The organism is Sphingobium sp. TomTYG72 (assembly GCF_055394715.1).
Genome location: NZ_AP027336.1, coordinates 111,580 through 165,575, shown reverse-complemented (window position 1 = coordinate 165,575; position 53,996 = coordinate 111,580). Strand labels below are relative to the sequence as shown.

Here is a 53,996-nt window from a genome sequence, read left to right as displayed (position 1 = left end):
CTGCCGAAGCCGCAACTGCCGTTGCTGCCAACGCCGTTCGCTCGCCCATCGTCGGCACCGCCTATCTGTCGGCTGAACCGGGCGCAGCGCCCTTCGCCGCCGTAGGCTCGACCGTGAAGGCGGGCGACACCGTCCTGATCGTCGAGGCTATGAAAGTCATGAACGCGATCACCGCGCCCAGCGCGGGCACGGTCAAGGCCGTGCTGGTCGATAACGGCCAGCCGGTCGAATATGACCAGCCGCTGATCGTCATCGAATAAGGCGCGCCCATGGCCATCGAAAAGCTGCTGATCGCGAACCGGGGCGAAATCGCGCTCCGCATCCACCGCGCCTGCCATGAAATGGGCATCAAGACGGTGGCGGTCCACTCCACCGCTGACGCCGATGCCATGCATGTGCGCCTTGCCGACGAAGCGATCTGCATCGGGCCGCCCGCGGCCAAGGACAGCTATCTGAACGTCGCAGCGATCATCTCCGCTGCTGAAATCTCCGGCGCGGACGCCATCCATCCGGGCTATGGCTTCCTGTCGGAAAACGCCCAGTTCGCGGAGATCGTGGAAGCGCATGGATTGGCCTTCGTCGGCCCCAAGCCCGAACATATCCGCATCATGGGCGACAAGGTCGAAGCCAAGCGCACCGCTGGCGCGCTGGGTCTGCCACTGGTCCCCGGTTCCGACGGCGCGCTTTCAAGCGTTGAGGAAGCCAAGGCAGTCGCCGCGAAGATCGGCTATCCGGTCCTCATCAAGGCGGCATCAGGCGGCGGCGGTCGCGGCATGAAGGTCGTGCCGTCCGAAGACCTGCTCGAAACCTCGATGAAGCAAGCTGGCAGCGAGGCCAAGGCCGCGTTCGGCGACGACACCGTCTACATGGAAAAATATCTGGGCAACCCCCGGCATATCGAATTCCAGGTCTTCGGCGACGGCAACGGCAACGCCATCCATCTGGGCGAGCGCGATTGCTCGCTCCAGCGCCGCCACCAGAAGGTGCTGGAAGAAGCCCCCTCCCCCGTCCTCTCGGCCGCCGAGCGCGACCGGATGGGCGAAGTCGTGCGCAAGGCGATGGCCGACATGGCCTATCGCGGCGCGGGCACCATCGAGTTCCTGTGGGAGAATGGCGAATTCTACTTCATCGAGATGAACACCCGCCTTCAGGTGGAGCATCCGGTGACGGAGATGATCACCGGCGTCGATCTCGTCCGCGAACAAATCCGCGTTGCCGAGGGCAAGCCGCTCTCGGTCGCGCAGGATGAAATCGAATTCCACGGCCACGCCATCGAATGCCGCATCAATGCCGAGGACCCCAAGACCTTCGCGCCATCGCCCGGCACCGTCACCAGCTATCATGTTCCGGGCGGCATGCACGTCCGCGTCGATAGCGGCCTGTACCAGGGCTACCGTGTACCGCCCTATTACGACAGCATGATCGGCAAGCTGATCGTCTACGGCCGCACCCGCGAAGGCTGCATCATGCGCCTGAAGCGCGCGCTGGAGGAATATGTGATCGAGGGCATGAAGACCACGATCCCGCTCCACCAGAAGCTGCTCAAGGACCCCGAGTTCCTGAGCGGCGACTACACGATCAAGTGGTTGGAAGAGTGGTTGGCAAAGGACGAGGCCCAGTGAAGGCGACCATCTGGCACAATCCCCGCTGCTCCAAATCGCGGGCCGCGCTCGCGATTCTTGAGGGTGCGCCGGGGGTTGAGGTCGAGGTCGTCGAATACCTGAAAACCCCACCCAGCCGCGCCGAGATAGAAACGGTGCTGGCCAAGGCGGGCGTCCGTCCTTCCGAGGCGCTCCGCAAGGGCGAAGCCGTGGTGAAGGAAATCGGCCTCGACGTGACGGATGACAAGGCCGTCCTCGACGCCATGGCACAGCACCCGATCCTGATCGAGCGCGCCATCGTCATCACCGACAAGGGCGCAGTGATTGCGCGCCCGCCGGAGCGGGTGAGCGAAGTTCTTTAACCGCCGCCCGTCCCCCCTCCCGCAAGCGGGAGGGGCCGGGGGTGGGCCAGCGCAACGCCTGTTTAGTGTCGAACCGGCGCAGAAGCTCGCCCCGTTCACCCGAACCGCATCTCCCTTGCGGGAGGCGATGTCTGTACCGGCAGGCTGAATGCAGTTGGCTTCTAAAGACTGACTATTCTCGGAAATCTTTACCGATCCCGTTGCATCTGACATTTGGAGGCAATGGACATTCGGCATTTTAAGCGGGCTGAAGAACATCGCAGCGCCTGCAAGGAGAAATCTACCGCACTTACTGAGGCTTCGAATTTCAGTATCGCAGCTAGACTATGGTCAGAGTTTCTAGTCGAGCACCAAAGATGGTTTGTCCGGATGCAGCAGGCGCTGGAGCGTGGTCCCTCCGCAGCTTGGTTTGGCCTGCTTAAGGGAAGCCGTAAGTCAAATCCCTTGTTCCAATATCTCCATCAAGCCCGCCATGCGGATGAGCATGGGCTGGAACGCATTGCCGATGCACAGCCGGGCAGTATTGGGATTGGAATTGGTGGCGGATCCATCCACATTGAACGACTGGTGATTGAAAACGGCGTCATCACTCAGTTAGCGGGTTCACAGGACGGGGGGCCACTAAAGATCCGCCTCACAGAAGCGCACCTCAAGCTGAACCAGGTAGAAAATCGTGGAGTTACCTACGATCCTCCAATCTGCGCCATGCATGGCGAGCCATATTCCGCCACTCGCGCTGCCAAAGAGTGCCTTGATGCCATGGAGATCGCCTCAGAGGAGGCGCAGAAGTTCTTCAATTAAGAGAACAAAAGCACATCGTGGGGTCAGCGAGTGGCAGGAAAGCCTTAGCGCGGCCCCGGCTTTTACAATCCAAGGACGACCGTGTCCCCGCAATGCGTCGCATGAATATAGGATGATCCTCCTAACCTTCCACGGACACCTCACTCCAAATCACCGTGCCCCGATTGCCACACCCCCATCAAAAACCATCCTATTTCTCCAACACAGCGCGATTTCACCCTGTCCTATTCCGCATCGGCGCGCTTATCCTCGCCCCCTCTTTGAAACGTCCGGCACATGCGCCCTCGCGCACACGCGCGCTCAGGCTCGCGCGCGCATATGGTGTGAACTTCGACGGAAAACCGCCATTTTCCGGCACTCCCTTCCCCAGTCCGCAAAAGCAGCTCCTATTTTCATCTGCCCCTCCGGATAGCGTGCCCAATCATGGGGACCGCCATCTCGACCAACCCCACTGGAGCCACCCAGCATTACCCGCTATCCCCTGCGCCCATGGCCCAGAATCATCTCTACCTCGTCGACGGCAGCGGCTACATCTTCCGCGCCTATCACCAGCTTCCGCCGCTCACCAACAAGCATGGCCAGCCGGTCGGCGCGGTCTATGGCTACACCACCATGCTGTGGAAGCTGGCCGAGGAATTGGGCAAGGCGGAAGGTCCGACCCATCTCGCGGTCGTGCTGGACAAGGGCAGCCACACTTTCCGCAACGACATGTATGACCAGTATAAGGCGAACCGCCCGCCCGCGCCGGAGGATCTGGTCCCGCAATTCCCGATGATCCGCGACGCCACCCGCGCCTTCTCGCTCCCCTGCATCGAGGAAGCGGGATTCGAGGCTGACGACATCATCGCCAGTTACACCAAGGCGGCCGTCGCGGCGGGCTGGCACGTCACCATCGTCAGCTCCGACAAGGACCTGATGCAGCTCATCCAGCCCGGCGTCGACATGTACGACACGATGAAGAATGAGCGGCGGGGCGCGGACTATGTGATGACCAAGTTTGGGGTTCAGCCCGAACAGTTGGGCGATGTCCTCGCGCTGATGGGCGACAGCGTGGATAACGTCCCCGGCATCCCCGGCATCGGCCCCAAGACCGCCGCCAAGCTGATCAGCGAATATGGCAGCCTGGAAGCCGCGCTCGACGCCGCCCCTTCGATGAAGAAGTCGAAGATGCAGGAGAATCTGATCGCCCATGCCGACATGGCGCGCCTGTCGCGCAGGCTGGTGGCGCTGCACGACGGCATGGACCTGCCCGAGCCGCTGGAAGAATTGACGCTCAAGGGCATTCCGCCCGAGCCGCTTCAGAATTTCCTCGAACATCATGGCTTCAAGTCGCTGCTCACCCGCCTCGGCGCGCCTGCCGCTGCTGTCGCTGTCGCAACCGCCGCGCTGGCCGTCACCGAAAGCACGCCCCCGTCCGCGCCGGTCCTCGAAGAAGAGCCGTCGATCGATCGCAGCCTTTATGAAACGGTGGTGACGGAAGACACGCTCGACCGCTGGATCGCGGCGGCCCATGCCGAGGGTTTCGTTGCCGTCGATACGGAAACGGACATGCTCGACTGCGTATCCTGCGCGCTGGTCGGCATCAGCCTGGCCGTCGGGCCGAGCGCCGCCTGCTATATCCCCGTCGGCCACGGCGGGAAGGACATGTTCGCGGAAAAGCCGCAGCAGCTGCCCAAGGATCTTGTCCTCGCGAAGCTGAAGCCGCTGCTGGAGGACGACAGTGTCCTCAAGATCGGTCAGAACCTCAAATATGACCTGACCGTGATGCGCCGCCACGGCATCGAAATCGCGCCCTATGACGACACCATCGTCATGAGCTTCGACCTCGACGCCGGGCAAAGCCTCGCCGGTCATGGCATGGACGAGGCGGCGAAGGTTCACCTCAATCACATATGCATCAGCTTCAAGGATGTGTGCGGCACCGGCAAGAGCCAGATCAGCTTCGCCGAAGTCCCGCTCGACAAGGCGACGGAATATGCCGCCGAGGACGCAGACGTCACGTTGCGGCTGTGGAAAATATACAAGAACCGCATCGCCAATGAGGGCGCGACCCGCGTCTATGAACTGGTGGACCGCCCGCTCGTTTCCGTGATCGCACGGATGGAGCATGAAGGGATCAAGGTCGATCGCGAGGCGCTCTCCCGCCTCTCCGCCGAATTCACTGGCGAGATCGCCAAGCTGGAGGGCGAGATACATGCTATCGCGGGCCAGCCCTTCGCCATCGGGTCGACCCAGCAACTGGGCGCGATCCTGTTCGACAAGATGGGTTACAAGGGCGGCAAGAAGGGCAAGTCCGGCGCCTATTCCACCGACGTCACCATATTGGAGCAGCTGAAGGCCCAAGGCGCGGAAATCGCCGGGAAAATACTTGACTGGCGGCAGCTGTCCAAGCTCAAGTCCACCTATACCGATGCGCTCCAGGCGCAGATCAACAGGGACAGCGCCCGCGTCCACACCAGCTATTCGCTGTCGGGCGCGCAGACGGGGCGACTATCCTCGACCGATCCCAACCTTCAGAACATACCGATCCGCACCGAGGTCGGCCGCCAGATCCGCCATGCCTTCGTCGCCGAACCCGGCAACGTCATCCTGGCGGCGGACTATAGCCAGATCGAATTGCGCCTGGCCGCGCATATCGCCGATGTGCCCGCGCTGCGCGAAGCCTTCCTCGCGGGCGAGGACATTCACGCCGCCACCGCCCAGCAGCTGTTCGGTGAAGTGAACCGCGACACGCGCGGGAGGGCCAAGACGATCAACTTCGCCATCCTCTACGGCATTTCCCGCTGGGGCCTCGCCGGGCGGCTGGAGATCAGCGCCGACGAAGCGCAGGACATGATCAGCCGCTATTATGAGCGCTTCCCCGGCATCAGCCTCTACATCACCGAAACGCTCGAAAAGGCGCGGGCGCGGGGCTATACCGAAACGCTGTTCGGGCGGAAAACATGGTTTCCGCGCATCAAGGCCCCGATCCAGCACGAACGGCAGGGCGCCGAACGCGCCGCGATCAACGCGCCGATCCAGGGCACCAGCGCCGACATCATCAAGCGCGCCATGGCCCGTATGGGACCGGCGCTGGCGGCAGAGGGGCTTCATGACGTTCGGATGCTGCTTCAGGTGCATGACGAACTGGTGTTTGAGTTACCCGAGGGCGATGTGGAGCAGGCCAGCGCCGTCATCCGTCGCGTCATGGAAAGCGCGGCCGAGCCGATCGTGAAGCTCAGTGTGCCGTTAGGCGTCGAAATCGGCCACGGCCCGAGCTGGGGCGCGGCGCACTGACGGAATAGGGCGGATTAATTTCGGGCGTATCGGTCCTCATAGCGCACGATGTCATCCTCGCCCACATAGGAGCCGGTCTGCACCTCGATGAACACCATCGGGATGCGCCCCGGATTCTCGATCCGATGCACGGCGCCTACCGGCACATAGACGGACTGGTTTTCCGACAGCAGCTGGACGTCCTCGCCCACCGTCACCTTGGCCGTCCCTTCGACGACGATCCAATGTTCGGACCGGTGGAAATGGCTTTGCAGGCTGAGCGAGGCGCCGGGGAGCACGGTGATGCGCTTCACCTGGAAACGCGAGCCCACCACCAGGCTTTCATACCAGCCCCAGGGGCGGTGATCCTTCGGGAAAGCCTCCGCCTGCGGTGCGCCCTTGCGCTGCAACGCTTCGACGACCAGCTTCACATCCTGCGTGCGTGACTTGTCCGCGATCAGCACCGCGTCGTTCATCGCCACCGCGACGATGTTGTCGAGACCGAGCCCGACCAACTCCAGCCCCTCGCTCTCTGACCGCAGCAGCGTATTCCGGCAATCGAGCGCGGTCGCAGCGCCCGATAGCGCCACGCCATTCTCATCCGGCTGCGAATGGCTCCACACCGCGTCCCAGCCGCCCAGATCGGACCATTCCGCACCGAACGGCACGACCGACAGATTGTCGGCCCGCTCCATAATCGCATAGTCGATGGCGACGCTTTCCGCCTGTCCCCAAGGCTCCGCCGCCAGCCGCAGGAAGCCAAGATCGCTCTCCGCCTGCTCAACGGCTCCGCGCACGGCCGAGAGGATCGCGGGCGCATGCTGCTCGAAAGCGGCGATCAGGTCCTTGGCGGCAAAGAGGAAGATACCCGCGTTCCACAGATAGTCGCCGGTCGCCAGCATCTCTTCCGCCCGCGCCGCATTGGGCTTTTCAACGAAGCTGGCGAGCTTGATCGGCACGCCCGATCCATCGGGCTTGCCCTGCGCCTGAAGATAGCCATAGCCCGTTTCAGGCCGGGTCGGGCTGATCCCGAAGGTGACGAGGTCGCCCGCCTGCGCCGCGCTCAGCCCCTGGCCCACAGCAGCATGAAATGCCGCCACGTCGGGGACGACATGGTCCGAAGGCGCGACAAGCATGATCGCGTCGGGCTTGCGCGCCGCCAGATGCAGCGCAGCGGCCAATATGGCAGGGGCGGTGTTGCGCCCTTCCGGCTCGATCAGGATCGCCTGCGGATCGATATTTTCCTTCGCCAACTGCTCGGCGATGATGAAGCGGAACAACGAGTTGGTGAGGACCACCGGCCGGTCGAAGGAGAAGCGTTCGGCCTTCCCCGACAGACGGCGCGCCACCGATTGAAACAAGGTCGTCTCGCCGAGCAACGGCACGAACTGCTTGGGATAGGATTTGCGCGACAGGGGCCAAAGCCGGGTGCCCGATCCCCCGGCGAGAATGACGGGGGTGACCTCGACATGAGGGGCATTGCTTGTCGACATGAAATCCTGGCCGCAAAATGGAACTTAACCGAAGCTCTAAAGGATCAGCGGCGGGAGGCAAGCGCTTCAAAAAAAGGACGGCGCAATGGCCGTCCTAATCAAATAGCTCTTCCAGGAAGCTCTTTTTGCGCTTCTTCTGATAATAGCGGCCGTCGTCACGATAGTCGCGGTCGGGCCGGTAATGCGCCTGCTGGGGCGGCGGCGCGGCCGTTGCGGTCCCTGATCGCTCGATGATCTTGTCGAGTTCACCCCGGTCCAGCCACACGCCCCGGCATTGCGGGCAATAGTCGATCTCCACCCCCTGCCGATCCGTCATCGAAAGTCCGACATGACAGACCGGGCAGAGCATGGCCGACACGGCTTCAGGCGTGCGCATCATTATTCCCGTTCGCCGGTCAGATGCAGCAGCATCTGGAACAGGTTGACGAAGTTGAGGTACAGCGACAGCGCGCCCATCACCTGCATCTTCTGCGCAACCTCATGCCCGGCATAGGCGAAATATTCCGACTTGATGCGCTGCACGTCCCAGGCGGTCAGGCCGGTGAAGACCACGACGCCGATGATCGAAATTACCATCTGCATGGCCGACGAGCCAATGAAGATGTTGATCAGGCTGGCGACCAGGATGCCGATCAGGCCCATGATCAGGAACGAACCCATTTTCGACAGGTCACGCCCGGTGGTGTAGCCCCACAGCGCCATCGCAAGGAACATGACCGCCGCTGAGAAGAAGGCCTGCGCGATGCTGGCCCCGGTGAAGACCAGGAAGATGCTGGCCAGCGACACGCCCATGACGGCGGAAAAGGCCCAGAAGGCCATCCGCGCGCCAGCCGTCGTCATCTTTTCGATGCGGAAGCTGAAGAAGAACACGAACGCCAGCGGCGCGAAGATCGCGACCCATTTCAGCGGCGTGTTGAAAATCGCGGCGGCCAGCGCGGGCGTACTGCCTATCAAGGCAGCGACCAGGCCGGTAATGACCAGGCCGATCCCCATGTTACGGAAGACGCCCAGCATGTGACTGCGCAGCCCGGCGTCATGTTGCGCCGCCTGCGTCGCCCCATAATTGGGTGTACGAACGGGATTGTTCACGGCGTTAAAACTCCATCCTTCAACAACAAACATCATGTGGATCGAGTGGCCCGGCGCGGTCTTCGCAAGGCTAGAGGGGGGACAGCCCCACGAACCTGCACCGAGCGCACTCGATGCGGTCCGACATCACAGCTGGATCAATCCAGCCGCCAGAGGGGCCCGGCCCGCACGAGCAATATCGGTAAGGAAACGCTCCAGTGCAAGGCATCGGGCCGTCAGCAACAATTTGTTACAATGCACGCGATAGTTGATTCCTGCGGTGAACCACCCCATGGCTCTCACCATGAGCGACCAGTTCACCCCTGCCGAACAGCATGCCGACGCGCCTATGCGTCTCTTCAACAGCCTGACCCGCACGGTCGAACCCTTCGCTCCGATCGATGGAAATCACGCCCGCGTCTATAGTTGCGGCCCGACGGTCTACAACTACGCCCATCTCGGCAATCTGCGCGCCTATGTGTTCACGGACACGCTGCGCCGCACGCTGCTGTGGAAGGGGCTGGCCGTCACTCACATCATCAACATCACCGATGTCGGACACCTGACCAGTGATGCCGATGCGGGCGATGACAAAATGGAGGCGGCCGCCCGCGCCCAGGCTAAAAGCATCTGGGACATTGCGGCCCACTATACGGATGCCTTCAAGCGGAACATCGCCGACCTCAACATCATGGCCCCCAGCGAATGGACCGTCGCGACCGACTATGTCCCGCAGATGATCGAGTTTGCGAAGAAGATCGCGCCAGCGCACTGCTACGAGATCGATACGGGTCTCTACTTTGATGTCTCTACCGTCCCCTTTTATATGAAGGACGCAGATAGCGGAGAATTCATAGCAGCCTTTAACGCAGCGGCCAGTGGTGCCGATTGGACGGAAGTGAAGGGCGCCGCCGAACACGCTGCTGCGCGCGCGCAATTGTCGAGTCGGATTGGCCCTGTTGAGGGCAAACGCCGTCCACAGGACTTCGCCATCTGGCGCAAGTCACCGCCGGGCGAACAGCGCCAGATGGAATGGGACAGCCCGTGGGGGAAGGGCGCGCCGGGATGGCACCTTGAATGTTCAGTCATGAGCGAAGCCCGCCTTGGTCATCCGTTCGACATTCACACCGGCGGCATCGACCATCGGGAAATCCACCATCCCAACGAGATCGCGCAGAATCAGGCTTATTGCGGCTGCACCGATGCGCAGCCCGGCTTCACCGGCGCGCGCTGGTGGATGCACAATAATTTCCTCGTTGATCGCCAGGGCAAGATGAGCAAGTCGAAAGGCGGCTTTACGACGCTTTTCTCGCTGATCGATGCGGGCGTGCATCCGCTCGCCTACCGATTGCTGTGTCTGGGTGCCCATTATCGCAGCGAATTGGAGTTCAGCGCGGAGAGCGTCGGCGCGGCCCTCACTCGCCTCAAGCGCCTGATCATGGCCGTGGAGGGGCTGAAAAGCCGTGCCGAAGGCGTAACCTGGCAGTCGCCCCGCCTCGATTACCTTCGCGCCAACCTTCACCCCAAGCTCGCGCCGCTGCTCGAACAGTTCGACGCCGCGATCAGCGACGACCTGATGACCCCGCGCGCGTTGCCGCTGCTCGAAGAGGCGATTGCCATCAAAAAGGTGCCGGTCGATGAGAAGCTGTGCCTGATCGCAGCGTTCGATCAGGCGTTGGGGCTCAACCTTCTTCAGCTGAGCCGCGCCGACCTTCGCATCATGCCCAAGGACGCGCAGATCACGCCCGAGGAGGTGGAGGCGGAACTCGACCGCCGCCAGAAAGCCCGTGCGGAGAAGGATTTCGCCCTCTCCGACCAGATCAGGGATGCGCTCATCGAACGGGGCGTCGATGTCATGGACGGTGACCCGCTGCGCTGGGAGTGGCGGCCAAGCCTAGGGTAAATGCCTTATTTGCCATAATGTTACGGGTTCGTAATAATGCGCCAGGCCGTGCTGCGCGCGCGCCTGCCCGGCTGGACAGGTCCATGCGGGAAGCGCACCATCGGCGCATGAAATGGCACATTCTGACGGCGCTTGTCCTGCTTGGGAGTCCGATGGCCACTCCGCCCGCCGCCGCCCAGCATTTCATGTTTGAGACCGGCACGACGCTACGCGCAAAATGCCGCAACAAGGCGCCGGAATATGCGCTGGCCTGCACCGCTTATATCGTCGGCGCGGTGGACGGCATCAAGAAGGACGTGTTCATCGGCCGCGCCCAGCCCAATTGCTGGCCTGACCGGATGCAGGCGGACGAAGTGCGGCGCATCGTCATCGCCTATCTTGAACGCTATCCCGATCAGCGCAACGCGCCCGCTTCGGTGATCGTCAGCATCGCGCTGAACGAGCGTTATCCCTGCGAAAAGTGACGCGGCGGAAATTGGTCCGCGCGGCGCGTTGCACATGCTTCGCCGTCCGCTGCACTTAAAATCCGCCTTCTCCGACCCACATGGCGCGCGGGGATGGTATAAACTTGCTTTGATTCCTACATCGGCGTAGGGGCGGCCACTATTTTTAGCATTGGGAGACACGACGTGACGGCGAAGTGGACGCCGGAAAGCTGGCGGGAGCATAAGGGCATTCAGATGCCCGTCTATCGTGACGCGGAGGCGCTGGCCGCCGTGGAGGGTCAGCTCAGCCAGTTTCCCCCGCTCGTCTTTGCTGGCGAAGCGCGCAACCTGAAGGCGGAACTGGCCAAGGTCACCCATGGCGAGGCGTTCCTGCTGCAGGGCGGCGACTGCGCCGAGAGCTTCGCGGAGTTCCATCCCAACAACATCCGCGACACGTTCCGGGTGCTGTTGCAGATGGCCGTGGTGCTGACCTTTGCGTCCAAGCTGCCGGTGGTGAAGGTCGGCCGCATGGCGGGCCAGTTCGCCAAGCCGCGCTCGGCCGATACCGAGACGATCGGTGGCGTGGAACTACCCAGCTATCGCGGCGACAATGTCAACGACATCGCGTTCACGGCGGAGTCGCGCGAGCCCGATGCCCAGCGCATGGTGCGCGCCTACAACCAGTCGGCGGCTACGTTGAACCTGCTGCGCGCCTTCTCGACCGGCGGCTATGCCAGCCTGGATCGCGTGCATGGCTGGATGCTGGATTTCATGGGCCGCAGCCCGCTTGCGGCGAAGTTCGATGCTGTGGCCGACCAGATCGGCGCGGCGCTCGACTTCATGCGCGCCTGTGGTCTCTCGCCGGAGACTGTGCCGCAGCTTGGCGGAACCAGCTTCTATACCAGCCATGAAGCGCTGCTGCTTCCCTATGAGCAGGCGCTGACCCGGCAGGATTCGCTGACCGGCGACTGGTACGATACGTCCGCGCACATGCTGTGGATCGGCGACCGCACGCGCTTTGAAGGTTCGGCGCATGTCGAATATCTGCGCGGCATCGGCAATCCGATCGGCATGAAGTGTGGCCCGAGCCTGGAGCCCGACGCGCTGATCCGCCTGCTCGACATCCTGAACCCGTCGCGCGAGGCGGGCCGGATCACGCTCATCACGCGCTACGGTCATGACAAGATCGAGGCGGGGCTGCCCAAGCTGGTTCGCGCGGTGCTGTGCGAAGGCCATCCGGTGGTCTGGTCCTGCGACCCGATGCATGGCAACGTCATCAAGGCGGCGAATGGCTACAAGACGCGGCCCTTCGACCGCATCCTGGCCGAAGTGCGCGGCTTCTTCGCCGTGCATCGTGCCGAGGGCAGCTTCGGCGGCGGCATCCATGCCGAGATGACCGGGCAGAATGTGACGGAATGCACCGGCGGTGCCATCGCCATCACGGACGAAGGGCTTGCCGATCGCTATCATACGCATTGCGACCCCCGCCTGAACGCGGCGCAGAGCCTGGAACTTGCTTTCCTGCTTGCGGAAATGCTGAATGAGGAACTGAAGGAACGCCGTGCGGCGGCTTGATCCTTTCAGTGGTTAAAGGAAGATCCCGCCGGTTGATTCCGGCGGGATTTTTCGTTCCGCGTCATAGTCTGTCACGACAGCGTCATTAACTTATGATTGTCCGCTTGCTTTGGCGGGTCAAAGCCGTAGCTTTCACCCCATGGCAAAGGAACCGGCATTGGCGACCATCGCGGTCTACAGCCTCAAAGGCGGGGTGGGTAAGACCACCTTCGCGATCAATCTCGCCTGGGCTTCGGCCTCCATATCCCGGCGGCGGACTTTGCTGTGGGACCTTGATCCGCAGGCTGCGGCCAGCTGGCTCATCTCCACTGACAAGCAGAGCCGCGACGCGGCGCAGGCGATCTTCAGCAAGGATGTGGAGGTGCGCAAGCTCATCCAGCCTTCGACCGTGCCCGGCCTCGACCTGATCGCCGCCGACACTTCGCTGCGCAGCCTCGACCACCTCTTTCGCGAGATGGACAAGAAGAAGCGGCTCGCAAAGCTGATTGAAAATCTGGGCAAGGATTATGATCGCATCATCCTCGACTGCCCGCCCGGCCTCACCGAAACCAGCGAGCAAGTGCTGCGTGCCGCCGACATGATCGTGATCCCGGTCATCCCCTCGCCCCTGTCGCAACGCGCGATGGGCGAAGTGGCGCGCTACCTGGTCCAGCGCGGCGGATCGCATCCACCGATCCTGCCGGTCTATTCCATGGTGGACCGGCGCCGCGCGCTTCACCGCAAGGCGCTGGACGAGCAGCCTGGCTGGCCCGCCGTCCCTATGGCGAGCATGGTCGAACAGATGACGGTGCGGAGGAAGCCGCTCGGGGCATTCGCGGCATCGTCGCCGCCCGCGCAGGCTTTCGCGAGCCTATGGACGACGATCGAACGGCAGGTGCTGAAGGGAAACTAAAAACGAACCAAAAACGCTACTGAACCGCCGTTCGCCCTGAGCTTGTCGAAGGGCTCTATTTCACTGAAGAAAGTGAAAGGCTTCGACAAGCTCAGCCCGAACGGAGGTTAGAGCATGATCCGATCAGACTGGATCGGATCATGCTCTATTTGTCTTTGTTTCCCGCATTTTCCGAGCCAGCAGATGATGCCATCTGCTTCGAAAATGCTTGTCTTATGACATTGCGGTCCGTTTGGGTCATGCTGGATTGCCCGGGCCGGGGTGGCCACCCCGGCCCGGGCGGAAGGGGACGGATCGTGAAAACGCCGGTCGTTGTGGGACCGGGCTAGAGTAGGATCGCCCCTTTCTTTTCCATCAGGCCCGAACGGATACCGGGGTTTTGGACCCGGATGACAAGCATGGGATAGCGGAAAAGATGAGCGACAATCTACCACAGACGATCGGCATCGACATCTCCAAAGCGAGCCTCGACTGCCATGTCCACCCTGCCGGCGCCGAACGTCAGTTCGCCAACACCGCCAAGGGCCACAAGGCGCTGATCGCCTGGCTGCGACAATGGCCGGTCGAGCGGATCGCCTATGAGGCAACCGCAACCTACCATCGAGCGCTGGAGGCGGCTCTGGCCGACTGGCCCTGCGTTAAGCTCAACCCAGAGCGCGCCCGGCGCTTCGCCCAAGCGACTGGCACTCTGGCCAAGACCGATCGCATCGATGCCATGTTGCTGGCCCGTATGGCGGCCACCTTGCAGCCGCCGGTCAGACCCGCTCGAAGCGCACAGCAGGCGCAGATGGCGGAGCTCATCAATGCCCGAGACGGCCTCGTGCGCGATCGCACCGCGCTCAAGAATCGCGAGAAGAACCTCACCATCGCCTTCCTCAAGCGCCAGTGCCGGCAGCGGCTCGAGCAGATCGATCGGCATATCGAGGCGCTCGATACCGAGATCGCCAACCTGATCGCCGCGGATGCCGCGCTCGCCCGCCGGCATGAGATCCTCACCAGCATCGCCGGCGTCGGAACGCTGACCGCCAACCAGCTCATCGCCACCATGCCCGAACTCGGCAGCCTCGAGAATAAGCAGGCCGCATCCCTCGCCGGTCTCGCCCCCGTCGCTCGACAGTCCGGACAATGGAAAGGCAAGAGCTTCATCCGTGGCGGACGCGCCAACGTGCGGCAGGCTCTCTATATGCCGGCCCTCGTCGCCGCCCGGTACAATCCCGATCTCAAGGCAAAATATCAGCAGCTCGTTACTGCCGGGAAGCCCGCCAAGATCGCCATCACCGCCGTCATGCGAAAGCTCGTCGTCACCGCGAACGCCCTGCTCAAAGCCGATCGATGCTGGATGCAATCTCCAGCTTGATCATCACGGATACTCTAGGCTGTAGTGACGATTTAATCATTTGAGCCATAGCATGATGCTTGCGAGCTTGATGAAGCCGAGGAAGTTGGCGGCGATTTTGTCGTAGCGGGTAGCGATGCGGCGCCATTGTTTGAGGCGAGCGAAGAAGCCTTCGATGCCCCATCGCTGTTTGTAGGCGATGACATCATATGGTCGGCGGATGCTGCGATGGCGGCGTGGCGGGATGACGGCCTCACCGCCTTGGGCACGGATCAGATCGCACAGGCTATCGGCATCATAGGCGCGATCGGCAAGAACCTGCTTTGCGGGCAGTCCTCGGATCAGGTCGCAAGCAGGCGCCATGTCGTTCTGTTGTCCGGGACCGAGTATGAAGCGCACCGGCAGACCAAGGGCATCGACTACGGCGTGGATTTTGGTGCCGAACCCGCCTCGGGAGCGGCCGAGAGCCTGGGCTTGAACGCCCCCCTTTTTACCCGCGCTCCGGCCGCTTGAGCCTGGGCGCGGATCACGGTGGCGTCGATCGCAAGCCATTCGATGTCGGGATCGTCCGATACCGCCGCGAATATCCGGTCAATCACCCCTTGCTCGACCCACCGATAATAGCGTCGCTTAGCCGTCTGATAGGGGCCAAAACGCTCGGGCAAATCACGCCAGCGTCCGCCCGAACGCGCCAGCCACAGCAGCGCATCAAGAAACCGGCGGCCATCGCTGCGTGGACCACGCTTGCCCTTTCGTCCGCCCGGCACAAACTCGCGCAGTCGCTCCCACTGATCGTCCCGTAAAACCTCGCCTTCCACACCAGCCTCCAAAAGCCAGTGTTGAATCAGAAATCTACGCTCGCGTGAATCCCTAAAATGTCACTACAGCCTAGTTATCCTATTATGCCTCAGTGCGTTCCAGAGCGGACGCACCAATCAGGCCGCGATATCGTATGGCCTGATCTCACCCGTCAGATACAGGTTACGCGCCTTCGACCGGCTCAATTTGCCCGAGCTGGTACGCGGCAAGGTGCGCGGCGGCACCAGTTCGACGACGCAGTTCATGCCAGTGATCGCCCGCACCCGCTCGCGAATCTGGTCGCGCAGGCGCGTGCGCTCATCATTGTCGGAGGTGCGGCAATGGACCAGCACCGCAGGCGCTTCCTCGCCGCCCGGCGTGGTGATCGCGAAGGCCGCGATGTCGCCCTGCTTGAAGCCCGGTAGCTGCTCAACCGCCCATTCGATATCCTGCGGCCAGTGATTTTTGCCGTTGATGATGATCATGTCCTTGGCGCGGCCGACGATGTAGAGATAGCCATCGCTCAGATAGCCCATGTCGCCCGTGTCGAGCCAGCCATCGGCCATGCAGGCGTCGGTCGCTTCCTGATCCCGGAAATAGCCGACCATCAGCGACGGGCCAGTGGTCCACACCTTGCCGATCTGCCGTTCGCCCAGCGGAGCGCCATCCTCGTCGCGGATTTCCACGATCATGTCGCGTGCGGGCTTTCCGCAGTTGACGATCGAACGGAAACGCTGCGGGCGGCCCTCGGTGGCGTCGCCGCCGGACAGGTCGGTTTCCTCGACCAGTTCGACGATGATGCCTTCACCGGGTGGCATGATGGTGACGGCGAGCGTCGCTTCGGCAAGGCCGTAGCTTGGCAGGAACGCCTTGGGCGAAAAGCCTGCATCAGCGAAGGCGTCGACAAAGCTCTGCATCACGTCGGGGCGGATCATGTCCGCGCCATTGCCCGCGAGCCGCCAGCGCGACAGGTCGAAGCGATCCTGCGCCTTGGTCTGGCTGGACATGCGGCGCGCGCAAATATCGTAGCCGAAGGTCGGCGAATAGCTGATCGACGTGCCTTCATTACGGCTGATGAGGTCCAGCCACGCCAGCGGACGGCGGGCAAAATCCTCGGTCTTCATGTAATCGGTCGATACCTGGTTGGCCACGACCGACAGGAAGCAGCCGACAAGCCCCATGTCATGATACCAGGGCAGCCAGCTGATGCAGCGATCACTGTCCTGCACCTGCATGCCATGGCTGTGCGCGGCGAGATTGCTCAGCAGCGCATGATGTGTCACCGCGACGCCATGGGGGAAGCGGGTCGAGCCGCTGCTATATTGCAGATAGGCGATTTCCTCGCCCTTCGCCTGCGGCAGGGTGCCAGACACCACATCGCGCGCGATGAAATCCTCGAAAGCGATGCTCTCGACATTCTTCTGGCGGCCGGATTCGCCCGCCATCTCTTCCAGTTCCTTGGGGAAGAGGAACAGCATCGGGTCGCAGCTGTCGAGCTGGACATTCAACTGATCGATATAGCTTTCCTTGCCGCCAAAGCTGGTCGGCAGCGGCAGCGGCACCGGCCAAGCGCCCGCATAGATGATGCCGAAGAAGAGCTGTGCGAAATCCGCGCCCGTTTCAGCCACCAGCGCCACGCGATCCTGCGGCTTCACGCCATGGGCGATCAAGCGGTGGGCGCAGGCGATGGCATCGGCGCGCAATTCTGAAAAAGGATAGGGCCGCGCCAGATTACCGCGCGCATCATGGAAATTGAGCCCGCGCTGCCCCTGCGCCGCATAGTCGAGGGCTTCGCCCAGCGTCTCGAAATCGGAGAAGCGCCGGGGAAGGGCGTCAATCGTCGGCGTCGGTGCCATCATGCTTTGCGAACCCGTCATATTGGCGTCACCCAATTTAAATCTTGTCATCCGGGCGGGCCGCTATCATCTTTGAAGCGGTAATGCACCGGATAGTTGCATTCCAGCTTGGCCTTCTACAGCATCAGGCGCGGTAAAATTCCGGCCCCACTGTGGCATAATCAAGGCGCCCGTTGCATAAGCTGTTGCCATGAAGGCGCTGACATGACCGGCAAACGCCCCCGTCCGCCGCTCGACGGCGACAGCTTGCGCGATCTCGCCCTGCGTTACGTCGGCCGTTTCGCGACGAGCCGGGCGAAGCTGCTCGCCTATCTCAGCCGCAAATTGCAGGAACGCGGATGGGATGGCGAAGGTCCGCCCGCGCCCGAACGGCTTGTCGAACGGCTCGCCGAACTGCGCTACGTCGATGATCGCAGCTTCGCCGTCATGAAAAGCGCGGCGCTTACCCGTCGCGGCTATGGCGCACGACGCGTTGCGCAGACCCTGCGTGCCGATGGCATAGCGGACGCCGATCGGGAAGAAGCCGACGTTCAGGTGGATAATGACAGTTGGGCCGCCGCCGATCGTTTCGCGCGCCGCAAACGGATCGGCCCCTATGCGGTAGCGGCAACCGATCAAAAGCAGCGTGAAAAGGCCATCGCCGCTTTCCTGCGCGCAGGCCATAGTTTCGAAACGGCCCGCCGCTGGACGGATGCGGCTCCAGGCGAACCGCCGGAAAATGACCAATAGTGATGCCGGGTGAAATCTATGGCGCACTTCCTCAACTATGGGCTAGCACCGAAGAATGAGGATCGCCTTTTCCCTTCTCATCGTCCTTCTGGCTGGCTGTTCGCCTACTCAGCCCAAGGCGGAGAAAACGACCAGCCCTACAAACCAGCAGACCAATCTGCTCCCCCTTGAAATCCGTACGGACGCGGGCAGTCACCGCTTTGCGGTGGAAACCGCCATCACCGCAAAGGAGCAGGAACGGGGCCTGATGTTCCGCAAGTCCCTGGATGCGAATGGCGGCATGCTCTTTCCCATGTCGCCGCCCCGCACCGCCAGCTTCTGGATGAAGGACACGCTGATCCCGCTGGACATGATCTTCATCCGCACCGACGGGATGATCGCCTTCATCGCCGCCAATGCCGCACCCTATTCACGCGTGCCGGTTTCTGCTGGCGTTCCGGTGGCGGCGGTCCTTGAACTGCGCGGCGGGCGAGCGGCGGAACTGGGCATAGCGGAAGGCGATCGCGTATCCTGGGGAAGTTGCGTCGACCCCGCGGTCAAAAGCCCCGCCGACCTCGATTTCTGCCCACCGCGCACCCGCTGACGCCATATCCGCCTTGCCAATCCCCCACGGCAGGCGCTAAGCGCTTGGCGCATGGGAATCCTGGCCAAGATCTTCACCTGGTGGAATGGCGCGACCATCGGCACCGCACTTTATACCTCCCGCAAGGGCAAGAAAGTGGGCGAGGACCATCAGGGCAATATTTATTATGAAGGCGGCGCGGACATGCATGGCCGCACCCGCCGCTGGGTGATTTACAACGGCAATAACGACGCCAGCCGCGTGCCCGCCGAATGGCATGGGTGGTTGCATCACACGATTGAAGGAACGCCGGAAAGCTTCCTCCCCCCGCCTCGTATCTGGGAACGGGACTTCACGCCCAACGCGACCGGCACCCCCAATGCCTACCGGCCCACGGGTGCGCTGGAAAAGGGTGCGCAGCGCCAGCGCGCGACCGGCGATTATGAAGCGTGGAGCCCCGACGCATCATGACCCTGCGTCCGGCGGGGGCGGTCCCGTCGATCCTGTCCCTCGCCCTGATGCTGTCGCTTGCGGCCTGTGGCGGCGATGAACTTCCCACTGCCAACCAGACCGGCCCGGTGAAGATCGCGGGGCAGAAGATTCGCAACGGCGATTCTTCGGCTCTGCCCGGTACGCCCATGGCCGAACGCGTTGCGGTGATCGGCCTGCTCAATAAGCGTAACGGCATCACCACCGACCTCACGATGAAGCCCGGCGACGCCCTGCGCGTGGGCGATGCGATCGTCCGCCTCCAGGCCTGCGAGACGACCGCCCCCTGGGAAAATGTGAAGGAAACCGGCGCCTTCGTTCAACTCGACGTGCGCAGCACCGCCGACAATAAATGGCGGCGCAACTTCTCCGGCTGGCTGTTCAAGGAACGGCCCGACCGCAATGTCGTCCAGCACCCGATTTACGACGTGTGGGTCAGAAGCTGTACGATGTCTTGGCCCGAAAGCGGCCCCGACACGGTGAAGCTCGGCAGCAAGGGCGAGCCACCCGCAGAAGCCTCGCCCGCCAGCGGCGCAAACGCCAGCTCCGCCCAGCCCCCCGAACCCCCGGCCAGTGCCGAAGAACGGCCTGCGCCTAGCGGGATGTCCCCCAGCGCGCCTGCCAGCAATCCCAGATAATCTTTCTGGCTGATTTCTATCGCGCCCAATGACCGGAGATGTTCGGTCATGAATTGGCAGTCGAGCAAGGTGAAGCCCGAAAAGAGCATGCGGGCAGTGAGCCAGGCCAGAGCGACTTTTGACGCATCGGGCCTTCGCGACACCATGCTTTCGCCGAAAAAAGCCTGCCCCAGCGCGACCCCATAGAGCCCGCCCGCCAGCTCATCGCCATCCCAAACCTCGATCGAATGCGCAAAGCCGATCTCGTGCAGATGGCGGTATGTTTGCTCGATCTCCCTGTTGATCCAGGTCGATGGCCGATCCTCCGCAGCCTGCGCGCATAGCGAGACAATACCGCCAAAATCGCGGTTGGCAGTCACGCGGAAACGCTCCTGCCGGATCGTCTTGGCCAGCGAATGGGACATGCGAAAGCCATGGAGCGGCATGATGGCTCGCCGCTTGGGCTCAATCCAATAAACCTCCTCCGCATCCCGGTCATCGGACATGGGAAATACGCCGATGGAATAGGCCTGTAAAAGGACCAGAGGATCGATCGTCATCAGTGAAAGACTTAGCGGGAGCCGCGACCCTGCGCCAGAGAAGCTTGATGGTTGGCGGATATTGAACCACATCCCGTCATCGCTCACAGCCACGGAAGCCGGGTCTCAAGGCGATCGTCGCTTGCGCCCCTTCACCGAAAAGAAGCCGAAGGATGAGATATGCTGGACGAGCCGCAGTCCGCCATGCATTCTGATGGAAGCGGTAAAGGCATTTCAGAAACGGCCATGTACAGACCACTCATCTTTCGGGAAGATCGTTTGGATCAATTGCGCGGCACGATCCGCTCTCACCCGCTGGCCACCCTCGTGACCTACGGGGCGGGCGGACTTACCGCCAATTTCATCCCGTTCACGCTGGCCAATGAAAATGGTCGCGACATCCTGCGTGCACATATGGCTCGGGCGAATGGGCAAATAGCGGACCTCCTGACCAGTGCCGAGGCATTGGTCATTTTCCAAGGTCCGCAAGCCTATATCACCCCATCCTGGTACGCGACAAAGAAGGAACATGAGAAGGTAGTTCCGACTTGGAACTATATTGTTGTTCAGGTCCGTGGAAATCCTCGCATCGTCGAAGATGCCAATTGGCTGCGCGCACAGATTGATGCTCTGACCACGCTGCAAGAGGCCAATCGTTCAGCGCCATGGTCCGTCAATGACGCCCCGGCGGACTACATCGACGCGCTCCTGAAAAACATAGTCGGCTTTGAAATACCGATCGAGCGGATCGAAGGAAAATGGAAAGTCAGTCAGAATCAGCCCGCCATTAACAGGGCGGGCGTCGTCGCCGGATTGAGAGAGATCGATCCTGCTTTGCCTATGGCCACTATAATCGATCAGCAGGAATAAAGCGCGAAGTCCCCGCGCCGTGCCGTCAATGATCGAAAACCGTCACGCCTTTGTCCGACTCCATTCGGTAGTGCGACAGCCGCGTTTCAAGAGAGCCGACATGTATTTCTAGTTTGTGCCCGTCGGGATCGAGAAAGTAAGTGGATGCGCCTTCGCTACTATCGCTTTTCCAGATGATGCACTCTGCGGCTAGGCGTTCGCTCAAGCTGCTATAGTCTGCCTCGAGAACAGTGAAAGCCAGGTGCGTGTAGTCAGAGCGCGGCGACGTTCTCGCCTTGTCGTCCCAGGATAGGCACAGCCAAAGCGTCCCAGCTTCAAGATAAGCGCCATCGCTCCACGCTGCCCGGACGTGACAGCCAAGGACATCGCGATAAAATGCCAATGAGCGTTCAACGTCTGCGACTGCCAAGGTCACATGGTTTAGCCCAGTTATGCCCTTTTCCAACTTCGTGCTCCTTCGAAGACGGACCCATGCCTCAACCCTTACGAATAAACCGCAACACCCCCGCCATCCGCGCCCGGCCCTCATTGTCGCTCGGATGATTTTCCCCGTCCAACACCGGCACCTCGGCTAAGTCGAAGGGACTGGCCCCATCTAGGCATGCCACATTCACCCCATATTCGTTTGCATTGGAGCGGCGCTGGTGGTGCGTGTAGATGCCGCACCGCGAACAGAAGAAATGCTCCGCTGCTCCCGTATTGAAGCGGTAGCTCGTCAGCATATCGGCGCCCCGAACGACATGAAGCCCGTCCAACTTCGCCGTAACAGCTACGGCGCCCCGCATACGGCAAAATGAACAGGTGCACCGGCGGGCGCTGTCGAGGCCATTGCTCAGCTCAACCTCGAACCGGACGGCGCCGCAATGACACTGGCCGCCATGTCTGCTTGCATCCGCCATCGCCTGACCTCCCTCGACTTGAACTGAACCATAAACAAAAGGGCGAGCTTTGCAGCCCGCCCTCTTACCTATCCCACTGGACGGCGCGCCTTAATAAACGCGCGCCTTGGGCTTGATATACTCGGCCTCATCGGTGAGCGTGTAATCGTGCACCGGACGGTAATCGAGCGACACCTTGCCGCCCTTGCCGCCCCAGCCTTCGAACCAGCTGACGGTGTGCTTCATCCACTCATTGTCATCGCGGTTCGGGAAGTCCTCATGCGCGTGCGCGCCACGGCTTTCCTTGCGGTTTTCCGCGCTGACCATGGTGCAGACCGCCTGAGACATCAAATTGTCCAGCTCCAGCGTCTCGATGAGGTCGGTGTTCCAGATCAGCGAGCGGTCGGAAACGCCAACATCCTGCATGCTCTGGTTGACCTGCGCCATCTTGGTGACGCCCTCGGCCAGCAGCGCGCTGTCGCGGAACACGGCCGCATGCTTCTGCATGGTGTGCTGCATTTCCAGACGAATCTTCGCCGTCGGCGAGCCGCCCTTGGCGTTGCGATAGTGATCCAGACGGGACAGCGCCAAATCTGCCGCATCGATCGGCAGCGGACGATGTGAACCGTTCGGCTTGATCGTTTCCTTAAGGTGCAGACCGGTGGCACGACCAAACACAACAAGGTCGATCAGCGAGTTGGAGCCCAGGCGGTTCGCTCCATGCACCGACACGCAGGCCGCTTCGCCGACAGCATAGAGGCCCGGCACCACGACTTCCGGATCGTCGCCGACCTTCGTCACCACCTGCCCATGATAGTTACAGGGGATGCCGCCCATATTATAGTGGACGGTCGGGGTCACCGGCAGCGGCTGGCGGGTCAGGTCGACGCCCGCGAAAATCTTGCCGCTTTCGGTGATGCCCGGCAGGCGTTCCGCCAGCACCTTGGGATCGATATGATCGAGGTGCAGGAAGATATGGTCCTTGTTCGGACCCACGCCGCGCCCTTCGCGCATTTCCATCGCCATCGAACGCGACACGACGTCGCGCGACGCCAGATCCTTCGCCGACGGAGCATAGCGCTCCATGAAGCGCTCCCCTTCGGAGTTTGTGAGATAACCGCCCTCGCCGCGTGCACCTTCGGTGATGAGCACGCCCGCGCCGTAAATGCCGGTCGGGTGGAACTGCACGAACTCCAAATCCTGTAGCGGCAGGCCAGCGCGCAGCACCATGCCGCCGCCGTCGCCGGTGCAGCTATGCGCCGAGGTGGCAGAGAAATAGGCACGGCCGTAACCGCCGGTCGCCAGCACGACCGCCTTGCTGCGGAAGCGATGGATCGAGCCATCCTCCATGCACATGGCGATAACGCCGCGGCATTCCTTGCCGTTCGGGCCGTCTTCCATGATCAGGTCGATGGCGAAATATTCGATGTAGAAGTCCGCGTCATACTTCAGGCTCTGCTGATACAGAGCGTGCAGCATGGCGTGGCCAGTACGGTCGGCGGCGGCGCAGGTGCGCTGGACCGGCGGGCCTGCGCCCATATTCTGCATGTGGCCGCCGAACGGGCGCTGGTAGATCGTCCCATTCTCGTTACGGCTGAACGGCACGCCGGCATGTTCCAGCTCGATCACGGCCGCAGGTGCTTCACGCACCATATATTCGATCGCATCCTGATCACCCAGCCAGTCCGACCCCTTGACGGTGTCGTACATGTGCCAGGTCCAGTGGTCGGGCGAGTTATTACCCAGCGACGCCGCGATGCCGCCCTGCGCCGCCACGGTGTGCGAGCGGGTCGGGAACAGCTTGGTGATGCAGGCAGTCTTCAGGCCCGCTTCCGCGCTGCCCATGGTGGCGCGCAGGCCGGAGCCGCCAGCACCCACGACCACCGTGTCGTAGGTGTGGTCGATGATCTTATAGGCTTCGCTCATTACTTGACGATCCCCGTGAAGGCGATCTTGGCGATCGCGAAGATGCCAGCGGCAGCGCCGCCCAAGGCATAGAAGTTCAAGAGCAGCATGGACAGGAACGCCAGCCCCTTGTCATGGACATAATCCTCCAGCATCACCTGCATGCCGAGGCGCAGGTGCCAGAAGATGCTGACCAGCATCAGCATCAGCGGCACCGCGACCAGCGGGTTGGCGATCCAGTTATGGACACTCTGATAATCGAGCCCCGGCAGCGCGATCAGGCTGAACAGCAACCACAGGACCAGCAGCAGGTTCCCGATCGCGGTATAACGCTGCGCCAGCCAGTGATGCGCGCCATGACGGGCCGAGCCCAGGCCACGGACGCGGCCGATTCCGGTTCCGGTTCCCATCAGAATTTCCCCGTGCAGATAGCGGCCCAGAAGGCGATGGTGAGCAGCGTCGAGATGACGAAGGTCAGCACAGACCAGGTCCTGTTGTTCTTCAGCTCATAGCCAGCGCCCATGTCGAGCACGAAGTGCCGCAGGCCCGACGTCAGATGCTGGAAGAAGAACCAGCTAAGGCCCGCCATCACCAGATAGCCGATCGGCGAGGTCGCGCACGCCACGAACGTTGCATAGGCTTCCGGTCCCGACGCGGCGGCCATCAGCCACCAGACCAGACCCAAGGCGCCCGCAGTCGCCAGGCCATTGCCCGTCACGCGGTGCATGATGGAAACGGCCATCGCTGGCCCCCATTTCCAGATCGTCAAATGCGGCGAGAGCGGCCGGCTCGTGGTTCGCGCCATATCTACCTACGTCCCTGATGCTTGTCCCTGATTCCCGTCCCCTTAAGAGCGATCGGTCAAGAGGGCAAGCCGCGCCGAAAGAGCGGCCGGGCGATCACGGCTAAGAACTGATTAACCAGATCGCGCTATGACCCGACGGACAAACAAGAGAATTGAGGTTTGCCGCATATGACGTCCGTCGCACCAGCGAAGAGCGCAATGATCGCCAGCATGGCGGAAATAGATCCCACCGGCGAATTGGCGGCAGGGCTTCGCGAGATTCGTGACCTGATAGGCGACGGCGCGTCGGTCGTGGCCCGCATTTTCTTCGACAGCTATATGGACCAGTCGCATCTGCGCAGCGTCCTGGCCGCCTCCACGATCGCCAAGATCGAAACCGAGGCCCATGAATATGTGCGGCAGAAACTCAGCTTCTATGAGGCTGGCAGTTGGGCGGGCAGTTGCATTGCCTGCGTTCGTCTCGCACGCAAGCGCGACCTGCCGCTGGGCGTTGTGCTGACGGCGGTTTCAGAAGCCAACAAGCAGTTGATCGGCCTCGTGTGGCAAAAAGCGGCGGACGACGCCACCCGCCAGCGCCTTGTGAACGTCATCGCCATGGTCAGCATGGTCGATGCCAGCATGATGACCAACGCCTTCGCGGGTGACGAGGCAGAAGCGCAGCGCAACGAACGCCAGCGCATCGGCACCCTGTTCGAACAGCGGATCATGGGCGAGATCGACGGCGCCTCCCAGCTCGGCGAATCGCTGCGTGAACAGGCGAAGGATGCCTCCGCCGCCACACGCGGCATGTTGGGCAAGGCTTCGGAAGTCGCCGCTGCCGCTGAACAATCGGCAATCGCGATGCGTGAGGCAGCCCGCACCTCTGCCGGGCTCATCCGCGCAATCGAGGATGCCCGCACGGAAGTCGAAAGCGCCGCAGACGTCGCTCAGCGCGCCGCCCGACAGTCGGGCGATGCGGTGACCATGTCGGCAACTCTGACCGAGCATGCGAAATCGATCGAGTCGATCCTCGGCCTGATCCGCGACATTGCGGGCCAAACCAACCTGCTCGCCCTCAACGCCACCATCGAAGCGGCGCGCGCAGGCGACGCGGGACGCGGCTTTGCTGTCGTTGCGCAGGAAGTGAAGAGCCTCGCTAACCAGACGGCTCGTGCGACCGATGAGATTGCCGGCAAGATCGCGGACATTCAGGCTTCGACGCGGCAGTCGGTGGAAACCAATGAAAGAATCCGCGATACGGTTGGGGAAGTGCAATCGAGCGCCGATCGCATCCGTCATGCCATGGACGCTCAGGCCCAGACGGTCACCATGATCACCGCAGCAGTCGATGAGACTGCCCTTGCAGCCGACTCCATGTCGAGCACCATTTCCGCCATCCGTCAGGATACGGAAGTTGTCGCGTCCGAAATCGACCAGTTGGAACGCGGCTTCATGAGTGTCGAGGGCAAGCTGGCCAGCCTGCGTGCGGCATCCTCCGATTTTGGACGGCAGGTGGCCTGAGTTCGGGGACAAGGCAGCCGGAGGGCGATTGATGTCCTCGCGACTTCCCCTTCCCGCTTCAAGCTTCTAAAGGGCGCGGCATGACTGATGCCGCGCCCTCTTCCGTCCAAAGCTGGAAAGTGACCCTGCCCTGCACCCGCGTTGAAGCGGAGGCTTTGGACGGCGACATCGCGGCCTTCGCGCTCATGGACAAGCCTCCGGTGCTGATGACCAGCGAAGCGACGCCGGACGATGAAAATGCGTGGCAGCTTGATGCCTATTTCGAAGGCGAGCCCAGCCCCGCCGCGATCAAGCTGCTCCGTACCCTGATCCCCAGCGCCAGCGGCACGAAGCCGCTGATCGAACGATTGCCTGATGAAGACTGGGTAACCCTGAGCCAGCAGGGACTGGAGCCAGTCACGGCCGGGCGCTTCCACATCCGCAATCTTGCCAGCGATCCAGAGCAGCCCGGCAAGGTCAATTTCCTGATCGAAGCGAGCCGCGCCTTCGGCACAGGGCAGCATGAGACCACCGCAGGCTGCCTTCTGATGCTGGACCGCATGCGGCAGGTTGGCATGCGCTTTGGCAATGTGGCGGACATTGGCACAGGCACCGGATTGCTCGCCTTCGCAGCGCTCCACTTGTGGCCCCACGCCTATGCCACCGCTTCAGACATCGACCCGGTCGCCGTCGATATCAGCGCGGAAAATGCCGCGGCCAACGACATCGCGGTCGGCAAGGGTCAAGGCCAATTGGCGCTGTATATCGCGGCGGGCGTTGATCACCCCGCAATTGCAACCCGCGCGCCCTATGATCTGCTGATTGCGAACATACTCGCTGGCCCGTTGATCGAACTCGCCCCGTCGCTTTGCGCGCTCGTGGAGGAAGGGGGCACGATCCTGCTAGCCGGATTGCTGAAAGAACAGGCGGATGCCGTCCTGTCAGCCTATCGGGCTCAGGGCATGCGGCTGGCCGAGCGCATGGATAATGGCGACTGGCCCACCCTGCGGCTGCGCAAGCGTCCCCGTATCGGCTGGAAACGCCCAACCCGCCTGGACAGACAAGCACGCGGTGAGGCGCCGGGGTTCGGCAGCCTCTGAACCAGCCCTTGGTCAGTCATCCAGCCGACTAGGGCGCTTGGAATCCATTTCAAGACGTGATGCAACATTGCCACAGTGCGTTGTGCAATGCGGTATGTCGTTGTTTGTGATGCTTTACTCTTCACGCTCAGGCTCCCTAAAGCGCGCTCAGACAACATCCGGTTACCCCAGAAAAGGAGCCCCCCATGAAAAAACTGATCGCTTCGGCGTTGCTGCTTGCCAGCGTTTCCGCACCGGCCTTCGCTCAGGACGCCGTGCCCTTTTCCGGTCCCTATGTCGGCGCAGTCGTCGGTGTGGACCATGTCGATTTCGATTCGGTCAACCATGACAGCGGCCTGCTGTATGGCGGCGTGGTCGGTTATGACGTCAACGTCAACGGCGCCGTGTTCGGCATCGAAGGCGAATATGCCGATTCCGACGTCAAGAAGTTCGGCGTTCGCACCGATCGTGACCTCTATGCCGGCGTCCGCATCGGCGGCGAAGTCGTTCCGAACGTCCTCGCCTATGCCAAGGGCGGCTACACCAATGCCCGTCTGGAAGACGCGCTGAACAACAACGTCAAGCTGGACGGCTACCGTCTCGGCGCCGGTCTGGAAACGACGGTTCAGGGCTTCATCGTTCGCGCCGAATATCGCTATTCGCGTTACGAGCAGATCGGTGGCGTGAACCCTGAGCGTCACCAGGGCGCGCTGATCCTCGGCTACCGTTTCTAAGACGCGGCTATAGCAAAAAAAGAAGGGCGCCCCTCTCATGAGGGGCGCCCTTTTCTTATACGCTCGGGAGTGACCGGCACCGCGACGCTTGCCACGCACACCCAGCGACCTAATGTCGCCTTGCCATTCTCATCAGCGAGGCAAGCCCATGACTATCACTCGCCGCGTCACGGTTCATGAAGGCCCCGGCGGAACCTTCGAGAGCATGGCCGTCTTCGACCAAGCCGCAGGCGCACCCCGGCCGGGCATCCTGCTTTTCCCTAATGCATTGGGCACCAAGGAAGCGGACTTCGCCTACGCCGAGAAGGTCGTGGAACTGGGATACACCCTATTGGTCGCGGACATCTATGGTCAGGGCAAGCGAGCCAGCCGCGATGACCCCGACATGGCGCGCTACATGAACGAAGTTAATGCCGACCGCGCCCTGCTGCGTGACCGGCTCAACGCGGCTCATTCCGTCCTCAAATCACTTCCCGAAGCGGACGCGAGCCGGACGGCCGCGATCGGCTTCTGCTTCGGCGGCAAATGCGTGCTCGATCTGGCGCGCAGCGGCGCCGACATCGCGGGCGGCGTCAGTTTCCATGGAATTTATGACGCGCCACCTTTTCCCAACGCCGCCATCACGGCGAAGCTGTTGATATGCCACGGTTGGGACGATCCCTTGGCTCCCCCGGCGGCTACGGTCGCCTTGGCCGACGAACTGACGAAAGCAGGATGCGATTGGCAAATCCATGCCTATGGCGATACCGGACACGCATTCACCGATCAGGCGGTGAACATGCCGGACAAGGGCCTCGCCTATAGCCCCGACGCGGACCACCGCAGCTTCCGGTCGATGAGGGACTTTCTCGCCGATCTTTTTGGCTAACGGAGCCGCGCGTCAGGAAAGCTCAGAGTTCTCCGATCATCTCAGCCAGCACCGCAAGGCAGTCCTTGGCAAGCTGCTTCGATCGTGCCGGGGACCAGCCAAATTCAGGATCGGGCAAATCGTCATTGTCCTTGAACGGCATTTCCAGCGTCATCGCGACCGCGCCGAAACGCTGGGCGACCTGATTGGTGGACATGGTCAGGTTGCCCTTCCCCGGCGCCGATGAAGGGTATCCGCGCGCCGTCTGGAAATCAGGCGTGCGGGCCGCGAGCGTATCCCGAAAACGATTGTAAAGGGCAAGTTGCCGCTCGGTCAGGGAGGGGATGCCTTCGAACCCCGCCAGGAACACTGCGGCGATGGCTTCATCGCCATGCACGTCCATCGCAAAGTCAACTCCTGTCCGGTCCATCTCCTGCCGGACAAGGAAGACCTCTGGGCTGCGCTCCATAGATGGTTCGTGCCATTCGCGGTTGAGGTTCACGCCTGCCGCATTGGTGCGCAGATGCCCTCGGCGGCTGCCGTCGGGGTTCATGTTGGGCACGATGTGAAATGTCGCCTTGGCCCGGAGGAGCCTACCGACCGCATCCTCCTCATCGCAGAGCCGCTCCAGTGCGCCTTCCATCCACCACTGCGCCATCGTCTCGCCGGGATGCTGGCGAGCATAGAGCCAAACCTGCTTTGGTCCGTCGCCCAGCGTCAGAAGGTCGAGCGGCTGCTTGTCCAGCGTCAGGCCCAATTCCCGATGCTCAACCCCGGGCTGGCAGCCTGCCCAGGCGATCAGGTCGTGGTGCCGATCCATCGAATAGGGCGCGAAATAGGCGACCCACAGCGCATTGCGATCCGGCGAAAGGCTGATGGTGAGGACGCCATCAGCATAGCTGGTATCCGCCTGCGTCCAAACTTCCCGATCCTCGCTGATCCGCGCCTTATAGCCCGGCCAACCGTCCGGATAGGCGGATGTCCCGCCATTGACGATCGCCAGTTCCACTTCGCGCCCCGCAACGCCCGCGATGCGGAAGTGGAACCATTGGTAGAAGTCGCTTTGCCTGTCCTTGACGATCTCCAGCTCGGCCCGGACCCTGTCGCCAGTATCGATGATGGAAAGAACGCGAATATTGCCGCTGTCGAAGGCATTGCTGATCGAGATGGTCATTTCACGGTTATAGTGCGCCCCGATTCCCCCGGATAGCCCCCGATCAACGCACTGGCGAGCTTTTGCGCGGCGATACCGGGCTGAGCGGCTGGAGTACCCTCGCGCGCCTGGGTGAGCGCCCGGCCTTCCCAGATCGTCGTCGAATCGGATCGCCTGCGGATCTGCACCTGCAACTCCGTCGTCACCATATCCTTCGGCCGCCCCGAGAGGTTGATGCCGATGCCCACGCCCAGCCCTGAATAACCGCCGCTGCCGACTGCTCCGCCAACGCCTACACTCACGGGCCTACCATCATTGCCGTAGCCGGTCGGACGGAAAGATCGGCGGAAGCCGACCGATGCGACATAGTCGCTGCGCGCTCCGGCAGGTGCGGCGCTGAAACCCACACGCTGCAACTCCTGCTCGACAGCAGCGGCATAGGTCCGGAATTCCAGCCCTGCATCGGGATTCGCAGCCATTTCTTCCACCGCCAACGTTCCGCTTTGTGCCGGATTTCCGACATGGAAGCGGGTTACCTCGACGGGCGGCACCGCCGTCGCGCATCCGGCGAGTGACAGGGCAAGAAATGAGGGAAGGAGTATCTGCTTGATCATGCTAATCTCCGACAAAGATGCGGCAGTCCATAGACGATGCCGAACCGGCTATCCCTTCAACTCTTGAAGCCATGTCTTTGCTGCATATGGCATGAACGGGGCAAAAGTACGGCCAGCCGCCCTTGACTTTCAGCCGCCCCACCCATAGGGGCTGCGCTTCGATTTTCCGATCACGCAAGATTCTTAGAAGGCTGACTTCCATGAAGATCCGCAACTCGCTCAAGTCGCTCAAGGGCCGTCACCGGGATAACCGCGTGATCCGCCGTCGCGGCCGCACCTATGTTATCAACAAGACCAATCGCCGCTTCAAGGCCCGCCAGGGCTAATTGAGCGAGCCGATCTCCGCCGTCATATTCGACGTCGGACAGGTTCTGTACCATTGGGAGCCCCGGCTCCTCTACGAGCGCCTGATCGATGATGATCGGGCGCTCGACGCGTTTCTGCGTGATGTCGTGTCGATGGAGTGGCATTGCCAGCACGACATGGGCCGCCCCTTCGCGGAAACCAGCGCCGAACTGATTGATCGCCACCCGGAACATGAAGCGCTGATTCGGATATGGGGCGATCGTTTCATCGACAGCGTCCAGCCTGCCGTTGCAGGCATGGCGCAATTGGTCGGCGAATTACGTGGGCGGGGCGTCGTTCTCTATGGCCTCACCAATTTCAGCGCGGAATTTTGGGAGCCCTTTCACGCGCGGGAGGCGGATTTCTTCGCGAACTTTCGCGACATTCTGGTGTCTGGCGCCGAAGGGTTGGTGAAGCCCGACCCTGCCATCTACCGCCTGGCGCTCGGCCGCTTTGGCCTGCGCGCCGAGGAAACATTCTTCATCGATGATCGGGAAGAAAATGTCGCGGCGGCGGAAGCGCTGGGCATTCGCAGCCACCTCTTCCGGGACGCAGAGACCTTGCGCCGCGATCTTGCAGCGCAAGGCCTGCTGGATCTTAATCCCGCCCTGTAAGCTCATCACCGCGAATGGCGGTGACATGCAGCACGTTTGTCGACCCCGGAGTGCCGAAGGGGACGCCTGCCAGCACAACGATCTTGCTGCCCTTCTGCGTCATATTGTGCCGCAGCGCCATGCGCCGCGCCTTGCCGACCATTTCCTCGAACGTGTCGATATCCTTGGTGCGCACTGCATGCACGCCCCAGGTCAGGCCCAGCTTCCGGGCGGTGTCGAGCCGGGGGGTGAGCGCCAGGATCGGCGTCAGCGGTCGCTCGCGCGCCACACGGCGAACCGTGCTGCCTGACGAGGTGAAGCAGGTGATCGCGCTGGCCCCTACGACCGAGACGATGCCCGCCGCTCCTTCCGCCAGCGCGTCCGCTGTTGTTGCGTCGGGCTTGGTTTCGGTGAAGTGCAGCCGGGCGAAATAGCCGGGGTCACGCTCTACGCTGTGCGCGATGCTGTCCATCATCGCGACTGCTTCCTCGGGCCAGTCACCCGCCGCCGTTTCCGCCGACAACATGATCGCGTCGGCGCCATCATAGACGGCGGTGGCGACGTCCGACACTTCGGCGCGGGTGGGCGTCGGCGCCTTGATCATCGATTCGAGCATCTGCGTCGCGACCACCACCGGGCGCCCCATGCGCCGAGCCGTAGCGACAATCTGCTTCTGAAGCGGCGGCACGGCCTGGGGCGGCAGTTCGACGCCCAGGTCGCCGCGCGCAACCATCACGCCGTCGGCCAGCTCCAATATCTCCTCCAGCCGCTGGACTGCGGCGGGCTTCTCGATCTTGGCCATCAGTGCGCCATGACCGCCCATCAACTTGCGCGCTTCCGCCAAGTCCTCCGGGCGCTGCACGAAGCTGAGCGCAATCCAGTCGCAGCCCTGCTCGACGGCGAAGCTCAGGTCGCGCCGGTCCTTCTCCGTCAACGCGGGCACGGGCACAACCACATCGGGCACGTTGACGCCCTTGCGGTTCGACAGGGTGCCGCCGACCTCGACAACCGTTTCGATCCGGTCATCGGACACTTTCTTCACACGAAGCACCATCTTGCCGTCGTCCAGCAACAGCCGCGTTTCAGGCACCAGCGCCGCGTAAATTTCCGGGTGCGGCAAGTTCACCCGCCGTGCGTCGCCCGGCGTTTCGTCGCGGTCGAGTATGAAGGAAGCTCCCACCTCCAGAACGGCCAGGCCGCTCTTGAACGTACCGACGCGCAGCTTTGGCCCCTGCAAGTCGCCCAATATGGTGGTCGGCCGCCCAAATTCCTTTTCCAGCGCCCGGATGGACGCAATACGCGCCGCATGATCCTCATGCGCTCCATGGCTCATGTTGATGCGGAAAGCGTCTGCCCCGGCGATAAAGAGCGCGCGGATCACTTCGGGCGTGTCGCTCGCGGGGCCAAGGGTCGCCAAAATCCGGACCTTGCGCGAACGGGGCGGCAGTTTCGTCATTCTCAAAAAGCTCCTGGCCGTCATGGTCGCGCCCTGGCTTGCCAGGGCGCTGTTTTCGATTATCCCTACTGCACGACAGGATGATGTAGATCAGCGAGAGGATCGCCTTGGCCGACAATATGCTCAACGATGCGGTTGCCGCAACCGCCTTCCGCCGCCTGATTGCGCATTTGCAGCACAGGACCGATGTCCAGAACATCGATCTGATGGGAACGGCGGGCTTTTGCCGCAATTGCCTCGCTGATTGGATCGCGGAAGCGGACGGCAATCTGAGCAAGGACCAGGCGCGCGAAATCATCCACGGCATGCCCTTTTCGGAGTGGAAACAGCGCCATCAGAGCGAGGCGACGCCGGAACAGATCGCAAAGATGCAGGAGAGTGTGGCGAAGAACGCTGACAATCATTAGGAGCGTGCGCCAACCCGATTCACATTCTATCCGGAGATACATCATATGAGCGAGGGCAACGTCGCCGCCGATCAGCTACGCCTTCTTATCGAACGCATCGAACGGCTCGAGGAAGAGAAGAAAGGCATCGGCGACGATATCAAGGACGTCTATCTGGAAGCCAAGGCCACCGGCTATGACCCCAAGATCATGCGCCAAATCGTCCGCCTGCGCAAAATGCCGCAGCATGACCGGCAGGAAATGGAGGCTATTCTCCAGACCTATCTGTCCGCCCTGGGCATGGAATAAGACCCCTTCTTCCTTTCGTCCTCAGCTTGTCGAAGGTCCCTTCTTTCTTCAAAAAGGACCTTCGGCCAGCAAGGCGCGGGAGACACATCATGTCCGAGATTATCGTCAGCACCACCAGCCGCCTCGAAGGGCGTCCGGCAAAAGAATATCTCGGCATCGTCACCGGCGAGGTCATTGTGGGCGCCAACCTCTTCCGCGACCTGTTCGCCAGCGTGCGGGACATTGTCGGGGGCCGTTCGGGTGCTTATGAGGATGTGCTCCAGCGGGCGCGTGAGCAGGCGATTGGCGAGATGCGCATGCGTGCGGCAACACTCGGCGCCAATGCCGTCGTCGGAGTCGACCTCGATTATGAAGTGCTGGGTTCCAACGGGTCGATGCTGATGGTGTCGGCATCCGGCACCGCGATCCTCGTCTAGTTGCGCTTGGGCAGGACGCCCGCTAGAGAGCGCCCTTCGGTTCAGACAAGTTTAGGAGCAGGCCGTGGCCGGCCATAGCAAATTCAAGAACATCATGCATCGCAAGGGCGCGCAGGACAAAAAGCGCTCCTCGATGTTCTCCAAATTGAGCCGCGAAATCACCGTGGCCGCGAAGATGGGCATGCCCGACCCGGACATGAACCCCCGCCTCCGCCTGGCAGTGAACGCGGCCAAGGCGCAGTCCATGCCCAAGGACAATATCCAGCGCGCGATCGACAAGGCGATCGGCGGCGACACGGATAATTACGAAGAAATCCGCTATGAGGGCTATGGCCCCGGCGGCGTCGCCATCATCGTTGAAGCGCTGACCGATAACCGCAACCGTACCGCGACCAACGTCCGCACCGCCTTCTCGAAAAATGGCGGCAATCTGGGCGCATCCGGGGCGGTGAGCCATGGTTTCGACCGCATGGGCCTCATCACCTATCCGGCGAGCGCTGGCGATGCCGATGCGATCTTCGAAGCCGCTCTTGAGGCAGGCGCGGATGATGTGTCGTCTAACGAAGACGAACATGAAATCTGGACAGCCATGGACGCGCTGCATGAAGTTGCCAAGGCGCTGGAAGCCAAGCTCGGCCCGGCCGAAGGCGCCAAGCTCGCCTGGAAGCCGCAGACGACTGTCGAAGTCGATGAAAGCAACGCCGCGACCCTGATGAAGCTGGTCGATACGCTGGAAGATGATGACGACGTCCAGACCGTCTGGGGCAATTACGAAGTGTCCGACGAAGTCATGGAGAAGCTGGGTTGAGAAATACCCTCCCCTCTCCCCCACGGGGAGAGGGTTGCACGGCCTTGGCAGCGTGCTGCCTAGGCGAAGCTGGGAGAGGGGGGAGCCCCCTCACCTTCCGTACTTCCACTCTCCAAGTCCGGCTGACCGGCAAGCCGGTAAGCCTCCCTATCCTCTCCCCTGAAGGGGCGAGGATGTCCTCATGATCATCCTTGGACTCGACCCCGGCCTTGGCACCACTGGCTGGGGCTTGATCGCGGCTGACGGCAATCGCCTCACGCACATCGCCAACGGACAGATCAAGACCGACGCCGACATGGCGCTGGCAACGCGGCTGTTGGCGCTTGATCTCGCGCTCACTGACCTGATCCTTGAACATCAGCCCAATGGCGCGGCGGTCGAAGAAGTGTTCGTCAACGTAAACCCGCAATCGACGCTGAAGCTGGGTCAGGCCCGCGGCGTCGTGCTGCTAGCGGCATCGCGATCGGGCATGGAGGTTGGCGAATATGCGGCGCGGCTTGTGAAGAAATCCGTCGTCGGCGTTGGCAACGCGTCGAAGGATCAGGTCCACGCCATGGTTTCGCGGCTGTTGCCGGGAGCCAAGGTTGCGGGACCAGATGCTTCCGATGCGCTTGCCGTGGCGATAACGCATGCCCATCACCTCGCCAGTGCCCGCCGCATTCCGCTTCGTTGAAAGCAAGACTACGAAAAGATCGACCACATTCAAAAAGACCCGCCGGAACACGTCCCGGCGGGCGCCTTGAACTTCACTGTGAAGACTATCAGTCCGGCTTCTTGGCAACGCTCACCAAGGCCGGGCGCAGCAGGCGATCGCGGATGGTGTATCCCGCCTGCATTTCCACCAGCACGGTTCCCGGCTCGACATCATCCGACGGCACTTCCATCATGGCCTGATGCTTGTTGGGATCAAGCGGCTCTCCGACCGAAACGAGCTTTTCAATGCCATTGCGGCCAAAGACCCCTTCCAGTTCCCGGCCGGTCGCTTCAAGCCCGGCAACCAGCCCCTTGAACTTCTCATCGTCACGCAGTTCCGCCGGGATAGCCTGCAGGGCGCGTCCCAGATTGTCCGCGACCGATAGCATGTCCCGTGCGAAAGACGTCGCAGCATAGGCACGCGCGTCGGCCAGTTCCTTTTCCAGCCGCCGACGGACATTCTGCGTTTCGGCATGGGCGTAAAGCGCGTCCTGCTTCGCCGCCGCCAGTTCGCCCTCCAGGGCCGCCAGGCGTTCGGAGGCAGCGTCGCCCACAGGCGCCGCGTCCTCGGGCAGTTCGTCAACGACTTCAGTATTTTCGATATTCAGCTTGTCTTCGCTCATCTCATCAATCTCGATAACGTCTGCGCAGTGAAATCCACCATGGGGATCACCCGCGCATAGTTCAAGCGCGTCGGGCCAATGACGCCGACCACGCCGACAACACGGCCATCGCCGCCCCGGTAAGGCGCGGCTATGACCGAAGAACCGGAGAGGGAAAAGAGCTTGTTTTCCGACCCGATGAAGATTTTCGTCGCGCTGCCCGCCAGCGCGCCTTCCAGCAAGCGCGAAATCTCCTGCTTGCCCTCCAGCTGTTCGAGCAGCTGGCGCACCCGTTCCAGATCCGCGGCGGTGCCGTCATCCAGCAGATGCGCCTGGCCGCGCACGATCAGTACCGGACGGTCATCCGCATCCTGCGACCAGACGGCGATGCCACGCGCCACCAGTTCGCGCGCCGCACCCTGAAGCGCGGTTCGCTCGCCTTCCATCTCACGATGCAGGGCCTCGCCCGCTTCCCTGAGCGTCATGCCGACAAAGCGTGCGGACATGAAATTCGCCGCTTCGTTCAACATGCCGGGCGTGACGCCTGCTGGCATATCGAGCACGCGGTTTTCCACAGAGCCATCCTGTCCCACCAGCACGGCCAGCGCCTGACGGCCGTTGAGCGGCACAAAGCCGAACTGACGCATCACCGGCTCGCGCTTGGGCACCATGACGATGCCCGCGCAGGCGGAGAGGCCCGATAGAGCGGCAGTCGCTGCGGATAGAGCTTCCTCGATCGGGCCACCCTCGGCAATGCCTGCCTCGATCGCGCGGCGTTCCTCGACCGAAGGCTCGGCAGCCTGCATCATGCCATCGACAAAAAGGCGCAATCCGGTTTCGGTCGGCATGCGCCCTGCCGAAGTGTGCGGGGCGGCCAGCAGTCCCAGTTCCTCCAGATCCTGCATCACGTTGCGGATCGATGCAGGCGACAGGCTGAGCGAAGCGATCTTGCTGATGGTGCGCGAACCCACAGGCAGGCCGGTGCCGAGATAGCTTTCAACCACCACCCGGAAAACGTCGCGCGCCCGCTCATTCAGTTCGGTAACCGGTGTGACCGCCATGCGCCCTATCTAGGCGAGCAACGGGCCGCACTCAAGCCGGGGCTATCTTACGGCGGACGGCTTCACCATGGCGTCGATGTCCAGCATCCGGGGAACCGCCGCGATGGTGGCACGCAATTTGCCATAGCTGGCGTCCATGCATCCCGACTGAAACTCCAGCCGGGTGGTCGGCTGCTGATCCCTGGTCCATTCGATCGAATAGCCCGGCATATCGGTCGCGAAACGGGTGCAATTTTCGCCGTGAGTGATGCGCCGAACTGTTCCTGCGGGAGGCCGGAACTGCGCCAGCGCAGCGCGGAAACGGCGATATTGCGCAGGCGTGACCGTAAAGCGCGTCGCACCCGGAACGGCCGTAAACCGCTCAGGCTCCAGCAGGCCCGAACCATCGGGCGTCACCTGCAGGCTATAAGTTGGGCAAACGCCGAAACAGGGACCCGCCGAAAAACGGATCGTGTCACCGGCAGCCACGGGCTTTTCCAGCTCGGGTCTTTCCGCCGCGCAACCGGCGGTCAGGACTAGGCCCGCCAAAATCATCATCGAACGCAATTGCATGCGCGCTTCCTACCATCTTTCGTACGTATCGCCACTGGCAAGACGACGCTCCCGGCGCTAAGCCGCACCGACTAATCGCTTCGGAGAAAATATTTATGCGTCCTTCCGGCCGCGCGCCAGACCAGATGCGCGACATCACCATGGAGCCCGGCTTCACCATCCATGCCGAGGGCAGCTGCCTGGTCAGCTTCGGCGACACGCGGGTGCTGTGCACCGCTTCGGTTGAGGAGAAGGTGCCGCCCTTCCTGCGCGGCAAGGGTTCAGGCTGGGTGACGGCGGAATATGGCATGCTGCCCCGCGCCACTCATACGCGCGGCAGCCGCGAGGCGGCCAAGGGCAAGCAGTCGGGTCGCACGCAGGAAATTCAGCGTTTGATCGGCCGGTCGCTGCGCACCGTCGTCGATATGAAAAAGCTGGGCGAGCGGCAGATTGTTATCGATTGCGACGTGATCCAGGCCGATGGCGGCACGCGTACAGCCGCGATTTCCGGCAGCTGGGTGGCCTTGCGCATTGCCATCGACAAGCTGATCGCTTCGGGCGCGCTGGCCGAAGACCCTATCATCCAGAAGGTCGCGGCGATCAGCTGCGGCATCTATAATGGCACGCCGGTGCTGGACCTCGATTATGCCGAGGACAGCAATGCCGAAACCGACGCCAACCTGATCCTGACCGGCGACGGCAAGTTTGCCGAAGTGCAGGCGACGGCCGAGGGCGCCGCTTATGACGAGGAAGAACTGCTGCGTCTGCTGCGTCTGGCGCGCATCGGTTGCTCGCAAATCTTCGCCGCGCAGGACAAGGCGACGGGCCGCTAAGCGCATTCGTCCGTTCGTTTCGGGCGTTTCGAGAAATGCTATCTATGCACTGCGCGCTTCTCGACTATGCTCGAAGCGAACGGGGAGAATGACATAATCATGAGCGATGATTTCGGACAGGAACAGGCCATCCGCAAGCTGGGGCCGGGCAAGCTGGTGATCGCCAGCCACAACCCGGGCAAGGTTCGCGAAATCGGCGAACTGCTGGCACCCTTCGGCATCGAAACGGTGTCGGCGGCCGCTCTGGACCTGCCCGAACCCGACGAAACCGGCACCACCTTCATCGCCAATGCCGAACTGAAGGCGATGCAGGCGGCCGACCTGTCGGGCCTTCCCGCGCTGGCCGATGATAGCGGGCTGTGCGTCGAGGCGCTGAACGGCGATCCTGGCATCTTTTCCGCTCGCTGGGCGGGTGAGACGAAGGATTTCAGCATCGCCATGCAGCGCGTGTGGGATGCGATCGAAGCCAAGGGGCCTAACGCAGGGCACGGCGCGCATTTCATCTGTGCGCTGGCGCTTGCATGGCCTGATGGACATGTCGAAGTGTTTGAGGGCCGGGTTGACGGCATCCTCTGCTGGCCGCCGCGCGGGGACAAGGGCTTTGGCTATGACCCGATGTTCCAGCCGTTGGGTCACACGATCAGCTTTGGCGAGATGGAGCCGGAAAAGAAGCATGCGATGAGCCACCGCGCGGATGCCTTCGCGCAGCTGGTGGCGACGGTTTTCTAGAGAGGCGACGCGGGCTTATTCGCCCCTGCTGGCCAGACGGGAGCCAAAGGGGCTGTCGTCGGCGTCCAGCGGACCTTTGCCAAAGGCGTTGCCTGCGGGAAAATAGCGGCAGACGAGATAATCGTAATTCTGCCCCTCGGCGAGGGCGCAGCCGACCTTTTTCGTGCCGCGCCAGATTATCTGCGTGTAATGGCCGACATCTTCCCAACGGCCCGACAGGCTGATGTCCGGCAATTTGCCTCCCCGCCGGAACAGGCGTTTTTCGTCGAGAAAGGCGCCGATCATCGTGTCATATCCGTAGAGTCGTCGCGGACCCATCCAGAGATTCTCGCCGCTGGGAACAGCACGGGATGTGCGTGGGGAATGTTGGAAGCGGTTGGTCTCGGCCATCTGCCGGGCATATCGGGCTGCGTCCTGCGCGAGGTCGCTGTCCCATGCCAGCGGCGTGAGGCCCAGCGATTGTCGCTCATCATTATGCATGCCCAGAACCACGTCGCGCAGCAGTATGTTGCCGCGTTCCGCTTCCTCCATGCCGTAATAGGCTGCGGGCATGACCGTCTGGGTGGGCGCCGCCCGGCTCAATGGGGAGGCTTTGGCGGGCTGAGTGACAATGATCCCCGTCATAACCAACACTGCCGTTGCTAGCCGTGCGGCCCAAAGCCGTCTAAGGACGCCCCCACTCATGCCCCTGCCCCCGATCGATTCCCCGGCCTCCGCGCCTGAACCTATGGCCTTATATGTGCATTGGCCATTTTGCGTTTCCAAATGTCCTTATTGCGATTTTAACAGCCATGTCCGTGCGGACATCGATATCGATGCGTGGCGGGCGGCGCTGCTGGACGACCTTGCCCATGAAGCGGGGCTGACCGGCGGGCGGCCGCTGTCATCCATCTTTTTCGGCGGCGGCACCCCATCGCTGATGCCGCCGGACATCGTCTCGAACATCATCGACGCTGCTGCCCGCTACTGGCGGCCAACGGCGGACATGGAAATCACGTTGGAGGCCAATCCGAGTTCAGTGGAAGCTGCGCGCTTCGCCGATCTGGCGCGTGCGGGGGTGAACCGGGTTTCATTGGGGGTGCAGGCGCTGGATAATCAGGCGCTGCATTTTCTCGGGCGGGCGCACGATGTGGGTGAGGCGCTGGCGGCGCTGGATGTCGCGCAGTCGGTGTTCGGTCGCGTGAACCTGGACCTCATCTATGCGCGGCCCGACCAAAGCGAGGCGGACTGGGAGGCGGAGCTGGCGCGCGGCCTTGCCTTTGGAACGGATCACCTGTCGCTTTATCAATTGACGATCGAGCCGGGCACGCGGTTCGCTACCCTTGTCGCTCAGGGGAAGCTGACGCCCGCTGATCCGGACCATGCCGCCACCCTGTATGAGCAGACACGTGACATGGCCGCTGCCGCCGGTTTGCCTGCTTATGAGATCAGCAACCATGCACGGTCGGGCCAGGAAAGCCGCCACAACCTCACCTATTGGCGATATGGCACCTATGCCGGGATCGGCCCCGGCGCGCATGGGCGGCGTGAGGGGATGGCAACGCTAAGACATAAAAAGCCCGAAAACTGGATGGGCGCCGTGCGGCGCAACGGCCACGGGCTGCAAAGCGAGGAAGTGCTGACGCCAGAAGATCGCGGGCGTGAAGCGCTGCTGATGGGATTGCGACTTGCGGAGGGCGTCGACCTTGATCGCATCTCGGCGCTATCCGGTATTCCCGTCGAGCAGCTGATCGACGAAGCGGCCATTGCGCGGCTCGCCCAATTGGACCTGATCGAACGTCAGGATCAGCGCCTAAGGATCACGCCAGCAGCCATGCTGCTGCTGGACGCCATTCTGCCAGAGATTGTTAAGGTCTGATTGCGGCGATTCAGTTTGCCGCTGCGACGCCTTCATCGGCCATCAGCTGCTGAAGCTCACCGGCTTCATACATTTCCATCATGATGTCGCTGCCGCCGACAAATTCGCCCTTCACATAGAGCTGCGGGATGGTCGGCCAATCCGAAAAAGCCTTGATACCTTGCCGCACCAACTGATCCTGCAACACGTCCACCGACTCATAGGCAACGCCCAGATGATCGAGGATGGCAATTGCACGACTGGAAAACCCACATTGCGGGAACAGGGGTGTTCCCTTCATGAAGAGCACGACGTCATTGCTGTTCACAATATCGGCGATCCGCTGATGCACGGCGTCGGTCATGGGTCGGTCCAGTCCTGTCGGGCGCCGCGATCACGGGCGGCGCGCATGAAAAATGATAGCGGTTAGTTGGGAACGGCAGTGGTCAGTTGCAAGGCGTGCAGCACGCCGCCCATCCGACCGCCGAGCGCGGCATAGACAGCGCGCTGCTGCGCGACCCGGCTCATGCCCCGGAAGCTTTCCGCCACGACACGCGCCGCATAATGATCGCCATCACCGGCGAGGTCGGTAATCTCCACCTCCGCGTCCGGAATGGCCGCCCGGATCATGTCCGCAATGTCTTCGGCAGCCATCGGCATGGGTCGTGTCCGTCCTGCTTACTGGGCTTCGATGAAGTGGCGGCGCGCGATCACTTGCTGCTCTTCCAGAGCGGCGCGAACACCTGCCTCGTCAATGTCTACGCCCGCCTGGGTCATGTCGCCCACCAGCTTGCGGATGACATCCTCGTCGCCAGCTTCCTCAAAATCGGCCTGCACTACAGATTTGGCGTAGGCGTCGGTCTCCTCCGGCGTCAGTCCCATTTTGACTGCGGCCCATTCGCCGAGCAGCCGGTTCCGCCGCGCCTGGATGCGAAACTGCATCTCCTGGTCATGGGCGAACATATTTTCAAAGGCCTTTTCGCGGTCGTCGAAAGTCGTCATGCCTGTGCCTTGTCAAAAAGAAGCTGAAGTCTGGGATGAGATAGGAAGATCGGGACGGTTACGCAACGGCGGGAACAAGCCACGGCCGCAGCCCCGCATCCTTTGCCTCGAACTGGCTGATCGTATCGGCCTGCCCCAGCGTCAATCCGATCTCGTCCAGCCCGCCAAGCAGACAATGCTTGCGGAACGGATCGATTTCGAACTGGAAGCGGTCCTGAAACTGCGTCGTGACGGTCTGATGCTCAAGATCCACATGAATCGGATCGCTCTTGGCGACTTCCATCAGCCGGTCGATCGCTTCCTGCGGCAGCACCACGGTAAGGATGCCGTTCTTGAACGCGTTGCCGGAGAAAATGTCCGAGAAGCTCGGCGCAATCACGACCTTGATGCCAAGATCGGCGAGCGCCCAGGCAGCATGTTCGCGGCTGGACCCGCAGCCGAAATTGTCGCCCGCGATCAGGATCGGGCTGCCAGCATATTCCGGATCGTCAAAGACGTTGCCCGGTTCCTTGCGCAGCACCTCAAACGCGCCCTTGCCCAGGCCCGAGCGCGAAATGGTCTTCAGCCAATGCGCCGGGATAACGATGTCGGTATCGACATTCTTCATCCCGAACGGATAGGCCCGGCCCTCAACGATATTCAGCTTGTCCATCAATGTGCCCGCTTGGTCTCCAGACGGCGGCTGTCCTCCGCGCGCCCGAGGGTCGCCGCCATCGCGGCACTGGCCAGCGCGCCAAGCGCCAGCACCCAGAATACCTTCTTCATGCGACCACCTCTCCCTGCTTTTTCTCGTTCAGCAATTCTCGCACGTCGGTCAGATGACCAGTAATGGCCGCAGCCGCTGCCATCGCGGGCGAGACAAGATGCGTCCGCGAACCCGGCCCCTGACGTCCCATGAAGTTGCGGTTGCTGGTGGAAGCGCAGCGTTCGCCCGCCGGAACCTTGTCCGGATTCATGCCAAGGCATGCCGAGCAACCCGGTTCGCGCCATTCGAAGCCCGCCTCGACAAAGATGCGGTCGAGCCCTTCGGCCTCCGCCTGCTGCTTCACCAGGCCCGATCCGGGAACGACCAGCGCCTGCTTGATGCCGCTGGCGATATGCTTGTCCTTCAGCAGGGCGGCGGCGGCGCGCAAATCTTCTATGCGGCTGTTGGTGCAGCTGCCGATGAAGATATGTTCGACCGCCACGTCCTCCATCCGCTGCCCGGCGGTGAGGCCCATATAGTCGAGTGACTTCTGCGCGGCGGCGCGCTTGGACGCGTCGGCGAAGCTCTCCGGGTCAGGGACAACGCCCGTCACCGGCACGACGTCCTCGGGGCTGGTGCCCCAGGTGACGTTGGGCACGATGTCCGCAGCATCGATCACGACCGTCTTGTCGAACTGCGCGCCTTCGTCGGTCGCCAGCGTCTTCCAATAGGCAACTGCGCCATCCCAATCAGCACCCTTGGGCGCCATGGGGCGGCCCTTCAGATAAGCGACGGTCTTGTCATCCGGGGCGAACAAGCCCGAACGGGCACCTGCCTCGATCGACATGTTGGCGACGGTCAGCCGCCCTTCGATCGACATGTCGCGGAAGACAGAGCCGCGATATTCCATGACATAGCCGGTACCGCCCGCCGTGCCGATACGGCCGCAGATCGCCAGCGCCACATCCTTGGGCGTAACGCCGAAGCCCAATTCGCCTTCGACCACGACTTCCATCGTCTTCGATTGCTTCAGCAGCAGCGTCTGCGTGGCGAGCACATGCTCAACCTCGGACGTGCCGATGCCGAACGCCAGCGCGCCCAATGCGCCGTGCGAGCTAGTATGGCTGTCGCCGCAGACCAGCGTCGTGCCCGGCAGGGTGAAGCCCTGCTCGGGTCCCACGACATGGACGATCCCCTGCTCCCGGTCAGCATCGCCGATCAGGCGAACGCCGAACTCCGGCGCGTTTCTTTCCAGCGCGGCAAGCTGCTGCGCGCTTTCGGGATCGGCGATGGGGATGCGATTGCCCTGCGCGTCGCGACGCGGCGTGGTGGGCAGATTGTGATCCGGAACAGCGAGCGTCAGATCGGGGCGGCGCACGGGGCGGCCCGCTATCCTTAGACCCTCGAAAGCCTGGGGACTCGTCACCTCATGAACGAGGTGGCGGTCGATATAGATGAGGCAGGTTCCATCGGGACGGCGTTCAACGACATGCGCGTCCCAAATCTTCTCGTACAGCGTGCGGGGCTTGACCATAACCCTTTCCCCCTAGACCCAGAGCGGGCGCGGCGAAAGGGGGCATAGGACCAATATTTGCTGTCTCCGGCGATAGTCCCCTGCACGGGGCGCATCAGGACGCGCGATAATCCGCAATGATGCGGCCAGCGGCGCCGACATCCGCCTCATGACTTTCCTCACGCCAGGTTTCGGCGAGAGCAGCGGCTTCCCATTCCTGCATCGCGGGGAGAGCCAGCATGCGATCGACCCATGCGTGCGCCACTGGCCCGACATTCAGGTCATAGGTTCGCACCCGGAATGCGACGGGCGCGTAAAAGGCGTCGATCGCGGTGAATGCGGGGCCAGCGAGGAAGGGACCGCCAAAGCGCTTCAGCCCCTCCCCCCACAATTCCGAAAGCCGCGCTACGTCGCGATTCAGCTGTGGCGAGGGCAGGTCGCGTTCAACGCGCACGCCGACATTCATGGGGCATTCGTTGCGCAGGGTCGCAAAGCCGCTGTGCATTTCCGCAACGGCGCTTTGGGCGAAGGCGCGGGCGGATTCCTCCTGTGGCCACACGGCAGGGTGGCGATCGGCAAGATAGAGGGTGATGCCGAGCGAATCCCACACTGTCCGATCGCCCTCGATCAAGGCAGGCACCTGCCCGGTCGGTGAAAAGTTACGGAAGGCAGAGTAATTTATGCTCTGCACAAAGGGCTCAAGCCGATCCGTGAAGGGAATGCCGAGCGCCTTCATCAATACCCAGGGCCGCAGTGACCAACTGGAATAATTCCGGTTCGCGGTAACGAGCGTGTAGGGCATGGGGGCTCTCCCGTCGGGTCTGGTACCTCCAGGATAAGCGTCCGGCCGTTCGGGCGAAAGCACAAAGCTCGCTAAGGCGATCGACAAAAAGCCCGCCGCCGGGGGCCGTCGGCGGCGGGTTTTCTGTCATCAATAGGTGCAATCAGCGCAAACGGCCGAGCCGATGATACAGGTTGGCGAACTTCACCGAATCCGGCGTGTCTTTCACCTTCTGCAGATAATCAGCCACCGCCGTCCTGAGCAGCGAGAAATCCTCGGTCGAGAAAACCGCGCGGGACCTTGTAGGTTCAGTCATTTCGTCCTCCTTTCCTTGGTTCTTCACGCTGCGAACTGGTTCATCGTGTTATGCGAGCCGCCCGCCTTGAGCGCTGCCTCACCGGCGAAATATTCCTTGTGATCATCACCGATGTCGCTGCCCGCCATATTCTGGTGCTTAACGCAGGCGATGCCTTCGCGGATTTCGCGGCGCTGGACGCCCTCGACATAGCCGAGCATCCCGGCGTCGCCGAAATATTCCCGCGCCAGATTGTCGGTCGACAGCGCAGCCGTGTGATAGGTCGGCAGCGTGATGAGGTGATGGAAGATACCCGCCCGCGCTGCAGCGTCCTTCTGGAAGGTGCGGATTTTTTCATCAGCCTCGCGGCCGAGTTCGGTGGCGTCATAGTCCGCGCTCATCAACCGGGCGCGATCATAGGCGGAAACGTCCCTGCCTTCGGCCTGCCAGTTGTCAAACACCTGTTGGCGGAAGTTCAGCGTCCAGTTGAAGCTCGGCGAGTTATTGTAAACCAGCTTGGCGTTCGGGATGATCTCGCGGACGCGGTCCACCATGCCCGCAATCTGTTCGACGTGCGGCTTTTCGGTTTCGATCCACAGCAGGTCCGCTCCATTCTGAAGCGAGGTGATGCAGTCCAGGACGACCCGGTCCTCGCCGGTTCCGGAGCGGAACTGGAAGAGGTTGGACGCAAGGCGCTTGGGCCGCAGCAGCTTGCCGTCACGGGCGATGACGACATCGCCGCGCAGGGTCGATGGGTCGGCAATCTCCTCGACATCAAGGAAGCTGTTATACTGGTCGCCAAGGTCGCCGGGCTCGCGGCTGAAGGCGATCTGCTTGGTCAGGCCAGCGCCCAGCGAATCGGTACGCGCGACGATGATGCCATCATCGATGCCGAGTTCGAGGAAGGCGTAGCGGCAGGCGCGGATCTTCGCGAGGAAGTCTTCGTGGGGAACGGTGACCTTGCCGTCCTGATGGCCGCACTGCTTTTCGTCCGAGACCTGATTCTCGATCTGGAGCGCGCAGGCGCCGGCCTCGATCATCTTCTTGGCGAGCAGATAGGTTGCTTCGGCATTGCCAAAGCCCGCGTCGATGTCGGCGATGATCGGGACGATGTGGGTTTCGTGATTGTCGATCGCGTTGGTGAGGCGATGGACCTCAACTTCGTTGCCCGTCTCGCGCGCCTTGTCGAGGTCGCGGAACAGCATGCCAAGTTCGCGGGCGTCGGCCTGGCGCAGGAAGGTGTAGAGTTCCTCGATCAGCGCGGGGACGCTGGTCTTTTCATGCATCGACTGGTCGGGCAGCGGGCCAAATTCGGAACGCAGCGCCGCGATCATCCAGCCGGAGAGGTAGAGATATTTGCCCTTGGTCGTGCCGAAATGCTTCTTGATGCTGATCATCTTCTGCTGGCCGATGAAGCCGTGCCAGCAACCGAGCGACTGGGTGTAGTTCGCGGGGTCGGCATCATAGGCGGCCATGTCGCGGCGCATGATCGCGGCGGTGTAGCGGGCGATGTCGAGGCCGGTGGGAAAGCGGTTCTGGAGGCGCATTCTGGCGACCGAATCGGCGGCGATGCCGTTCCAGTTGGGCTGTTCGCCCAGCAGGGTGGAGGCGCGGGTGATTTGTTGGGCGTAGGTCATCTCGATTCCCTGAATGAATTGGCGAATTAAAAGCGCTTTGGGGGAAGAGGAGCCGAGCCGGGAGGGGGCGTGAGGTTCAGTTGTCGATCTTTACAAACTTTCTCTGTATAGTTGTAATGTCTGCACAGGAGCGCACGCGAACATGGCCAAGGATCGTCCCGTCTATATGGGGCCGCGCTTGCGGCGGTTGCGGCGGGAGTTGGGGCTGACCCAGTCCGACATGGCGGCGGACCTCGAAATCTCTGCCTCCTATGTCGCGCTGCTGGAGCGCAACCAGCGGCCTTTGACCGCAGACATGCTGCTGAGGTTGGCGCGCACCTATCGCATGGACATGAGCGAGCTGGCGGGCGACGGCGGCGCGGAGCAGACGGCGCGGTTGCAGGTGGCGCTGAAGGACCCGATGTTCGCCGATATCGACCTTCCCACGCTGGCGATGCAGGACGTCGCGATCAACTATCCGGGGTTCAGCGAAGCGCTGCTGCGGCTGCATACCGCCTATCGCGAGGAGCAGCTGGCGCTGGCCGACCGGAGCGGCGATCGCGCCGACGCACCCGACGAAGCGCCGGACCCGGCGGCCGAGGCGCGCCGGTTCCTGGGCGCGCGGCGCAACAGCTTTCCGCCGCTGGACGATGCGGGGGAAAGGATCGCCGCGCAGATCGAACAAGCAGGCGGCACGGCGGCATGGCTGAAAAGCAAGCACGGCCTGCGCATCCGGCGCCTGCCGCCTGATGTCATGGCGGGGTCGATGCGGCGGCTGGACCGGCATCGCGACGCGGTGCTGATTGACGATGCGCTGGACAGCGCGAGCACCGCCTTTCAGCTGGCGATTCAGATCGCCTATCTGGAAATGCGCGCAGACATGGAGTCGCTGCTGAAGGACGGGCAGTTTTCCAGCGCGAGCGGACGGCAACTGACCCGCCAGGGTCTCGCCAATTATGGCGCCGCCGCCATACTGATGCCCTATGGAGCCTTCGCCAAGGCGGTGGAGGCACGGCGCTATGACGTCGAAGCGTTGGCCCGGCAGTTCGGGACAAGCTTTGAACAGACGGCCCACCGGCTGACCACGCTACAGAAGCCGGCGCACGAACGCGTGCCCTTCTTCTTCCTGCGCGTCGACCGGGCTGGCAATGTCAGCAAGCGGCTGGACGGCGCGGGCTTCCCCTTTGCCCGCCACGGTGGATCATGCCCGCTCTGGTCGATCCATCATGTGTTCGAGCGGCCCGGCGAGGTAGTCACGCAATGGCTGGAACTGCCCGACGGACAGCGCTTCTTCTCCATCGCGCGGAGGGTGACGGCGGGCGGCGGCGGCTGGGGCGCGCCGCGTGTGGAGCGGGCGATCGCGCTTGCTTGCGCGGCGGAACATGCTCATCGGCTGATTTACACGCAGGGGCTGGGAGCGTCCGAGCCGACGCCGATCGGACTGACATGCCGCCTGTGTCATCGGAGCCAGTGCATGGCGCGATCCGCGCCGCCCATCGGCCGTGAAATGCTGCCGGAGGACTATCGCCGGGGCTATGCGCCCTTTGGCTTTGCGGACGGTTGAGCAGCGCCGCTGCGCGGGTAATTGGATGGGTTCAGCCTGCTGCCCGCGCTTGAGGCACCGCCAGGTCCACGGGCGTTGCAAGCCAGTCGAGAGCCTCCTGCTCAGTTTCGAAATAGCCGTAGGTTGTGTTCATATTTTGCAGCCGTCTCGTCTGCATGCGCAGGAGCACCGAAGGCGAAACTACGGCGATGCGGCCGGTATCCGAATCCTTGTGCCTGTAGGATAGGCGACCCAGCGCTTCGCTGACTTCGGGGGTATGGATTTCCGTGCGGCAGGTATTGACCAGGACGTCGCACGAGGGATCCGCCGCGCGGACTTCTTCCTCGAGCGCGCGGCCGAACTGATCGACCGCATCCAGATTCCAGAAGCCGTAAGTGGTGATACGTAGCAGCTTGCGATCGCGGTCATAGCCGACCTCGAAAAAGCCTTCCAACTTCTGCACAACCCCTCCTAATCCAGAAGGGCTTAGTTCAGTCCTCCTGCAAATCCAGCCAGGCAACCACGTCATTGTCCGTGGCGATGAACAGCCCATCCTGGATTTCCTGGGGCTGTTGCTGCGCTATATGCACAGCTTCGCTTAACGGGCCGTAAAAGAGGGTGGTCGCGGCACCGCCTTCTTCGCTGTCGCTTAGATGATAAAGGCGGACGGTGGCGGAATCATAGGTGCTGCGCATGGCGCCATTATCGGGCGGGGCAACCCGCCATGCAAGCGGGGGCCATCAGCGGCGATCGCTGACCTTGATACCGGCGCCCAGACGATTCGCGCCGATCTTAACCGCGTCGCCGGTGAAATTGGCGACGAAGCTGCTATTGCGTTGCAGGCCCGGCACGAAAGAGGCGCTGTTGCCAGCGATCGACAGGCCGCTGCTGTCATGTTCGCGCCCTTCCGGGGCGACGGTGATGAAGGCGCTGTAATTATCCTTGTCACGGCCCTGCACCATTTCATTGCCGCTGATCTCACCGCTCGCCCCGTTGGACAGGTCGATCATATAGTTGGTGAGGCGGCCGTGGCTGTCGTCGAAGCTGTTGCCGGTGATGGTGACGCGGGGCGTGCGGGTTTTCAGATAATGGCCGCCATCGCCCTGATCGAATCGCGACCGCGTGACGGTAAGTTTGCCATATCGACCGATATAGATGCCATGGGCACAGTCCAGATCGCGGTCGCACCGGCCAAGATGGCGGAAGGTGGAATTGTCGATCGTGACGCTGTTGCCCGGCGAGTCGCCGCTCAAAATCCCTTCCTCGCTGTTGCGGAAGAGGCTGTTGGTGACGGTGAGGTTACCGCTTTCCAGCCGGATGCCCGCGCCATTGCCATCGGGCACGCGCAGATTCTGGAACACGATGCCGTCCACGCTGCTGGACCGGCCGCGCAGGACCAGTGCCGCCTTGCCCTCGCACGGCATGCCGTCGAGGATGACACTGCCCGCCGTCTGGGCGCGGAAGGCGACGTCCCCGCCCTGCTGCACCGCGCATTGCGCATAGGTGCCGGGCGCGATCAGCACCGTGCCCTTACCATTGCCGATCGCGGCCACGGCATCTTTCAGCGAGGTGTAGCCACGTCCGCTTTCCGCCACGGTGAAAGGCGTCGGCATCCCCTGTGCCAGGGCAGCGGCGCCAGCGGCGGCGGAAACGAGCAGGATCGTCGAAAGGATACGCATAACTAAAGACATAGACGGTTGGGAAAGAGCGGCCAATGTGGAGTCGTGGTTAATGAAATCCTGTTCCGGGACAGAAATGCCTTTTGCGGGAGAGGAAGAAGTAGAGCCCCCTTCGACTGCCCGCCTGCGGCAGGCGCTCAGGACAGGCTTCGACAAGCTCAGGGCGAACGGGGGAAAGTGATTTTGATTGAACGATCGTCGCTCTAAAAGCTTCAACTTGAGCCTGATAAACCCTAAGCCTGTCCTACGCATGACCGTGGCTGCTCCCCTGCTTCGATCGATGGCTGTCCTTCTGGGCGCGGCCGCGATGATCGCGGGCTGTTCGCAGGAGGCGAGCGGGCCGGTGGTGGTGAGCGTGATCGGATCACCCGCTGACTTCGCCAAACCGATCGAGAACCTGCCCAATCCGGGCGCCAAGCTGATCCTGGAGGCGACGGCGCAGGGGTTGGTCGCCTTTGATGCGGGTGGTGAGATACTGCCCGCGCTCGCCCAGCGCTGGATCGTCGAGGAAGATGGGCGCAGCTATATCTTCCGCCTGCGGCGCGCGCAGTGGGCCGATGGGACGAAGGTGACGGCGAAGGATGTCGCGCGGCTGTTGATGACGCGGATCGAGACATTACGGCGGCTGGACCCGGACGGGCCGCTGGACGCGGTGGAGGCGGTCGTGCCGATGACCGGGGAAGTGATCGAGATCCGCCTGTCCCATCCCCGCCCCTATTTGTTGCAGATGCTGGCGCAGCCGCAAATGGCGCTGTTGTCGCGACAGGGCGGCACAGGGCCTTACCGGCGCGAGCCATGGGGCAAGGGGCTGACGCTGACGCCGATCGACAAGGCGCCCAAGGATGACAATGGGGATGAGGCGAAGGCGGCGGCGTGGGAGACACGCATCCTGCGCGCGGACAGGGCAGCGCTGGCCATCATTCGCTTTCGTGAAGGCAAGGCGGCGGCCGTGCTGGGCGGGCGGTTCGCCGACCTGCCGCTGCTGGTGCCGGCCGGGGTTGATCGCGATGCGGTGCGGATCGATCCGGTGCAGGGCCTGCTGGGATTTGCCGTGACGGGCAAGGGCAAGCTGCTGGACGATGATGGCGTGCGGCGGGCGATCAACATGGCGATCGATCGCAATCAGTTACCCATCCTGTTTCCGCTAGGCGGATGGGCCATTACCGACAAGATCGTGCCCACGCAGCTGGACCTGCCACGGCCGCCGACCGCGCCGGACTGGGCGGCAATGCCGTTGGAGGAACGGCGGGCAGCTGCCAGCGCGGTCATCACGCGGTGGCGCAGTGACAATGGCGAGGCTCCGCCGCTGCGGGTGGCGTTGCCGCAAGGGCCGGGTGCGACGAGCCTGTTCGCGCTCGTCCGCCGTGACCTGGCGATGATCGGGTTGGGCGTCGAGCGGGTGGGCATGAAAGACGACGCCGACCTGCGGTTGATCGATGAAGTCGCCGCTTATGACAGCGTGCTCTGGTATCTCGGCCGCGCCGGATGCGCGCGCAAGGTGCATTGTTCGGAGGAGGCCGATGCCCAGTTGCGGGCGGCGAGCATGGCGGGCAGCGCGGCCGAACGCATGGCGCGGGTGGCGCAGGCCGAGGCGCTGATGCAGGCGCATAACGGCTATATCGCGCTGGGCGCGCCGGTGCGCTGGTCGCTGGTGTCGCGGCGGCTGACCGGCTTCATGCCTTCGCCCCGCGCGCGGCATCCATTGAACCATCTGTTCCGCAGCCCCAATTAAGGGGGCAGGAGGAACAGCATGGCGTTATCGCAAGACCAGTTTGACCGTGTGGTACGGGACCTGCCGGGCTTTGACCGCGACCCCGCTTCGGTGCGGCGGCGGATCGAAGCGATGGAGGCAATGCTGGAGGGGCTGTTCGTCATTCCCGGTACGAACCGACGCGTGGGGCTGGACAGTCTGGTCGGCCTTATCCCGGTGGTGGGCGATCTCGCGACGGCCGCGATGGGCGCGTGGATCGTGTGGGAAGCGCGCAATCTGGGCATGCCGAAATGGCAGCTGGCGCGGATGGCGGCCAATGTGGGGTTCGACACGGTCGTGGGCGCGATTCCGTTCGCGGGTGACGTGTTCGACTTTCTGTTCAAGTCCAATACGAAGAACCTGCGCATCATCCGTCGGCATCTGGATAAGCATCATCCCTCGACGGTGACGATCGAGGGTTAGCTTTCAACCGGCCGGTATTTGCGCGTTGGGGTCGAGGTCGAGCTTCAGCGCGGGGCGGCGTGCCGGGACGGCGCGGCTTTTCGGCGGCAGGATGTTGGGACCGGGCTGGATGCGCAGCCTGGCCGCTGCGGGCGCACCGCGCTGGCTCGTGGGACAGCGGGCATAATCCATCGCGCGGTCCATGCAGAGCCAGACTTCGCTCAGCGCGCCGCCTCGCGTGGTCCTGATGCGGATCATGTCGGGGGTGAGCCCCTTGTTGGCACGGGCGAACTCGGCGGCGAATTGCTTGACGGTCAGCGTCTCGCGGCGGGCGAGCAGGGTCATGTTGGGATAGCGGATGCCGTCGAAAAAGGCGCGGGCGAGGTTGAAATACAGCTCCGGCCGCGTCGTCATGCAGCTGCCATGCTTTGCCCATTCGTGCTGGAGCAGTTGGGCGGACGGCGTGGTACAGAGGTTCTGGCGGATGACCTGCCGGGGCAGAAGATCGGCGGCGCGGCAATATTGCGGCCAGTCGCGCCCCCTGCCTTCGGGCCAGAGGCCGTGCAGGACGAAGCCAAACTTGCCGTTGCGACCGCCGCATTGGAAGGCGCTGTCCGTCCCGCGTGCTGTGGCGCAATATTGCGGCGACCAGCTGAGCGCGAGCGTGTAGCCGGTGATGGGCGGCAAGCGGCGCGGCTCTCCGGCGGGTGGCAGTTCGAGGCGGGGACGGGGAAGTTGCTGCGGGATCGAACAATAGGCCGCCTGCGCCAGTGCGGGGACTGGCGCGGCGAGGAGCAGGAGGGCCGCGAGCCCTTTACGCAAAGGCGAAGTCCAGGCCGATGTCGGCGGCGGGGGCGGACTGGGTCAGGCGGCCGACGCTGATATAGGTGACGCCGGTTTCCGCCTTGGCCCGGATGGTCTGGAGCGTGACGCCGCCTGAGGCTTCGGTGGGCACGCGGCCGCCGACCAGGGTGACGGCACCGCGCAGGGTGGGCGCGTCCATATTGTCGAGCAGCAGGTGGGTGGCTCCGGCGGCGAGTGCGGGCTCGATCTGGTCGACGCGGTCGACCTCTACAATGATGCGCTCGATCCCGGCGGCGGCGGCGCGGCGGACGGCTTCTTCGACCGATCCCGCGACCGCGACATGGTTGTCCTTGATCATCGCCGCGTCCCACAGGCCCATGCGGTGATTGGTCGCGCCGCCCTGCCGCGTTGCATATTTCCCCAGCACGCGCAGGCCGGGAATGGTCTTGCGCGTGTCGAGCAAGGTTGCGCCGGTGCCCATGATCGCGTCGACATAGGCGCGGGTCATGGTGGCGATGCCGGTCAGATGCTGGACGGTGTTGAGGGCCGAGCGTTCCGCCGTCAGCATCGCGCGCGCCTTGCCCCGGATGCGCATGATGTCGGTGCCCGGCGCGACGCGGTCGCCGTCCTGCTTGAGTAGCTCGATCTCCACGTCCGGGTCG

The 53,996-nt window shown here is 62.6% G+C and carries 61 protein-coding genes and 2 pseudogenes (2 of these 63 only partly in view); 32 read left to right on the top strand and 31 right to left on the bottom strand.

Annotated elements, in window-relative coordinates:
- The 5 genes from accB to polA form a co-directional block, all read left to right on the top strand.
- Window positions 1-260, top strand: the 3' portion of a protein-coding gene (accB, locus tag ACZ5U1_RS00865; RefSeq protein WP_464778966.1) for an acetyl-CoA carboxylase biotin carboxyl carrier protein. 220 nt of this gene lie to the left of the window's left edge; 260 of the gene's 480 nt are visible here — the last part of the coding sequence; its start codon lies off the left edge, out of view; the stop codon is at window positions 258-260.
- Window positions 261-269: 9 nt separating this feature from the next.
- Window positions 270-1,622 carry an acetyl-CoA carboxylase biotin carboxylase subunit gene (gene accC, locus ACZ5U1_RS00860; protein WP_464778965.1) on the top strand — a complete coding sequence of 451 codons (1,353 nt, stop codon included), beginning with the start codon at window positions 270-272 and terminating at the stop codon, window positions 1,620-1,622.
- Window positions 1,619-1,963 carry an arsenate reductase (glutaredoxin) gene (gene arsC, locus ACZ5U1_RS00855; RefSeq protein ID WP_464778964.1) on the top strand — a complete coding sequence of 115 codons (345 nt, stop codon included), beginning with the start codon at window positions 1,619-1,621 and terminating at the stop codon, window positions 1,961-1,963. The genes accC and arsC overlap by 4 nt, the downstream gene beginning before the upstream one ends.
- A gap of 222 nt (window positions 1,964-2,185) precedes the next feature.
- Window positions 2,186-2,764 (top strand): hypothetical protein, encoded by a 579-nt coding sequence (locus ACZ5U1_RS00850; protein ID WP_464778963.1) that lies wholly within the window; start codon window positions 2,186-2,188, stop codon window positions 2,762-2,764.
- A gap of 489 nt (window positions 2,765-3,253) precedes the next feature.
- A complete protein-coding gene (polA, locus tag ACZ5U1_RS00845) occupies window positions 3,254-6,040 on the top strand; it encodes a DNA polymerase I (RefSeq protein ID WP_464779927.1) in 2,787 nt (928 codons plus the stop codon).
- Between the two features lie 14 nt (window positions 6,041-6,054).
- Here the strand turns inward: polA and ACZ5U1_RS00840 are convergent, their stop codons facing one another.
- The 3 genes from ACZ5U1_RS00840 to ACZ5U1_RS00830 all read right to left on the bottom strand — a co-directional run bounded on the left by ACZ5U1_RS00840 (window position 6,055) and on the right by ACZ5U1_RS00830 (window position 8,601).
- Window positions 6,055-7,512, bottom strand: coding sequence for a mannose-1-phosphate guanylyltransferase/mannose-6-phosphate isomerase (locus ACZ5U1_RS00840; RefSeq protein ID WP_464778962.1), 1,458 nt, complete (start codon window positions 7,510-7,512; stop codon window positions 6,055-6,057).
- A 94-nt stretch (window positions 7,513-7,606) separates the two neighbouring features.
- Complete coding sequence (locus tag ACZ5U1_RS00835) at window positions 7,607-7,888, bottom strand: TFIIB-type zinc ribbon-containing protein (protein WP_464779926.1); 282 nt, start codon at window positions 7,886-7,888, stop codon at window positions 7,607-7,609.
- Between the two features lie 2 nt (window positions 7,889-7,890).
- A complete protein-coding gene (locus ACZ5U1_RS00830) occupies window positions 7,891-8,601 on the bottom strand; it encodes a Bax inhibitor-1/YccA family protein (RefSeq protein WP_464778961.1) in 711 nt (236 codons plus the stop codon).
- 283 nt (window positions 8,602-8,884) lie between these two features.
- Here ACZ5U1_RS00830 and ACZ5U1_RS00825 point away from each other — a divergent pair, with 283 nt between their 5' ends.
- The 5 genes from ACZ5U1_RS00825 (at window position 8,885) to ACZ5U1_RS00805 (ending at window position 14,732) form a co-directional block, all read left to right on the top strand.
- Window positions 8,885-10,483: a cysteine--tRNA ligase gene (locus ACZ5U1_RS00825; protein WP_464778960.1), complete on the top strand. Its 1,599-nt coding sequence runs from the start codon at window positions 8,885-8,887 to the stop codon at window positions 10,481-10,483.
- A 152-nt stretch (window positions 10,484-10,635) separates the two neighbouring features.
- On the top strand, window positions 10,636-10,947 hold the full coding sequence (locus ACZ5U1_RS00820) for a Rap1a/Tai family immunity protein (RefSeq protein WP_464778959.1): 312 nt from the start codon (window positions 10,636-10,638) through the stop codon (window positions 10,945-10,947).
- 165 nt (window positions 10,948-11,112) lie between these two features.
- Entirely contained in the window at window positions 11,113-12,483 is a 1,371-nt protein-coding gene (locus ACZ5U1_RS00815) for a class II 3-deoxy-7-phosphoheptulonate synthase (protein WP_464778958.1), read from the top strand.
- A 139-nt stretch (window positions 12,484-12,622) separates the two neighbouring features.
- Complete coding sequence (locus ACZ5U1_RS00810) at window positions 12,623-13,375, top strand: ParA family protein (protein ID WP_464778957.1); 753 nt, start codon at window positions 12,623-12,625, stop codon at window positions 13,373-13,375.
- Between the two features lie 415 nt (window positions 13,376-13,790).
- On the top strand, window positions 13,791-14,732 hold the full coding sequence (locus ACZ5U1_RS00805; RefSeq protein ID WP_464777874.1) for an IS110 family RNA-guided transposase: 942 nt from the start codon (window positions 13,791-13,793) through the stop codon (window positions 14,730-14,732).
- 36 nt (window positions 14,733-14,768) lie between these two features.
- On the opposite strand, the pseudogene ACZ5U1_RS00800 reads toward ACZ5U1_RS00805, so the two are convergent.
- Window positions 14,769-15,478: pseudogene (locus tag ACZ5U1_RS00800) on the bottom strand (IS5 family transposase).
- Window positions 15,479-15,646: 168 nt separating this feature from the next.
- Window positions 15,647-17,368, bottom strand: a complete 1,722-nt coding sequence (locus ACZ5U1_RS00795; protein WP_464779925.1) for a fatty acyl-AMP ligase — start codon at window positions 17,366-17,368, stop codon at window positions 15,647-15,649.
- A 201-nt stretch (window positions 17,369-17,569) separates the two neighbouring features.
- On the opposite strand from ACZ5U1_RS00795, the gene ACZ5U1_RS00790 reads away from it, so the two are divergent.
- From ACZ5U1_RS00790 to ACZ5U1_RS00775, 4 genes and pseudogenes are all read left to right on the top strand, one after another.
- Window positions 17,570-18,094 (top strand): regulatory protein RecX, encoded by a 525-nt coding sequence (locus ACZ5U1_RS00790; RefSeq protein ID WP_464778956.1) that lies wholly within the window; start codon window positions 17,570-17,572, stop codon window positions 18,092-18,094.
- A 55-nt stretch (window positions 18,095-18,149) separates the two neighbouring features.
- Window positions 18,150-18,677, top strand: coding sequence for a DUF192 domain-containing protein (locus ACZ5U1_RS00785; RefSeq protein ID WP_464778955.1), 528 nt, complete (start codon window positions 18,150-18,152; stop codon window positions 18,675-18,677).
- 51 nt (window positions 18,678-18,728) lie between these two features.
- Entirely contained in the window at window positions 18,729-19,127 is a 399-nt protein-coding gene (locus ACZ5U1_RS00780; RefSeq protein WP_464778954.1) for an NADH:ubiquinone oxidoreductase subunit NDUFA12, read from the top strand.
- Window positions 19,124-19,531, top strand: a pseudogene (locus tag ACZ5U1_RS00775) (DUF2155 domain-containing protein); the annotation flags it as partial. The gene ACZ5U1_RS00780 and the pseudogene ACZ5U1_RS00775, both read left to right, overlap by 4 nt.
- Window positions 19,532-19,566: 35 nt before the next feature.
- Here the strand turns inward: ACZ5U1_RS00775 and aat are convergent.
- On the bottom strand, window positions 19,567-20,322 hold the full coding sequence (aat, locus tag ACZ5U1_RS00770) for a leucyl/phenylalanyl-tRNA--protein transferase (RefSeq protein ID WP_464778953.1): 756 nt from the start codon (window positions 20,320-20,322) through the stop codon (window positions 19,567-19,569).
- Between the two features lie 159 nt (window positions 20,323-20,481).
- Here aat and ACZ5U1_RS00765 point away from each other — a divergent pair, with 159 nt between their 5' ends.
- Entirely contained in the window at window positions 20,482-21,171 is a 690-nt protein-coding gene (locus ACZ5U1_RS00765; RefSeq protein ID WP_464778952.1) for an FMN-binding negative transcriptional regulator, read from the top strand.
- A 25-nt stretch (window positions 21,172-21,196) separates the two neighbouring features.
- On the opposite strand, the gene ACZ5U1_RS00760 is transcribed toward ACZ5U1_RS00765, so the two are convergent.
- The 5 genes from ACZ5U1_RS00760 to sdhC form a co-directional block, all read right to left on the bottom strand.
- Entirely contained in the window at window positions 21,197-21,604 is a 408-nt protein-coding gene (locus ACZ5U1_RS00760; RefSeq protein ID WP_464779924.1) for a VOC family protein, read from the bottom strand.
- Window positions 21,605-21,647: 43 nt separating this feature from the next.
- On the bottom strand, window positions 21,648-22,070 hold the full coding sequence (locus ACZ5U1_RS00755) for a GFA family protein (protein ID WP_464778951.1): 423 nt from the start codon (window positions 22,068-22,070) through the stop codon (window positions 21,648-21,650).
- 90 nt (window positions 22,071-22,160) lie between these two features.
- The gene (sdhA, locus tag ACZ5U1_RS00750; RefSeq protein WP_464778950.1) at window positions 22,161-23,975 is read right to left on the bottom strand and encodes a succinate dehydrogenase flavoprotein subunit; all 1,815 of its coding nucleotides are present in this window, start codon (window positions 23,973-23,975) and stop codon (window positions 22,161-22,163) included.
- Complete coding sequence (sdhD, locus tag ACZ5U1_RS00745; protein ID WP_464778949.1) at window positions 23,975-24,364, bottom strand: succinate dehydrogenase, hydrophobic membrane anchor protein; 390 nt, start codon at window positions 24,362-24,364, stop codon at window positions 23,975-23,977. Before sdhD ends, sdhA begins: the two co-directional genes overlap by 1 nt.
- Window positions 24,364-24,759, bottom strand: a complete 396-nt coding sequence (sdhC, locus tag ACZ5U1_RS00740) for a succinate dehydrogenase, cytochrome b556 subunit (protein WP_464778948.1) — start codon at window positions 24,757-24,759, stop codon at window positions 24,364-24,366. Before sdhC ends, sdhD begins: the two co-directional genes overlap by 1 nt.
- Before the next feature lie 168 nt (window positions 24,760-24,927).
- Here sdhC and ACZ5U1_RS00735 point away from each other — a divergent pair, with 168 nt between their 5' ends.
- From ACZ5U1_RS00735 to ACZ5U1_RS00720, 4 genes are all read left to right on the top strand, one after another.
- Window positions 24,928-26,259, top strand: coding sequence for a methyl-accepting chemotaxis protein (locus tag ACZ5U1_RS00735; RefSeq protein WP_464778947.1), 1,332 nt, complete (start codon window positions 24,928-24,930; stop codon window positions 26,257-26,259).
- A gap of 80 nt (window positions 26,260-26,339) precedes the next feature.
- Window positions 26,340-27,338 (top strand): 50S ribosomal protein L11 methyltransferase, encoded by a 999-nt coding sequence (locus ACZ5U1_RS00730; RefSeq protein WP_464778946.1) that lies wholly within the window; start codon window positions 26,340-26,342, stop codon window positions 27,336-27,338.
- 185 nt (window positions 27,339-27,523) lie between these two features.
- Entirely contained in the window at window positions 27,524-28,051 is a 528-nt protein-coding gene (locus ACZ5U1_RS00725) for a porin family protein (protein ID WP_464778945.1), read from the top strand.
- A 148-nt stretch (window positions 28,052-28,199) separates the two neighbouring features.
- Window positions 28,200-28,919, top strand: a complete 720-nt coding sequence (locus ACZ5U1_RS00720; RefSeq protein ID WP_464778944.1) for a dienelactone hydrolase family protein — start codon at window positions 28,200-28,202, stop codon at window positions 28,917-28,919.
- A 22-nt stretch (window positions 28,920-28,941) separates the two neighbouring features.
- On the opposite strand, the gene ACZ5U1_RS00715 is transcribed toward ACZ5U1_RS00720, so the two are convergent.
- Entirely contained in the window at window positions 28,942-30,072 is a 1,131-nt protein-coding gene (locus ACZ5U1_RS00715; RefSeq protein WP_464778943.1) for a M14 family metallopeptidase, read from the bottom strand.
- Window positions 30,069-30,665, bottom strand: a complete 597-nt coding sequence (locus ACZ5U1_RS00710; RefSeq protein WP_464778942.1) for a DUF4136 domain-containing protein — start codon at window positions 30,663-30,665, stop codon at window positions 30,069-30,071. Before ACZ5U1_RS00710 ends, ACZ5U1_RS00715 begins: the two co-directional genes overlap by 4 nt.
- 200 nt (window positions 30,666-30,865) lie before the next feature.
- Between ACZ5U1_RS00710 and ykgO the strand changes: the two genes are divergently transcribed.
- Both ykgO and ACZ5U1_RS00700 read left to right on the top strand, forming a co-directional pair.
- Window positions 30,866-30,991, top strand: a complete 126-nt coding sequence (ykgO, locus tag ACZ5U1_RS00705; RefSeq protein ID WP_004210176.1) for a type B 50S ribosomal protein L36 — start codon at window positions 30,866-30,868, stop codon at window positions 30,989-30,991.
- Entirely contained in the window at window positions 30,992-31,624 is a 633-nt protein-coding gene (locus tag ACZ5U1_RS00700; RefSeq protein WP_464778941.1) for an HAD family hydrolase, read from the top strand. It abuts the gene before it with no gap.
- Here ACZ5U1_RS00700 and pyk read toward each other — a convergent pair.
- Window positions 31,608-33,059: a pyruvate kinase gene (pyk, locus tag ACZ5U1_RS00695; protein WP_464778940.1), complete on the bottom strand. Its 1,452-nt coding sequence runs from the start codon at window positions 33,057-33,059 to the stop codon at window positions 31,608-31,610. The genes ACZ5U1_RS00700 and pyk overlap by 17 nt on opposite strands.
- A gap of 119 nt (window positions 33,060-33,178) precedes the next feature.
- On the opposite strand from pyk, the gene ACZ5U1_RS00690 reads away from it, so the two are divergent.
- The 5 genes from ACZ5U1_RS00690 (at window position 33,179) to ruvC (ending at window position 35,651) form a co-directional block, all read left to right on the top strand.
- Entirely contained in the window at window positions 33,179-33,466 is a 288-nt protein-coding gene (locus ACZ5U1_RS00690) for a DUF1244 domain-containing protein (RefSeq protein ID WP_443020069.1), read from the top strand.
- A 45-nt stretch (window positions 33,467-33,511) separates the two neighbouring features.
- The gene (locus ACZ5U1_RS00685) at window positions 33,512-33,754 is read left to right on the top strand and encodes a DUF2312 domain-containing protein (protein ID WP_449471166.1); all 243 of its coding nucleotides are present in this window, start codon (window positions 33,512-33,514) and stop codon (window positions 33,752-33,754) included.
- An 89-nt stretch (window positions 33,755-33,843) separates the two neighbouring features.
- Window positions 33,844-34,170, top strand: coding sequence for a heavy metal-binding domain-containing protein (locus tag ACZ5U1_RS00680; protein WP_174525906.1), 327 nt, complete (start codon window positions 33,844-33,846; stop codon window positions 34,168-34,170).
- A gap of 64 nt (window positions 34,171-34,234) precedes the next feature.
- Window positions 34,235-34,978 carry a YebC/PmpR family DNA-binding transcriptional regulator gene (locus ACZ5U1_RS00675; protein WP_464778939.1) on the top strand — a complete coding sequence of 248 codons (744 nt, stop codon included), beginning with the start codon at window positions 34,235-34,237 and terminating at the stop codon, window positions 34,976-34,978.
- Between the two features lie 181 nt (window positions 34,979-35,159).
- Window positions 35,160-35,651: a crossover junction endodeoxyribonuclease RuvC gene (ruvC, locus tag ACZ5U1_RS00670; RefSeq protein WP_464778938.1), complete on the top strand. Its 492-nt coding sequence runs from the start codon at window positions 35,160-35,162 to the stop codon at window positions 35,649-35,651.
- 88 nt (window positions 35,652-35,739) lie between these two features.
- On the opposite strand, the gene grpE is transcribed toward ruvC, so the two are convergent.
- From grpE to ACZ5U1_RS00655, 3 genes are read right to left on the bottom strand one after another with little or no spacing between them, the layout of a single operon-like run.
- The gene (gene grpE, locus ACZ5U1_RS00665; protein ID WP_464778937.1) at window positions 35,740-36,294 is read right to left on the bottom strand and encodes a nucleotide exchange factor GrpE; all 555 of its coding nucleotides are present in this window, start codon (window positions 36,292-36,294) and stop codon (window positions 35,740-35,742) included.
- Window positions 36,291-37,334: a heat-inducible transcriptional repressor HrcA gene (gene hrcA / locus ACZ5U1_RS00660; RefSeq protein ID WP_464778936.1), complete on the bottom strand. Its 1,044-nt coding sequence runs from the start codon at window positions 37,332-37,334 to the stop codon at window positions 36,291-36,293. The genes grpE and hrcA overlap by 4 nt, the downstream gene beginning before the upstream one ends.
- 42 nt (window positions 37,335-37,376) lie before the next feature.
- Window positions 37,377-37,886, bottom strand: coding sequence for a DUF6438 domain-containing protein (locus tag ACZ5U1_RS00655; RefSeq protein WP_464778935.1), 510 nt, complete (start codon window positions 37,884-37,886; stop codon window positions 37,377-37,379).
- Between the two features lie 95 nt (window positions 37,887-37,981).
- Here ACZ5U1_RS00655 and rph point away from each other — a divergent pair, with 95 nt between their 5' ends.
- Both rph and rdgB read left to right on the top strand, forming a co-directional pair.
- Window positions 37,982-38,698, top strand: coding sequence for a ribonuclease PH (gene rph, locus ACZ5U1_RS00650; protein WP_464771848.1), 717 nt, complete (start codon window positions 37,982-37,984; stop codon window positions 38,696-38,698).
- A 99-nt stretch (window positions 38,699-38,797) separates the two neighbouring features.
- Window positions 38,798-39,427: an RdgB/HAM1 family non-canonical purine NTP pyrophosphatase gene (gene rdgB, locus ACZ5U1_RS00645; protein ID WP_464778934.1), complete on the top strand. Its 630-nt coding sequence runs from the start codon at window positions 38,798-38,800 to the stop codon at window positions 39,425-39,427.
- Window positions 39,428-39,442: 15 nt separating this feature from the next.
- Here rdgB and ACZ5U1_RS00640 read toward each other — a convergent pair whose 3' ends face one another.
- Window positions 39,443-39,979, bottom strand: coding sequence for a CAP domain-containing protein (locus tag ACZ5U1_RS00640; RefSeq protein ID WP_464779923.1), 537 nt, complete (start codon window positions 39,977-39,979; stop codon window positions 39,443-39,445).
- A gap of 130 nt (window positions 39,980-40,109) precedes the next feature.
- Between ACZ5U1_RS00640 and hemW the strand changes: the two genes are divergently transcribed.
- Window positions 40,110-41,285: a radical SAM family heme chaperone HemW gene (gene hemW, locus ACZ5U1_RS00635; protein WP_464778933.1), complete on the top strand. Its 1,176-nt coding sequence runs from the start codon at window positions 40,110-40,112 to the stop codon at window positions 41,283-41,285.
- Window positions 41,286-41,295: 10 nt separating this feature from the next.
- On the opposite strand, the gene grxD is transcribed toward hemW, so the two are convergent.
- The 8 genes from grxD to ACZ5U1_RS00595 all read right to left on the bottom strand — a co-directional run bounded on the left by grxD (window position 41,296) and on the right by ACZ5U1_RS00595 (window position 47,177).
- Window positions 41,296-41,628 carry a Grx4 family monothiol glutaredoxin gene (grxD, locus tag ACZ5U1_RS00630; protein WP_196225323.1) on the bottom strand — a complete coding sequence of 111 codons (333 nt, stop codon included), beginning with the start codon at window positions 41,626-41,628 and terminating at the stop codon, window positions 41,296-41,298.
- Window positions 41,629-41,690: 62 nt separating this feature from the next.
- Window positions 41,691-41,924 carry a BolA/IbaG family iron-sulfur metabolism protein gene (locus tag ACZ5U1_RS00625; RefSeq protein WP_097090923.1) on the bottom strand — a complete coding sequence of 78 codons (234 nt, stop codon included), beginning with the start codon at window positions 41,922-41,924 and terminating at the stop codon, window positions 41,691-41,693.
- 18 nt (window positions 41,925-41,942) lie between these two features.
- Complete coding sequence (locus ACZ5U1_RS00620; RefSeq protein ID WP_464778932.1) at window positions 41,943-42,266, bottom strand: DUF1476 domain-containing protein; 324 nt, start codon at window positions 42,264-42,266, stop codon at window positions 41,943-41,945.
- A gap of 58 nt (window positions 42,267-42,324) precedes the next feature.
- Entirely contained in the window at window positions 42,325-42,918 is a 594-nt protein-coding gene (gene leuD, locus ACZ5U1_RS00615) for a 3-isopropylmalate dehydratase small subunit (protein ID WP_464778931.1), read from the bottom strand.
- 109 nt (window positions 42,919-43,027) lie between these two features.
- Window positions 43,028-44,485: a 3-isopropylmalate dehydratase large subunit gene (gene leuC / locus ACZ5U1_RS00610; protein ID WP_464778930.1), complete on the bottom strand. Its 1,458-nt coding sequence runs from the start codon at window positions 44,483-44,485 to the stop codon at window positions 43,028-43,030.
- Window positions 44,486-44,579: 94 nt separating this feature from the next.
- Complete coding sequence (locus tag ACZ5U1_RS00605) at window positions 44,580-45,266, bottom strand: glutathione S-transferase family protein (protein ID WP_464778929.1); 687 nt, start codon at window positions 45,264-45,266, stop codon at window positions 44,580-44,582.
- A 142-nt stretch (window positions 45,267-45,408) separates the two neighbouring features.
- Complete coding sequence (locus tag ACZ5U1_RS00600; RefSeq protein ID WP_464771841.1) at window positions 45,409-45,561, bottom strand: hypothetical protein; 153 nt, start codon at window positions 45,559-45,561, stop codon at window positions 45,409-45,411.
- Between the two features lie 23 nt (window positions 45,562-45,584).
- Window positions 45,585-47,177: an isocitrate lyase gene (locus tag ACZ5U1_RS00595; protein ID WP_464778928.1), complete on the bottom strand. Its 1,593-nt coding sequence runs from the start codon at window positions 47,175-47,177 to the stop codon at window positions 45,585-45,587.
- Window positions 47,178-47,319: 142 nt separating this feature from the next.
- On the opposite strand from ACZ5U1_RS00595, the gene ACZ5U1_RS00590 reads away from it, so the two are divergent.
- On the top strand, window positions 47,320-48,720 hold the full coding sequence (locus tag ACZ5U1_RS00590) for a helix-turn-helix domain-containing protein (protein ID WP_464778927.1): 1,401 nt from the start codon (window positions 47,320-47,322) through the stop codon (window positions 48,718-48,720).
- 31 nt (window positions 48,721-48,751) lie between these two features.
- On the opposite strand, the gene ACZ5U1_RS00585 is transcribed toward ACZ5U1_RS00590, so the two are convergent.
- From ACZ5U1_RS00585 to ACZ5U1_RS00575, 3 genes are read right to left on the bottom strand one after another with little or no spacing between them, the layout of a single operon-like run.
- Entirely contained in the window at window positions 48,752-49,162 is a 411-nt protein-coding gene (locus ACZ5U1_RS00585; protein ID WP_464778926.1) for an STAS/SEC14 domain-containing protein, read from the bottom strand.
- Between the two features lie 28 nt (window positions 49,163-49,190).
- A complete protein-coding gene (locus ACZ5U1_RS00580; RefSeq protein ID WP_196225314.1) occupies window positions 49,191-49,394 on the bottom strand; it encodes a hypothetical protein in 204 nt (67 codons plus the stop codon).
- Between the two features lie 45 nt (window positions 49,395-49,439).
- Entirely contained in the window at window positions 49,440-50,378 is a 939-nt protein-coding gene (locus ACZ5U1_RS00575) for a right-handed parallel beta-helix repeat-containing protein (RefSeq protein ID WP_464778925.1), read from the bottom strand.
- A 250-nt stretch (window positions 50,379-50,628) separates the two neighbouring features.
- Here ACZ5U1_RS00575 and ACZ5U1_RS00570 point away from each other — a divergent pair, with 250 nt between their 5' ends.
- Window positions 50,629-52,110, top strand: coding sequence for an ABC transporter substrate-binding protein (locus ACZ5U1_RS00570; RefSeq protein WP_464778924.1), 1,482 nt, complete (start codon window positions 50,629-50,631; stop codon window positions 52,108-52,110).
- A gap of 18 nt (window positions 52,111-52,128) precedes the next feature.
- The gene (locus ACZ5U1_RS00565) at window positions 52,129-52,551 is read left to right on the top strand and encodes a DUF4112 domain-containing protein (RefSeq protein ID WP_464778923.1); all 423 of its coding nucleotides are present in this window, start codon (window positions 52,129-52,131) and stop codon (window positions 52,549-52,551) included.
- A gap of 3 nt (window positions 52,552-52,554) precedes the next feature.
- Here the strand turns inward: ACZ5U1_RS00565 and ACZ5U1_RS00560 are convergent, their stop codons facing one another.
- Entirely contained in the window at window positions 52,555-53,352 is a 798-nt protein-coding gene (locus ACZ5U1_RS00560) for a ribonuclease T2 (RefSeq protein ID WP_464778922.1), read from the bottom strand.
- Window positions 53,345-53,996, bottom strand: the 3' portion of a protein-coding gene (gene nadC, locus ACZ5U1_RS00555; protein WP_464779922.1) for a carboxylating nicotinate-nucleotide diphosphorylase. Its footprint extends 197 nt past the window's final position; 652 of the gene's 849 nt are visible here — the last part of the coding sequence; the start codon falls outside the window, past its right edge — the gene reads right to left on this strand; the stop codon is at window positions 53,345-53,347. Before nadC ends, ACZ5U1_RS00560 begins: the two co-directional genes overlap by 8 nt.

Coding starts and splice junctions, on each gene's coding strand:
- ACZ5U1_RS00790 (WP_464778956.1), top strand. CDS start 17,570: ATGACCGGCAAACGCCCCCGTCCGCCGCTCGACGGCGACAGCTTGCGC.
- ruvC (WP_464778938.1), top strand. CDS start 35,160: ATGATCATCCTTGGACTCGACCCCGGCCTTGGCACCACTGGCTGGGGC.
- ACZ5U1_RS00780 (WP_464778954.1), top strand. CDS start 18,729: ATGGGAATCCTGGCCAAGATCTTCACCTGGTGGAATGGCGCGACCATC.
- rdgB (WP_464778934.1), top strand. CDS start 38,798: ATGAGCGATGATTTCGGACAGGAACAGGCCATCCGCAAGCTGGGGCCG.
- ACZ5U1_RS00805 (WP_464777874.1), top strand. CDS start 13,791: ATGAGCGACAATCTACCACAGACGATCGGCATCGACATCTCCAAAGCG.
- leuC (WP_464778930.1), bottom strand. CDS start 44,485: ATGGTCAAGCCCCGCACGCTGTACGAGAAGATTTGGGACGCGCATGTC.
- ACZ5U1_RS00595 (WP_464778928.1), bottom strand. CDS start 47,177: ATGACCTACGCCCAACAAATCACCCGCGCCTCCACCCTGCTGGGCGAA.
- ACZ5U1_RS00795 (WP_464779925.1), bottom strand. CDS start 17,368: ATGATGGCACCGACGCCGACGATTGACGCCCTTCCCCGGCGCTTCTCC.
- accC (WP_464778965.1), top strand. CDS start 270: ATGGCCATCGAAAAGCTGCTGATCGCGAACCGGGGCGAAATCGCGCTC.
- hemW (WP_464778933.1), top strand. CDS start 40,110: ATGCCCCTGCCCCCGATCGATTCCCCGGCCTCCGCGCCTGAACCTATG.
- grxD (WP_196225323.1), bottom strand. CDS start 41,628: ATGACCGACGCCGTGCATCAGCGGATCGCCGATATTGTGAACAGCAAT.
- ACZ5U1_RS00840 (WP_464778962.1), bottom strand. CDS start 7,512: ATGTCGACAAGCAATGCCCCTCATGTCGAGGTCACCCCCGTCATTCTC.
- ACZ5U1_RS00755 (WP_464778951.1), bottom strand. CDS start 22,070: ATGGCGGATGCAAGCAGACATGGCGGCCAGTGTCATTGCGGCGCCGTC.
- ACZ5U1_RS00620 (WP_464778932.1), bottom strand. CDS start 42,266: ATGACGACTTTCGACGACCGCGAAAAGGCCTTTGAAAATATGTTCGCC.
- ACZ5U1_RS00690 (WP_443020069.1), top strand. CDS start 33,179: ATGCTCAACGATGCGGTTGCCGCAACCGCCTTCCGCCGCCTGATTGCG.
- aat (WP_464778953.1), bottom strand. CDS start 20,322: ATGACGATCGATCCTCTGGTCCTTTTACAGGCCTATTCCATCGGCGTA.
- ACZ5U1_RS00655 (WP_464778935.1), bottom strand. CDS start 37,886: ATGCAATTGCGTTCGATGATGATTTTGGCGGGCCTAGTCCTGACCGCC.
- ACZ5U1_RS00850 (WP_464778963.1), top strand. CDS start 2,186: ATGGACATTCGGCATTTTAAGCGGGCTGAAGAACATCGCAGCGCCTGC.
- ACZ5U1_RS00605 (WP_464778929.1), bottom strand. CDS start 45,266: ATGCCCTACACGCTCGTTACCGCGAACCGGAATTATTCCAGTTGGTCA.
- sdhC (WP_464778948.1), bottom strand. CDS start 24,759: ATGGCGCGAACCACGAGCCGGCCGCTCTCGCCGCATTTGACGATCTGG.
- ACZ5U1_RS00720 (WP_464778944.1), top strand. CDS start 28,200: ATGACTATCACTCGCCGCGTCACGGTTCATGAAGGCCCCGGCGGAACC.
- ACZ5U1_RS00570 (WP_464778924.1), top strand. CDS start 50,629: ATGACCGTGGCTGCTCCCCTGCTTCGATCGATGGCTGTCCTTCTGGGC.
- ACZ5U1_RS00725 (WP_464778945.1), top strand. CDS start 27,524: ATGAAAAAACTGATCGCTTCGGCGTTGCTGCTTGCCAGCGTTTCCGCA.
- ACZ5U1_RS00735 (WP_464778947.1), top strand. CDS start 24,928: ATGACGTCCGTCGCACCAGCGAAGAGCGCAATGATCGCCAGCATGGCG.
- ACZ5U1_RS00730 (WP_464778946.1), top strand. CDS start 26,340: ATGACTGATGCCGCGCCCTCTTCCGTCCAAAGCTGGAAAGTGACCCTG.
- ACZ5U1_RS00825 (WP_464778960.1), top strand. CDS start 8,885: ATGAGCGACCAGTTCACCCCTGCCGAACAGCATGCCGACGCGCCTATG.
- ACZ5U1_RS00685 (WP_449471166.1), top strand. CDS start 33,512: ATGAGCGAGGGCAACGTCGCCGCCGATCAGCTACGCCTTCTTATCGAA.
- sdhD (WP_464778949.1), bottom strand. CDS start 24,364: ATGGGAACCGGAACCGGAATCGGCCGCGTCCGTGGCCTGGGCTCGGCC.
- ACZ5U1_RS00820 (WP_464778959.1), top strand. CDS start 10,636: ATGGCCACTCCGCCCGCCGCCGCCCAGCATTTCATGTTTGAGACCGGC.
- ACZ5U1_RS00640 (WP_464779923.1), bottom strand. CDS start 39,979: ATGCCCGCAGCCTATTACGGCATGGAGGAAGCGGAACGCGGCAACATA.
- ACZ5U1_RS00590 (WP_464778927.1), top strand. CDS start 47,320: ATGGCCAAGGATCGTCCCGTCTATATGGGGCCGCGCTTGCGGCGGTTG.
- hrcA (WP_464778936.1), bottom strand. CDS start 37,334: ATGGCGGTCACACCGGTTACCGAACTGAATGAGCGGGCGCGCGACGTT.
- ykgO (WP_004210176.1), top strand. CDS start 30,866: ATGAAGATCCGCAACTCGCTCAAGTCGCTCAAGGGCCGTCACCGGGAT.
- ACZ5U1_RS00565 (WP_464778923.1), top strand. CDS start 52,129: ATGGCGTTATCGCAAGACCAGTTTGACCGTGTGGTACGGGACCTGCCG.
- ACZ5U1_RS00575 (WP_464778925.1), bottom strand. CDS start 50,378: ATGCGTATCCTTTCGACGATCCTGCTCGTTTCCGCCGCCGCTGGCGCC.
- ACZ5U1_RS00810 (WP_464778957.1), top strand. CDS start 12,623: ATGGCAAAGGAACCGGCATTGGCGACCATCGCGGTCTACAGCCTCAAA.
- ACZ5U1_RS00710 (WP_464778942.1), bottom strand. CDS start 30,665: ATGATCAAGCAGATACTCCTTCCCTCATTTCTTGCCCTGTCACTCGCC.
- sdhA (WP_464778950.1), bottom strand. CDS start 23,975: ATGAGCGAAGCCTATAAGATCATCGACCACACCTACGACACGGTGGTC.
- ACZ5U1_RS00680 (WP_174525906.1), top strand. CDS start 33,844: ATGTCCGAGATTATCGTCAGCACCACCAGCCGCCTCGAAGGGCGTCCG.
- ACZ5U1_RS00580 (WP_196225314.1), bottom strand. CDS start 49,394: ATGCGCAGCACCTATGATTCCGCCACCGTCCGCCTTTATCATCTAAGC.
- ACZ5U1_RS00835 (WP_464779926.1), bottom strand. CDS start 7,888: ATGCGCACGCCTGAAGCCGTGTCGGCCATGCTCTGCCCGGTCTGTCAT.
- ACZ5U1_RS00715 (WP_464778943.1), bottom strand. CDS start 30,072: ATGACCATCTCGATCAGCAATGCCTTCGACAGCGGCAATATTCGCGTT.
- pyk (WP_464778940.1), bottom strand. CDS start 33,059: ATGACGAAACTGCCGCCCCGTTCGCGCAAGGTCCGGATTTTGGCGACC.
- rph (WP_464771848.1), top strand. CDS start 37,982: ATGCGTCCTTCCGGCCGCGCGCCAGACCAGATGCGCGACATCACCATG.
- ACZ5U1_RS00765 (WP_464778952.1), top strand. CDS start 20,482: ATGCTGGACGAGCCGCAGTCCGCCATGCATTCTGATGGAAGCGGTAAA.
- polA (WP_464779927.1), top strand. CDS start 3,254: ATGGCCCAGAATCATCTCTACCTCGTCGACGGCAGCGGCTACATCTTC.
- ACZ5U1_RS00600 (WP_464771841.1), bottom strand. CDS start 45,561: ATGACTGAACCTACAAGGTCCCGCGCGGTTTTCTCGACCGAGGATTTC.
- ACZ5U1_RS00625 (WP_097090923.1), bottom strand. CDS start 41,924: ATGCCGATGGCTGCCGAAGACATTGCGGACATGATCCGGGCGGCCATT.
- ACZ5U1_RS00785 (WP_464778955.1), top strand. CDS start 18,150: ATGAGGATCGCCTTTTCCCTTCTCATCGTCCTTCTGGCTGGCTGTTCG.
- grpE (WP_464778937.1), bottom strand. CDS start 36,294: ATGAGCGAAGACAAGCTGAATATCGAAAATACTGAAGTCGTTGACGAA.
- leuD (WP_464778931.1), bottom strand. CDS start 42,918: ATGGACAAGCTGAATATCGTTGAGGGCCGGGCCTATCCGTTCGGGATG.